Annotated in this window: 43 protein-coding genes (2 of these 43 running past the window's edge); 26 read left to right on the top strand and 17 right to left on the bottom strand. The window is 65.4% G+C overall.

The annotated features are described in order from the left end of the window. Positions 1-545: the start of a serine hydrolase domain-containing protein gene (locus BG83_RS0119615; protein ID WP_024978302.1), read on the bottom strand. Its footprint begins 598 nt before the window's first position; the window shows 545 of its 1,143 coding nt (coding positions 1-545); its start codon is at positions 543-545; the stop codon falls past the left edge of the window. Positions 546-740: 195 nt separating this feature from the next. Here BG83_RS0119615 and BG83_RS0119610 point away from each other — a divergent pair, with 195 nt between their 5' ends. Then, entirely contained in the window at positions 741-2,354 is a 1,614-nt protein-coding gene (locus tag BG83_RS0119610) for a glucan biosynthesis protein (protein WP_024978301.1), read from the top strand. 52 nt (positions 2,355-2,406) lie between these two features. Here BG83_RS0119610 and BG83_RS0119605 read toward each other — a convergent pair whose 3' ends face one another. Further along, the gene (locus BG83_RS0119605) at positions 2,407-2,850 is read right to left on the bottom strand and encodes a hypothetical protein (protein ID WP_024978300.1); all 444 of its coding nucleotides are present in this window, start codon (positions 2,848-2,850) and stop codon (positions 2,407-2,409) included. Between the two features lie 149 nt (positions 2,851-2,999). Beyond that, positions 3,000-3,815 (bottom strand): OXA-60 family carbapenem-hydrolyzing class D beta-lactamase, encoded by an 816-nt coding sequence (gene blaOXA / locus BG83_RS0119600; protein WP_024978299.1) that lies wholly within the window; start codon positions 3,813-3,815, stop codon positions 3,000-3,002. Positions 3,816-4,011: 196 nt separating this feature from the next. Between blaOXA and BG83_RS0119595 the strand changes: the two genes are divergently transcribed. Further along, a complete protein-coding gene (locus BG83_RS0119595; protein ID WP_024978298.1) occupies positions 4,012-5,610 on the top strand; it encodes a hypothetical protein in 1,599 nt (532 codons plus the stop codon). Between the two features lie 48 nt (positions 5,611-5,658). Here the strand turns inward: BG83_RS0119595 and BG83_RS0119590 are convergent, their stop codons facing one another. Genes BG83_RS0119590 through BG83_RS0119580 form a run of 3 tightly spaced genes read right to left on the bottom strand, consistent with a single transcriptional unit; the run spans position 5,659 to position 7,225 of the window. Beyond that, complete coding sequence (locus tag BG83_RS0119590) at positions 5,659-6,285, bottom strand: FMN-dependent NADH-azoreductase (RefSeq protein ID WP_024978297.1); 627 nt, start codon at positions 6,283-6,285, stop codon at positions 5,659-5,661. Then, on the bottom strand, positions 6,282-6,731 hold the full coding sequence (locus tag BG83_RS0119585; protein ID WP_024978296.1) for a GNAT family N-acetyltransferase: 450 nt from the start codon (positions 6,729-6,731) through the stop codon (positions 6,282-6,284). Before BG83_RS0119585 ends, BG83_RS0119590 begins: the two co-directional genes overlap by 4 nt. Continuing rightward, positions 6,728-7,225, bottom strand: coding sequence for a carboxymuconolactone decarboxylase family protein (locus tag BG83_RS0119580; protein WP_024978295.1), 498 nt, complete (start codon positions 7,223-7,225; stop codon positions 6,728-6,730). The genes BG83_RS0119585 and BG83_RS0119580 overlap by 4 nt, the downstream gene beginning before the upstream one ends. A 78-nt stretch (positions 7,226-7,303) precedes the next feature. Between BG83_RS0119580 and BG83_RS0119575 the strand changes: the two genes are divergently transcribed. The 3 genes from BG83_RS0119575 to BG83_RS0119565 all read left to right on the top strand — a co-directional run bounded on the left by BG83_RS0119575 (position 7,304) and on the right by BG83_RS0119565 (position 9,517). Beyond that, the gene (locus BG83_RS0119575; RefSeq protein ID WP_024978294.1) at positions 7,304-7,822 is read left to right on the top strand and encodes a MarR family winged helix-turn-helix transcriptional regulator; all 519 of its coding nucleotides are present in this window, start codon (positions 7,304-7,306) and stop codon (positions 7,820-7,822) included. A gap of 104 nt (positions 7,823-7,926) precedes the next feature. Then, positions 7,927-8,595, top strand: a complete 669-nt coding sequence (locus tag BG83_RS0119570) for a PadR family transcriptional regulator (RefSeq protein WP_024978293.1) — start codon at positions 7,927-7,929, stop codon at positions 8,593-8,595. Positions 8,596-8,695: 100 nt separating this feature from the next. Then, positions 8,696-9,517, top strand: a complete 822-nt coding sequence (locus tag BG83_RS0119565; protein WP_024978292.1) for a siderophore-interacting protein — start codon at positions 8,696-8,698, stop codon at positions 9,515-9,517. Positions 9,518-9,530: 13 nt separating this feature from the next. On the opposite strand, the gene BG83_RS0119560 is transcribed toward BG83_RS0119565, so the two are convergent. Then, on the bottom strand, positions 9,531-9,782 hold the full coding sequence (locus tag BG83_RS0119560) for a hypothetical protein (RefSeq protein WP_024978291.1): 252 nt from the start codon (positions 9,780-9,782) through the stop codon (positions 9,531-9,533). Between the two features lie 213 nt (positions 9,783-9,995). Between BG83_RS0119560 and BG83_RS0119555 the strand changes: the two genes are divergently transcribed. Next, positions 9,996-11,585, top strand: coding sequence for a PAS domain-containing methyl-accepting chemotaxis protein (locus tag BG83_RS0119555; protein ID WP_024978290.1), 1,590 nt, complete (start codon positions 9,996-9,998; stop codon positions 11,583-11,585). Positions 11,586-11,606: 21 nt separating this feature from the next. Here the strand turns inward: BG83_RS0119555 and BG83_RS0119550 are convergent, their stop codons facing one another. Further along, positions 11,607-15,158: an EAL domain-containing protein gene (locus BG83_RS0119550; RefSeq protein ID WP_024978289.1), complete on the bottom strand. Its 3,552-nt coding sequence runs from the start codon at positions 15,156-15,158 to the stop codon at positions 11,607-11,609. Positions 15,159-15,846: 688 nt separating this feature from the next. On the opposite strand from BG83_RS0119550, the gene BG83_RS0119545 reads away from it, so the two are divergent. The 4 genes from BG83_RS0119545 (at position 15,847) to BG83_RS0119530 (ending at position 18,796) form a co-directional block, all read left to right on the top strand. Continuing rightward, positions 15,847-16,155: a FeoA family protein gene (locus tag BG83_RS0119545; protein ID WP_024978288.1), complete on the top strand. Its 309-nt coding sequence runs from the start codon at positions 15,847-15,849 to the stop codon at positions 16,153-16,155. Positions 16,156-16,201: 46 nt separating this feature from the next. Continuing rightward, on the top strand, positions 16,202-18,067 hold the full coding sequence (gene feoB / locus BG83_RS0119540) for a ferrous iron transport protein B (RefSeq protein ID WP_024978287.1): 1,866 nt from the start codon (positions 16,202-16,204) through the stop codon (positions 18,065-18,067). Then, positions 18,064-18,384 (top strand): DUF6587 family protein, encoded by a 321-nt coding sequence (locus BG83_RS28910; protein ID WP_024978286.1) that lies wholly within the window; start codon positions 18,064-18,066, stop codon positions 18,382-18,384. The genes feoB and BG83_RS28910 overlap by 4 nt, the downstream gene beginning before the upstream one ends. 106 nt (positions 18,385-18,490) lie before the next feature. After that, positions 18,491-18,796: a hypothetical protein gene (locus BG83_RS0119530; RefSeq protein ID WP_024978285.1), complete on the top strand. Its 306-nt coding sequence runs from the start codon at positions 18,491-18,493 to the stop codon at positions 18,794-18,796. Between the two features lie 10 nt (positions 18,797-18,806). Here the strand turns inward: BG83_RS0119530 and BG83_RS0119525 are convergent, their stop codons facing one another. The 3 genes from BG83_RS0119525 to BG83_RS0119515 all read right to left on the bottom strand — a co-directional run bounded on the left by BG83_RS0119525 (position 18,807) and on the right by BG83_RS0119515 (position 21,225). Next, positions 18,807-19,058: a hypothetical protein gene (locus BG83_RS0119525; protein WP_024978284.1), complete on the bottom strand. Its 252-nt coding sequence runs from the start codon at positions 19,056-19,058 to the stop codon at positions 18,807-18,809. A 96-nt stretch (positions 19,059-19,154) separates the two neighbouring features. Next, a complete protein-coding gene (fur, locus tag BG83_RS0119520) occupies positions 19,155-19,610 on the bottom strand; it encodes a ferric iron uptake transcriptional regulator (RefSeq protein WP_024978283.1) in 456 nt (151 codons plus the stop codon). A 751-nt stretch (positions 19,611-20,361) separates the two neighbouring features. Beyond that, positions 20,362-21,225: an alpha/beta fold hydrolase gene (locus BG83_RS0119515; RefSeq protein WP_024978282.1), complete on the bottom strand. Its 864-nt coding sequence runs from the start codon at positions 21,223-21,225 to the stop codon at positions 20,362-20,364. Between the two features lie 123 nt (positions 21,226-21,348). Between BG83_RS0119515 and BG83_RS0119510 the strand changes: the two genes are divergently transcribed. Then, positions 21,349-22,200 (top strand): LysR substrate-binding domain-containing protein, encoded by an 852-nt coding sequence (locus tag BG83_RS0119510; protein ID WP_024978281.1) that lies wholly within the window; start codon positions 21,349-21,351, stop codon positions 22,198-22,200. 77 nt (positions 22,201-22,277) lie between these two features. Here BG83_RS0119510 and BG83_RS0119505 read toward each other — a convergent pair whose 3' ends face one another. Next, complete coding sequence (locus tag BG83_RS0119505) at positions 22,278-22,751, bottom strand: nucleoside deaminase (RefSeq protein WP_024978280.1); 474 nt, start codon at positions 22,749-22,751, stop codon at positions 22,278-22,280. 94 nt (positions 22,752-22,845) lie between these two features. Here BG83_RS0119505 and BG83_RS0119500 point away from each other — a divergent pair, with 94 nt between their 5' ends. Further along, entirely contained in the window at positions 22,846-23,733 is an 888-nt protein-coding gene (locus BG83_RS0119500) for a LysR family transcriptional regulator (RefSeq protein WP_024978279.1), read from the top strand. 83 nt (positions 23,734-23,816) lie between these two features. Here BG83_RS0119500 and ahpF read toward each other — a convergent pair whose 3' ends face one another. Together ahpF and ahpC are read right to left on the bottom strand one after the other, a co-directional pair. Continuing rightward, on the bottom strand, positions 23,817-25,391 hold the full coding sequence (gene ahpF / locus BG83_RS0119495) for an alkyl hydroperoxide reductase subunit F (protein WP_024978278.1): 1,575 nt from the start codon (positions 25,389-25,391) through the stop codon (positions 23,817-23,819). Positions 25,392-25,527: 136 nt separating this feature from the next. Continuing rightward, positions 25,528-26,091 (bottom strand): alkyl hydroperoxide reductase subunit C, encoded by a 564-nt coding sequence (ahpC, locus tag BG83_RS0119490; protein ID WP_024978277.1) that lies wholly within the window; start codon positions 26,089-26,091, stop codon positions 25,528-25,530. A gap of 402 nt (positions 26,092-26,493) precedes the next feature. Between ahpC and glgA the strand changes: the two genes are divergently transcribed. The 12 genes from glgA to BG83_RS0119430 all read left to right on the top strand — a co-directional run bounded on the left by glgA (position 26,494) and on the right by BG83_RS0119430 (position 52,214). Next, positions 26,494-28,125 (top strand): glycogen synthase GlgA, encoded by a 1,632-nt coding sequence (gene glgA / locus BG83_RS0119485; protein WP_024978276.1) that lies wholly within the window; start codon positions 26,494-26,496, stop codon positions 28,123-28,125. A gap of 31 nt (positions 28,126-28,156) precedes the next feature. Next, on the top strand, positions 28,157-31,756 hold the full coding sequence (locus tag BG83_RS0119480; RefSeq protein ID WP_051541523.1) for a maltotransferase domain-containing protein: 3,600 nt from the start codon (positions 28,157-28,159) through the stop codon (positions 31,754-31,756). After that, positions 31,753-35,247, top strand: a complete 3,495-nt coding sequence (treS, locus tag BG83_RS0119475; protein WP_024978274.1) for a maltose alpha-D-glucosyltransferase — start codon at positions 31,753-31,755, stop codon at positions 35,245-35,247. The genes BG83_RS0119480 and treS overlap by 4 nt, the downstream gene beginning before the upstream one ends. Then, positions 35,244-37,550: a 1,4-alpha-glucan branching protein GlgB gene (gene glgB, locus BG83_RS0119470; protein ID WP_024978273.1), complete on the top strand. Its 2,307-nt coding sequence runs from the start codon at positions 35,244-35,246 to the stop codon at positions 37,548-37,550. Before treS ends, glgB begins: the two co-directional genes overlap by 4 nt. A 576-nt stretch (positions 37,551-38,126) precedes the next feature. Further along, a complete protein-coding gene (gene glgX, locus BG83_RS0119465) occupies positions 38,127-40,415 on the top strand; it encodes a glycogen debranching protein GlgX (RefSeq protein WP_024978272.1) in 2,289 nt (762 codons plus the stop codon). Further along, positions 40,412-42,253: a malto-oligosyltrehalose trehalohydrolase gene (gene treZ / locus BG83_RS0119460; protein ID WP_024978271.1), complete on the top strand. Its 1,842-nt coding sequence runs from the start codon at positions 40,412-40,414 to the stop codon at positions 42,251-42,253. Before glgX ends, treZ begins: the two co-directional genes overlap by 4 nt. Positions 42,254-42,275: 22 nt before the next feature. After that, a complete protein-coding gene (gene malQ, locus BG83_RS0119455; RefSeq protein ID WP_024978270.1) occupies positions 42,276-44,558 on the top strand; it encodes a 4-alpha-glucanotransferase in 2,283 nt (760 codons plus the stop codon). Next, a complete protein-coding gene (treY, locus tag BG83_RS0119450) occupies positions 44,555-47,374 on the top strand; it encodes a malto-oligosyltrehalose synthase (protein ID WP_024978269.1) in 2,820 nt (939 codons plus the stop codon). Before malQ ends, treY begins: the two co-directional genes overlap by 4 nt. Positions 47,375-47,508: 134 nt before the next feature. Then, entirely contained in the window at positions 47,509-48,756 is a 1,248-nt protein-coding gene (locus BG83_RS27915; protein ID WP_037032110.1) for an MFS transporter, read from the top strand. Positions 48,757-48,811: 55 nt separating this feature from the next. Then, positions 48,812-49,732, top strand: coding sequence for an amidohydrolase family protein (locus tag BG83_RS0119440; protein ID WP_024978268.1), 921 nt, complete (start codon positions 48,812-48,814; stop codon positions 49,730-49,732). A gap of 119 nt (positions 49,733-49,851) precedes the next feature. After that, entirely contained in the window at positions 49,852-50,604 is a 753-nt protein-coding gene (locus BG83_RS0119435; RefSeq protein WP_024978267.1) for a class I SAM-dependent methyltransferase, read from the top strand. Between the two features lie 224 nt (positions 50,605-50,828). Further along, complete coding sequence (locus BG83_RS0119430) at positions 50,829-52,214, top strand: sensor histidine kinase (protein WP_024978266.1); 1,386 nt, start codon at positions 50,829-50,831, stop codon at positions 52,212-52,214. A gap of 19 nt (positions 52,215-52,233) precedes the next feature. Here the strand turns inward: BG83_RS0119430 and BG83_RS0119425 are convergent, their stop codons facing one another. Both BG83_RS0119425 and BG83_RS0119420 read right to left on the bottom strand, forming a co-directional pair. After that, positions 52,234-52,740, bottom strand: a complete 507-nt coding sequence (locus BG83_RS0119425; RefSeq protein WP_024978265.1) for an acyl-CoA thioesterase — start codon at positions 52,738-52,740, stop codon at positions 52,234-52,236. Between the two features lie 132 nt (positions 52,741-52,872). After that, positions 52,873-54,522, bottom strand: coding sequence for a diguanylate cyclase domain-containing protein (locus tag BG83_RS0119420; RefSeq protein WP_024978264.1), 1,650 nt, complete (start codon positions 54,520-54,522; stop codon positions 52,873-52,875). Between the two features lie 543 nt (positions 54,523-55,065). Between BG83_RS0119420 and BG83_RS0119415 the strand changes: the two genes are divergently transcribed. After that, positions 55,066-56,547: an AMP nucleosidase gene (locus tag BG83_RS0119415; protein WP_024978263.1), complete on the top strand. Its 1,482-nt coding sequence runs from the start codon at positions 55,066-55,068 to the stop codon at positions 56,545-56,547. A 26-nt stretch (positions 56,548-56,573) separates the two neighbouring features. Here the strand turns inward: BG83_RS0119415 and BG83_RS0119410 are convergent, their stop codons facing one another. After that, positions 56,574-57,491 carry a LysR family transcriptional regulator gene (locus BG83_RS0119410; RefSeq protein ID WP_024978262.1) on the bottom strand — a complete coding sequence of 306 codons (918 nt, stop codon included), beginning with the start codon at positions 57,489-57,491 and terminating at the stop codon, positions 56,574-56,576. A gap of 65 nt (positions 57,492-57,556) precedes the next feature. Between BG83_RS0119410 and BG83_RS0119405 the strand changes: the two genes are divergently transcribed. Then, positions 57,557-57,671 carry the beginning of a M20/M25/M40 family metallo-hydrolase gene (locus BG83_RS0119405; protein ID WP_024978261.1) on the top strand. The gene runs 1,520 nt beyond the window's last position, so only the first 115 of its 1,635 coding nucleotides appear in the window; it begins with the start codon at positions 57,557-57,559; its stop codon lies off the right edge, out of view.

Genomic DNA, 57,671 nt, shown 5'->3' with positions numbered 1-57,671 from the left:
AACTCGTCGTTGTTGAACAGGCTCGTCGCACGCCATTCGTTCCAGGCAAGGCCGCTGGACATCGACAGCATCTGCGAGAGCGTAATCGCCTCACGGCCGTCGCGATTCAGGTCGGCCAGCCCCGGAAACAGCGACAACGCCGGTGTTTCGAGCGGCGGCATCTTCCCCTGCCCTTGCGCAATGCCCCACAGCAGGCTTGTCACCGATTTGCTGACCGAGCGGATGTCGTGAAGTGTGCTGGCGTCGAACGTGCGCGTGGTGCGGAACAGATCCTTCACACGCTCATCCTTGCCGGCGTGATAGACCTCCGCCACCAGATGGCCATGACGCACCACGAGCAGGCTGTGGAAGTTGATATCGGCTTCGGCAAAATTGCGCAGGACGGCGCAAAGGCGGCCGGCTTCGAAACCGGCTGCGGCAGGGTCGGCTTCGGTCTGCCAGCCATCATTCAACTGGGCGGGCGACTCGCAGGGTGCCGCCCGGGCGCCGCATGCCGCGCAAACCAATGCCAAAGCGATGCCGATGCTGCGCAGTCGTAGCGTCATCCCAGCCCCCGTTGATGTGTCACCAAGTATCGTAACCGGCACTTGCAGGTGCAAACCCGCTGCGATGAACTGTCGATTTGGGCGTCCGAACGGCAGCGGATCGGCCATCCGGGGGAGCTTCCAGCCCGCGCCGGAACCTGGGCCCGCGTTACCATGTCGGACCCTTCTTATTCATCAGTCACATCACAGGCACCTATGGTCACACGTCGAACCCTTCTTGCCTCCGCATCCGTTACCGCCACGCTGGCGGCACTCGGCATCACGCCCGAGGCGCTGGCCGCAAATCGCGTCAAGCTGGGCGATGCCGCGCCGTTTTCTTTCGATGCGCTGATCGAACGCGCCCGCACAATGGCCGCCAAGCCGTACACGCCGCCCGCCACGGCGCCGGCCGACATCCTGGCCAAGATCGACTACGAAGCGCACGGCAAGATCAAGTTCGACACCGCCCACGCGCTCTTTGCTGACGGTCCGGGCCAATTTCCGGTGACGTTCTTCCACCTGGGCACGTTCTTCCGCGCGCCGGTACGCATGCATGTGGTGGAAAAAGCCGCCGCACGCGAGATCGTCTACGACGAGTCGTACTTCGACATGCCCGCCGACAGCCCGGCGCGCAAGCTGCCGCGCGGCAGCGGCTTTTCCGGCTTCCGCTTTCAGGAAAGCCGTCTGGGCGATCAGAAAAAACTCGACTGGAAAAAGAACGATTGGGTTGCCTTCCTGGGCGCATCGTACTTCCGCGCCATCGGTGAGCTGTATCAGTACGGGCTCTCCGCACGCGGGATCGCGCTCGACGTTGCGCAGGCCGGCAAGCCGGAAGAATTCCCCAATTTCACGCACGTGTGGTTCGACACGCCGGCAGACAACCGCGCAGATTCCGTGACGATCTACACGCTGCTCGACGGGCCGAGCATCACGGGTGCATACCGCTTCGTCATGCACCGCACGAAGGGCGTAGTGATGGACATCGATACGGCCATCTTCCTGCGCAAGGACGTGGACCGTTTCGGCATCGCGCCTGCCACGTCGATGTACTGGTTCTCGGAAACCGCCAAGGGCACCGCCACCGACTGGCGCCCCGAAGTGCACGACTCCGACGGCCTGGCGCTCTGGACCGGCACAGGCGAGCGTATCTGGCGCCCGCTGAACGATCCGCCGCGCACGATGGCGTCTGCCTTTGGCGACAACAACCCGCGCGGCTTCGGCCTGCTGCAGCGCGATCGCGATTTCAACAACTACCAGGACGGCGTGCACTACGAGCGTCGCCCGAGTTTGTGGGTCGAGCCGCTGGAGGGCTGGGGCGAAGGCGCCGTGCAGCTCATCGAGATCCCGACCGACGACGAGATCCACGACAACATCGTCGCCATGTGGGTGCCGAAGGCACCGGCACGCGCGGGCAGCCAGTATCGGCTGCGCTATCGCCTGCACTGGCTGGCCGATGAGCCGTATCCGACGCAACTGGCGCGCTGCGTGGCCACGCGCATGGGCAACGGCGGCCAGCCGGGCCAGCCGCGCCCGCACGGCGTGCGCAAGTTCATGGTCGAGTTCAAGGGCGGCCCGCTGGAGAAGCTGCCCTTCGGCACCAAGCCGGAGGCTGTGCTCAGCACCTCACGCGGCACGTTCTCGTACGTGTTTACCGAAGCCGTGCCGAACGGCGTGCCGGGCCACTGGCGTGCGCAATTCGATCTGACGGTCGATGGGAAGGAACCGGTGGACATGCGATTGTTTTTGCGTGTGGATGGCAAGCCGCTGTCTGAGACTTGGCTTTACCAATACCACCCGTTCCAATCGCCGGTGGGGCCGGTGGCGTCGTAAACGCCATCGCGGCGGCCAGCAAACAAAGGCGGGAGATTCCCGCCTTTTTTCATTACTGGTAGGCGAGTGTCACCACCGCAAGCGCTGATTCCACTCCCGGCGCGCGCGACAAGGTCAGCGTGCCGTTGTTTGCGGTCAGCAAGTTGGCCTTGAAGCCTGCGTACTTGAGCAGAACCTCGGCGTTGCTGCGCACATCACCCACCCGCAGAGGCCGGAGCGATGACGCCGCGCGTGCCTCCACCGACACATCAAGCGGCACCACGCGCACCGCAGACGAGCGAAAGTCCAACACCACCTGGTCGCCGGACGACGACGGGCTCGCCTTCAAGAGGTTCTCCGCACCGGTGCGCTGGGGCGCAGCCTGCACGTGGAACCCAGCCTCGACGATGGTGCCGCTGAAATGGATCACGCCGCTCTGGCTGCCGCCCGCCAGCGCACCACCTGCTCCGACGGCCGCTGCCACGGCGACGGCCATTGCCTTGTAGACCTTGAACATGAGGGCCCCCGATGTGTTGCATCCGTCCGTTTCCGTACGGGCCGGCGCAATAGTTTTTAACGATTTGCATCGTCCTCGGGATCGATCTCATTGTGGATTGCTGGCATCCCTGATTGCGAATCAGACGGCGGAGCCTGCAGACGCAACTCTTACGGCGCCGGCCACACCTCCAGCGCCTGCATCAACTGCTTGCCCAACGGAATACGCTTGGCCATGTCGCCCTCACGCGGCATGTCGATGTTCAGTGCGAAGGCATAGACGCGCCCGGCACGTTCCACCCAGCCGACCCACCAGCCGATCTCCGGCTGATACTCCGTCGCAACGCCCGTCTTGGCATACAGCGCGGCGTCGCCCTGCTGCTCGATCAACAGCATGCGGTGGACCAAGTCCCAGGTGCGCGGCTTCACCGGCAACTGCTTGAGCGCCATGCGGCTGGTGAAGCGCGCTTCTTCGAATGCGGAAATCTCCAGCGGGCCGCGTAGCCAGAATTGATCGATCACACTGCCGAGTTGCCGGTTGCCGTAGTCGAACGCATCGACGTAGGCTTGCATGCGTTCAAAGCCCACGCGGCGCGCCACCTCCTGGTAGATCGGCACGGCCGACAGGCGGATCGCCTCGGGCAACGCCATGTCGTGCTCCCACTGCTTGTAAGGCTGCGGCTTGCCGCCGTAAGGCAGCACCTCTTGATCGTCGCGCACGGCTCCGGTGTCGAAGGCGATCAGGCTGTTCGGAATCTTGAACGTGGATGCCGGGTGGATGCGCCGCGCGGCCCGCGCCGGGTCAACGACGTACGTGCGATCAGCGCTGATGTCCATCAGCACAAAGGTGCCGGAGACGCCGGCGGCGTCGAACACGCGCTTGAGGTCATTGCGCACGACCAGCTCGGCATGGGCAGTGGCGGTGCTCATGGCAACGGTGCAGGCCGTGAGGGCAAGCGCGAAGATCTTCGACCAGCGAGAGAACATGGAAAGCTCCTTGAATTGAGTGGATTGCTGCCGGCAACCATCAACGCGCAGATGAGCCGGCGCTGCGCATCGTAGGGAGCGCGCCGTGCCGCCGCCAGCGTGCAGGACACGCCGCACGTCACGCGCGTAACGCCTGTAACAAGGGGCTTGGCGCACAATGGCGCCACGTTTCGTTTCGCCTCGCCTGATTGCCTGCATGACGCCGCCTGCCCTGCCCGCCCTCCATGTCGAGCTGACCACCCCGCAAACCGTGGATGGCCGGCGCGCGCCGTTCCAGAGCCTGTGGTTGCTGGTGCGGCTGGCATACGCGCATCGTCTGTCGCCGGAGCAACCGCTGGTGCGCCTGGCCGACCTGCGCGGCGCCGTGTCGGACGCCAGCACGCAGCGCATGATGATCAGCCGCGCGTTTCGCGACTGGCAGAACTGGGGCGTGCAAGCTGGCTGGGGTGAACAGCGCGACCGCGAGCCGCGCTTCCTCAACGCAGATAAGCGCAGCCAAGGGCCCTTCTGGCTCACACCCGAAGACGCGGCACGCGTGGTCTGCGTGGTTGAAGGACGGATTGCCGATGACGCCGATGTGCGCGCCTTCCTCGGGATTGCCGCCCCAGATGGCAGCACGGACAACAGCACCGATACCAACGCCAGCGCGCTGTCCGGCCCGGCGCCTGGCACGCCCAACCCCGCGTTCTGGCACGCCTTTCTGACCGCGCGCCACGCCATGCGCGAAGGCCGCCTGTTGCATGCACTGGGCGCCAGCACAAGCGCGTCCGATACCGAGCGCGGCGGTGCCCTGCTCGCGCTGCGCCACGCCAGTGACGCCGCCGACAACGACTTCCAGCGCGCCCTCGTCACTCTGGGCGAGGCGATGGCCGCTCGCCGCCTGGGCGATTCCACACGCGCCAGCGCCCTGCTCTCGCAACTGCGCGCGCACCGCCGGCAACGCCACGTGCTCGGCAACGATTACCTCGCCGCCATGGAGCGCATCGTCACCGCATGGTGTGCGTATGACCGCCGCGACCTCGACCTCGCCGCCGGCCTGCTTGCACGCCTGGCCGATGCCGAGTCCGGCCGCAGCCTGCTGCGCTACCACCCGCAGATCCGCTTCGAGTGGAACAACCTCAACGCCCTCATCGAGCGTGCCCGCCTGCTCTATGCCGACTCAGACGGCACTGCTTTGGACGTACGCGCCCAGGCCGCACAGCGCATCGTCGCGCAATTCGAAACCGCGCTGGCTGCCGCATTGGAGAGCCAGGCGTCGGACGCTGTGCAGCAGGTTGCCGCCAATCTCGGCATGACTTGCTGGCTGCTGCGCGATGTGCTCGGCGACTCAACGCATGCCGACGGCACGGTCGACGCCGTCCGTTGGCTGGCCATGAGCGAATGGCAGGCGCTGCGTAACGGTGGGCCGCTGCAATCGGCGTGGAACGCCATCGCGCTGATGCGGATAGCACGCGCCGACACGCGCCGCGCGGCGCTCACGTTGACCGACATCCGCACGCAGGCCGGCCCATTTGCCGAAGCCTTTGACGCGCGCTACTGGCCGCAGCGTTGGACCGACGTGGCCGCACTGCGCCTGCGCGAACACGACAGCGGCCGGCATCGCTACGGCCACGTGCAAGTGAGCGGGTTACTGCTGGAGCTGGCATGGTTTGCCCACGCCGACGGCGATCACATCACCGCTCGCACGACGATGGACCGCCTCTCGCAAACCATGCAGGACCTGGCGCCGCACGATCGCGCGTACTTCGTCCAGGCGCTGAAGCAGCTTACGCACACGGCAGAAGCGGCGCCTTAGCGCCAGACTTTAAGCAGCACTGACACTGCTTCTTTCGCGCGACAACCCTCAAGCCACCAGCGGCATGAGCAACATCCGCGCAGCCAGTTCCTGTCGGAAGCCTTCCAACGCCCGCACGGCGGAATCGGCACCGCGCGCAGTGTTCTGCAAGCGGATGCCTTCCACCTGATGGATGCCCACCGTGGCAAACACATAACGCAGATACGGCATCAGAAAATCGGTCTGCGCGTGGGCGCCATCAAAGTTGCCGCCGGAGGCAGACACCACCAGCACCGAACGATCGGTCAGCATGCCCACTTTGCCCGTCGGCGTGCGCCGGAACGTGCGTTCGGGCCGCACCACCAAGTCGATCCACGCCTTCAACGCCGAAGGCACTGTGTAGTTGTGCACCGGCGTGGAGATCAGCACGGCATCCGCCGCTTCCAGTTCGCCGATCAGCGTTTCCGACAACGCAAGCGCTGCGCGGTGCGCTGCAGTGCGGTCGGCATCGGGCATGAGGCTGGCCTCGACAAAGCCGGCGTCGGGATGCGGCAGCGGTGTCGCCGCCAGGTCGCGCTCGATGATGCGCAGGCCACCGACGGCTTCGGCCAATTGTGCAATCACCAATTTCGCGCCACGCCGGCTGTGCGAGCGATCGTCGCGCGGGCTCACGGTCACGTGCAGCAGTGTCGTCATCGGGACGCTCCACGTTGCGTGTTCATGCCAAAGCGCAAGGCACCTGCGAGCAGCCCGTTGCGATAGTAGAAGCGATGGCCGAGCACGTTGGACAGCGGCGTGTCGAGCACGAGCCGTGCACAGCCCAGGCGCTCGGCTTCAACCTTGAGGTGGTCCATCAGCACGTTGCCGAGGCCGCTGCTGCGCAGGTTGGTATCGGTCACCAGATCGTCGACATACAGGAACGAACCGTAGACGAGATTCTCCTGCTGCCGATAACCTGCCAGCGCAACTGGCACGCCATCGCGCCAGACGGCGATGAGGCGATAGCCGTCTTCCACCTGCCGGCGCCAGCGCGCGGCCAGCTCGTCGGCGTCGGCAAGATGCGGCCGCAGTTGGTGCATGACGGGAAAGCACGCACGCAACGCGGCTTCGTCTTCGATGGGGCGGATCGTGTCCATGGTCATGCTTCCTCTGCGGCCACGGCGGCGGGCACCTGCGGCGCAAAGCGCATCGCAACGGCAATACGGTTCCACGCCTGGATGTTAGCGACGGCGGCCGTGAGGAACGCGACTTCCGTCCTGGAGAAATGCTCAAGCACGGCGTCGTATTCGCCATCTTCCACGCCGTGGTCGGAGGCGCGGGCCAGCGTGGTCAGCGCTTCCGTCCACGCCAGCGCGGCACGCTCGCGCGGCGTAAACACCGCCGGCGTGTCGCGCCAGACCGCCACCAGATCGAGCTTGGCCGGCACCACGCGCAGCTTGCGCGCCAGGTTCAGATGGAATTGCACACAGAACGCGCAGCCGTTGATTTGCGAAGCGCGCAGCTTGACGAGTTCGGTCAGCGGCTTTTCCAGCCCTGAGGCATCGACTGCCTTGCCGAGCGCCTGCAACGCCGGCGCCACACCGACGACGGTATCGACAAATTCCGAGTAATCCATGCGAGGGGAGAGATCTTCCATGTCTGGCTCCTGTTGAGGGGTCCGGGTGGGAGGAGTGGTAATATCAGTGCTCGAACATCATATTCGAACTCTGACATCATGAGCAAGCGCACCCCTGCCGCCGGCAAGGAAAACGACACGCCACGCAACTCGCCCGCCATCCCCGAGCCCGGACAGGGCAAGCGCGGTGAAGAAGGCTATCTCGGCTACCTGTTGCGCCAGGCCAGCGCCGCCCACCGGCTACGCATGGAGCGCGCCATGGCCGATGTAGGCGTCACCCTCCCGCAATTCCTAGTGCTCACGATGCTCCGCGCCTACCCCGGCATCTCGAACGCCGACCTCGCCCGGCTGACCATGCTGACGCCCCAGACGGTGAGCGTGATCGTTACCAACCTGGAGCGCAGCGGCGCTATCACGCGCCGGCCCCACGCCGTGCACGGCCGTATCCAGCACATCGACGTCACACCGGAAGGATCGGCCCTGCTTGCCGCGTGCCGAGAACGCTCGGGCGGCATCGAGCAGGACTTGCTGGAAGGGTTCTCGCCCAAGGAAGAAGAGGTCGTGCGGCGTTGGCTTGTACACGTCGCCAAACTCAGTAGCGACAAACCAGCTCCGTAATCCTCACGTCGTTTTTTCTCGACTGTCCTTGACTTCTGGATCGCCGCCACTATCATGCGATGTATCTTAAGATATATCTGATGATGCTCTTCAGGAGAATGGCAATGCGCGGATGGTTTGGACATCACCACAAAATGTGGATTCAAAAACACTTCATGATGGGTCGCCATGGCCATGGCGGACACGGTTTCGGGCGAGGCATGGGCGGCTTTGGCGGCCCCGGGGGCTACGGCGAAGGCGATGACGAAGGCGGCAGCCCGTGGCGCGGCCGCCGGCTCAGCTCGGCCGACCTGCAGCTCGTGCTGCTGGCGATGCTCAAGGGCACGCCCCGCCACGGCTATGAATTGATCAAGGCAGTGGAAGAGCATTCGCTCGGCTTCTACACGCCAAGCCCGGGCATGGTGTACCCGGCGCTGTCGTATCTGGAAGACCACGGTTTTGCTTCCGTCACGGTCGAAGGCAACAAGAAGCGCTACGGCATCACGCCCGACGGCGAAACATGGCTGGCCGAACGCCAGCACAGCGCCGATGCCATCCTCGCGCAACTGCGCGCCATGGGCGAGCGTATGAAGCGCATGAACGAAGCCATGGCGTTCGACCGCGAAACCGACAACGCCGCCGAATGGACGGACACAGGGCACGACCCGTTACGCACGGCGCGCTGGCGCCTGAAGTTCGCTCTCATGGAAAAACGCTTCGCCTCGCGCGAAGAACAGCAGCGCGTGGCAGACATCCTGCTACGCGCTTTGAAGGAAATTACCGGCGAGCGGTAAGCAGCAAGCAGCAGCCGTTCAGCCGCCCGGGGGACGTTTCGTCGTCCGGGCCACCGCCTCGGTCCCCGGGTCACAGCCTCGGGCCACTTCGCAGCCATCTATGTTTGCCTTCAATCGCACACAAGGTCTCATGTCGCAGCTGCTCAGTTCTGTCAAACCCGCCACACGCCGCATGCGTGTGCGCGCCATCCATACGCTGTCCCCGCGCATGCGCCGCGTCGTGTTTACCGGCGTAGCCGCTGCGGATCTCGCCGATCTGGCGGGTGCTGCACCGGGCGCAGCCATCAAGCTGATGTTTCCGCACGATGCCGCAGGCACCGGGCGCACGCTGGGGCGCGCTTACACCATCCGCCGCTATCACGCGGCGCGCGATGAACTCGAAATCGATTTTGTCGTGCACGACGAAACGCCCGCCGCGCAGCACGGCCCTGCCGCACGCTGGCTCGAACACGCCGCCCCCGGCGATGAAGTGGAATTTGCCGGCCCCAAGCGCGGCTTCCGTGCCGACCCTGCTGCACCGTGGACGCTGCTCATCGGCGATGAAACTGCGTTGCCCGCCATCTTCGCGATTCTGGAAACCTTACCCGCGCACGCGCAGGTGCTGACCTATATCGCCATTGGCGACGCCCGCGCCAGACTGCCCCTGGAAGGCGCCTTGGCCGGGCACCCGCGCAGCCGCAGCATCCATTGGGTGGAGAGCGATACGGCGCACGCCGGTGCCATGATGGTCGGCGCACTCAGTGCCCAATCCATGCCGACCGGCACGCCACAGGTGTTCCTGGCCGGCGAGGCGTCCTTGCTCAAGCAGGTCCGCACGCTGCTCGAAGGCGCCTGGGCGGTGCCCCGCGACGCCATCGACGCCAAGGGCTACTGGACGGCCGGGCTCTCGCGCGAAGAACGCAAGGCGGCCGAGGCGCGTTGATCTTCGCGTCGCCTCAGGTGGCAACTTCTGCACCGGGCGTGGCACCCCGCACCCAATCGCGCAGCAGGCGCTGCCCGTAAAGCAGCGCCGCGTCCATCGCTTCGCGCGGCGAGCCAAACGTGCATCCGGGCCGCACCGGTTGCGAGCCAGACAACGATTGCCCTTCCGCGCCGCGGAACACCACCTCGACACGCGCCTCCCAACCCCGCCCGCCGGCGGGAACCACACGCGGGACGATCTCGACGTCTCCACAGATCTTGTGCACCTCGTTCCTCCGTCTGCAGCGCCTGAACGGCGCATTGCCAGCGACGTAGCAACGGCCATGCCCATCTATGCAGGGCCTTGTGATTTGATCGAGATCAACTGCCGGCGCCCACATCACCTTTAGCCCGTCGCCGGTGTGCCGATGCAAAGGAGGACAGCGCGTCTCTCGCGCCCTTCCTTCCGTCCATCTGCGCCCACGAAGCGCGGCACAACCATGCGCAAGAATCTGCCGGTCACCCAAGCCGAAACCGCCCTCAACCCGACGGACTACCTCATCTCCCGCACCGATCTCAAAGGCCGCATCGTCTTCGCCAACCCGGCGTTCGTGCGCATCAGCGGCTATTTGCTGGAGGAGCTGGTGGGTGCGCCGCATAACCTCGTGCGCCACCCAGACATGCCCGAAGCCGCCTTCGCCGACCTGTGGGCCACGCTGCAAGCCGGCAAGCCGTGGCGCGGCTTCGTCAAGAACCGGCGCAAGGACGGCGGCTTCTACTGGGTGCTGGCCAACGTGACGCCGGTGTTTCAGAACAATGCGGTGGTCGGCTATACGTCCGTGCGTTCGATGGCCACGCCTGCGCAAATCGCGCGCGCGCAACGCGCCTATACCGCCATCAACGAAGGCGACACGTCGTACACCGTGCGCGCAGGCCGCATTCTGCGCACCGGCTGGCGGCGCGCAGTGAATCTGTTCCAGCGCGACAGCCTGCGCTTCAAGGTGATCGGCCTGCAAACGCTGATTGCGTCGGCCATCCTGATCGGTACGCTGTGGGCGCATATCGCGCTGGAAGCCGCCGATCTGCATGGCGCAGCGTGGCTCGTTTTCAGCCGCGACTGGCTATGGCTCACCGGCGTGGGTTGCGCCGGACTGGCGACGATGTCAGGTGTGTTGCTTGCGCGCACGCTCATCCGCCCGCTGGAAGAAGCCGCCATGCTGGCCACGCGCCTGGCAGCCGGCGATCTGACCACCGTGGTTGAAGCCCGCTCCAGCGACGAGTTGGGCGAAGTCATGCGCGCCATGGCCACCATGCGCGCGAGTCTGTCGTCCATCGTGCGCGACATCCAGGACGGTGCCGCCAGCGTCGCACACAGCACGCTGCAGATTTCGGCCGGCAACCATGACCTCTCTGCCCGCACCGAGCAGCAAGCCGCCGCGCTGGAAGAAACCGCATCGAGCATGGAAGAGCTGACGTCGATGGTCGCGCAGAATGCCGACCACGCCCGTGCGGCCAGCGCCCTTGCCGAGGAGGCCTCCACGATCGCGGCCGACGGCGGCCAGGTCGTGCAGCGCGTCGTACACACCATGGACGCCATCCGGGCCGACAGCCAGCGTGTAACCGAGATCATTGCCACCATCGAGAGCATCGCGTTCCAGACCAACATCCTTGCGCTCAACGCGGCGGTGGAAGCTGCCCGCGCGGGCGAAGAAGGCCGCGGCTTTGCGGTTGTGGCGGGCGAGGTGCGCAGCCTCGCGCAACGCAGCGCCCAGGCTGCAGCGCAGAGCAAGGAGATCATCCGCGCATCCGATCAATCCGTGCGCGACGGCGTGGATCTGGTTCACAAGGCCGGGGCGACCATGACGCAGATCGTGCAATCCGTGCAGACCGTCACGCAGCTCATGTCGGAAATCTCGGCCAGCTCGCGCGAGCAGAGTAGCGGCATTGCGCAGATCAACGCGTCGGTTTCGCAGCTCGATGGGGTGACGCAGCAGAACGCCACGCTGGTGGAAGAAGCTGCGGCGGCCACGTCGGTGCTGGCGCGCCAATCGGAAGATCTGAAGCACGCCATCGCGGTGTTCCGCGCGTAGCGCCGCCGCGGGTGCGGGGCCTTACAGCGTGAAGCGCGTGTCGCGTTCCAGGAGTGCCGTCACCGCCTCGGGCAACAGCGGCTCGCTGAAGTAATAACCCTGCAGCACGTCGCATTGGTGTGACGTCAGGAAGGCAGACTGCGCGGCATCTTCCACGCCTTCCGCGCACACCTTTACGCCCAGGTTGTGCGCGAGCACCACGACCGTCGTGCAGATGGCGGCATCGTTGGAATCGCGGTCGATGTCCTTGACGAACGCGCGGTCGATCTTGATGAGGTCGATCGGTAAGCGCTTCAAATAGGCCAAGCTCGAATAGCCCGTGCCGAAGTCGTCGATGGCAATGCGCACGCCAAGCTGGCGAATGGCCGTGAGGTCTTCGATGGTGCGCTCGGTGCCCTCCATCAGCATCGACTCCGTCACTTCCAGTTCAAGGAAGCCCGAGCCGAGGCCGTATTGGCGCTGGAGCTTGAGCAGTGTCGGCAGCACGGTGCCGCGCTTGAACTGCAACGGCGACACGTTCACTGCCAGCGTCAGGTCATCGGCCAGGCCGCGTTTGTGCCACTCGGCGCGCTGCTGCGCAGCCTCGGTCAAGACCCAGTTGCCGATCTCGACAATCAGCCCGCTCTCTTCGGCCACCGGAATGAACGCCGCCGGCGGCAGCAACCCCCGCGTCGGATGAATCCAGCGGATCAACGCTTCCAGCCCGCACACGCGGCCCGTCTTGGTGTCGATCTGCGGCTGATACAGCAAGCGGAACTGGCCCTGCTCGAGTGCCGCCCGAATCTGGTGTTCCAGGTTCAGCCGGTACGACACGCCGATATCCATCTCGGGCGCGAAGAACTCCAGGCGGTTACGGCCGTTCTGCTTGGCGTAATACATCGCCATCTCGGCATGGCGGATGAGGCTATCGGCGTCTGCGCCGTGCGCCGGGTATTCGGCCACGCCAATACTTGCGGTCACGAACACCTCGTGCCCTTCCACGCGCACCGGCTCGGCAAACAGGTCGAAGCCGAAATCGACACCGCGCGAACCCGCGTGCGAGATCACCAGTGCAAACACGTCGCCGCCAAAACGCGCCACGGTGTCTACCGTATCGGCGGCATCGCGCAGGCGCTCGGCCACACGGCGCAGCACCTCGTCGCCCAGCAGGTGGCCAAGGCTGTCGTTGACGACCTTGAAACGGTCAATGTTGACCAGCGCCACATAGAAGCGGCTTCGCTGGCGCGCGGCCATCTCCACCGACTGCTGCACGCGATCGGCCAGCAGCGTGCGGTTGGGCAGGCCCGTGAGCGAATCGATGGTGGCGTGCTGCGCCAGGCGCGTGCGCGTCATCTCTTGCTCCGTCACGTCGTCCTGAATGCCGACGTAATGCGTGACCGCACCTTTGGCATCGCGCACCGGCGAGAGCAGGAAGTTGTTCAGGAACGCGTGGCCGTCCTTGCGGAAATTACGCAGCAGCACGCGGATCTCGCTCTCGTCACGCAGGGCGGCACGCACTTCGTTGAGCGCAGGCTGCCCCGGCTCGGACGAGTGCAGGAAGCGTGCATTGCGGCCCAGCACTTCTTCTGCGCGATAGCCCGTCATGCGCTCGAAGCCCGGGTTCACGTACACGATCGGAAGGTCGGGCTGCTGCGCGTCGGCCACGGTAATGCCGGACGGCACCGATTCGACCACGCGGCGCAGCAGCCGCAGTTGCTCGTCGGAATCGCGCCGCTCGGTGATGTCCTGCATGGTGCCGAACAGGGCGACCACCTCATCGCGATCATTGCGCTCGATGTTGCCGCGCGAGAGCACCCAGCGGTGCTCGCCGTCGCGGCGGATCATCTCCAGGTCCAGCGAGTACGGTTCGCCTTCAGTCACGGCGCGGCTGGCGGCTTCACGCAGGCGGTTATAGCTGTCGGCGGTAAAGAACTGCGCCTGCTGCGCAAAGGCCGGGGGCATGCCCAGCGGCATGCCAGTCAACACATACATGCCCGACGACCACGTGGTCGAGTCGCGCAGCACGTCCCAGCGCCAACTGCCCAGAAGCGCAATCTGCTCCGCCACGCGCAGGTTCGCTTCGCTGCTGCGCAGTTCCTGCTCAATGGCCGAGCGCTGCGAGATGTCGGTCACCCCGCCGACCATGCGCACGGCGCGGCCAGCCTGGTCTCGATACAGGCTCGCACGAATTTCCACCGTGCGCGTGGCGCGGTTGGCATCGATCACGCGGCAGACGTGCTGCCAGCTGTCGCGGTCTGAATTCAGCACGGCGCGCAGCTCGTGACCGAAGGCATCGACGTCGTCCGGGTGTACGAACTGGTGGAAGGTCAGCGTGCGCGAGGTACCTCCACCTGTGCCGTCGTCGTCGCCCCGGCTCAGCAGCGCGTCGCTGCCAAGCAGCCGATGCAGGCTGGCGTTGGCCCAGGACTCGCCCGTGGCGATATCCCAGTCGAAGATCCAGTCATTGGTGGCACGCGCCACGCGCTGGAAGCGTTCGGTCAGGCGGTGGACGGTGGCGTCGTGGCGCTGGATGGAGGCACGCATTTCGTTGAAGGTGCGCTCAAGCAGCGAGAGTTCATCGCGCGAGGTGCCGTGCTCGGGCACGCGGGCAGAAAAATCACCCGTTGCGTAGTGGCGTGCCGCATCCACGAGCGCATCGATGCGTGGCATGACCATCCGCCGCAGCGCCATCTGGATCAGCGCCAGCAGCATCACGACCATCAGCAGGATGGCGCCGCCGCCGGCCAGTGTCACGTCGCGCTGCTGGCGAACGATGTCGGTTGCGTCCACGCCGCGCACGATGCGCAAATGCCCCCCGGCCGCATGCGGCACCACCATGGCGGCGTAGGCACGGCGCACGCCGTCGGTGTCGTCCACCAGCAGGGGTTCGCCCGGCTGTTGGGCCGCGGCAGCCACCAGCGGCCCGCGCATGATGGCCGGCACCTCGGCAGCCGCCAGGGCACCGTGGTTCGACAACACGTTGCCCTCGGCATCCACCAGATAGACGGGCGCTTCCGGCATGCCATCAACGGCCGCCGCAATCAGCGCACTCTGCCGCACCGCCGCGTACGCCACGCCGCGGATGGCGCCGTCGCTGCCTGCCATCGGCCGCGCCGAAATCAAGACGGCTTGGCTGGAGGCGCGTCCGGTCACGAACGTCGACAGAGACGGCCGGCCCGTCGCCATGATCTCGTTGATATACGGTCGGTCAGACAGATCGATGCCAAGCTTCGCCGTGTCGGGTGTGCATACCAGCTTGCGACGCGCATCGATGATGCCGAGGTTCGCGAGTTCGCTCTGGTTATGGAAGACGCGGTTGACGAAACTGCTGCACTCTTTCTGCTCCATGCGCAGCGCCGAATCGTCGGCCAGCAGCACCGACAGGAGCATGTTGGCGTTGGACAGCACCATGCCGACGCGCGCAGCGGCGGCCTCGGTTTCGTGGGTCAGGTGCTGTGCGAGGTGATCATTGAGCCGGTCACGGTAAAGCGCCACACCGGCAATCGCCACGACGATGGCCGGCAAGGCGGCCACCGCAGCCAGGGCAAGCAAGCGGCCGCGCAGCGTGGTGGGAAAGAAAGCGTGCTTCGGCACTTGAATGACCGGTAGAGCCTATATGGAGAGCGAATGCACTCTGCGGTTGCACGATGCGCGGCTCAAGGACCATCCCTCCGGCGCACGATGCAGTTGCGGCATCGTGCCGGCTGACGGCTGACGCAGTGCGCGAGCATTTTGCTTGCAATTCCTATCGCACGCAACTTGTGGATAGTCTGTAGGTGACCCGGCCGCAAATCGGCGTGGCAGGCGGCACGAAGCGTCATAACCGTGCGTGCGATGTGGCGCCCGGAGCACCGTTGCCGCTACCCTGGATCGGAGGCGTTGCGAGCCCGCTGTCATCGCGTCGGCAGTCTTTGGCGCAGATCGCCCAACTGGGCAGATGCCAATAGAAAAAGCCACCGGATAGCGGTATCCGGTGGCTTCAAGAATACGCTTTGAACGGGGAAGTTCAGCGCAGTTGAAGGATAGGCAATGGTCCCCGTTCAGGCCAATACCCAGGATAGGGTAATTTAGGAAAAACCCTGCATGGGCAGCGGTTTTGGCCAGCGCACCCGTTGCGCGTGTGCCTTCTGCGCAACGCCCGACTCCGTAACAACCCGTCCTCCGAAATATCCATCCTGGCGACCGGGTGCCGCAGCCCGTGACGCGGGTTGTTGCGTTATAATGAAAACGATTCGCATTTAGCCTCATTGCATTTACCACGTTACGTTAGCGATCACGCACGATGCGCCTTTCCGAGCTTTCCCGCCGGGCGACGGCGGTGGTGGATCACGTTGAAGACCGTGAATCCGCCGATCCCATCAGTCAACGCCTGCGCGAACTCGGGTTCGTGACGGGCGAAGAGGTCCGCGTGGTGGCCGTCGGCCCGTTCGGCGGCGATCCGCTCGTCGTGCAGGTCGGCTTTACCCGCTTTGCGCTACGTCGTCAGGAGGCCGCCCGCGTGCGTGTGCGCGCCGAATCCGCCACGCAGCCCGCCGCCGCCATTGCCGCCCCCGAAACCGCGCCACCCGCAAAGGTGCGCGAGGCGGCATAGCCCGCCTCCCATTGCTGCCGCTTTCCGGCTCCGCTTATCCGGCTCCATGCAGATGCACGCTTCTTCCTCCTCCGCTTCCACACCCGCATTGCGCGTCGCCCTGGTCGGCAACCCCAACTGCGGCAAAACGGCGCTATTCAACCTGCTGACGGGCAGCCGTCAGAAGGTCGCCAACTATGCGGGCGTGACGGTCGAGCGCAAGGAAGGCCGCTTTACCTCGCCGTCGGGCCGGTATGTGCAGATCCTCGATCTGCCCGGCGCCTACAGCCTGATCGCCACCAGCCCGGACGAAGCCATTACGCGCGATATCTGCCTCGGCACGTTCCGTGGTGAGTCCCGCCCCGACCTGCTGATCTGCGTGGTCGACGCCACCAACCTGCGGCTGCACCTGCGCTTCGTTCTGGAGCTGCAACGCCTGGGCTTGCCCATGGTGCTAGCCCTGAACATGGTGGATGCGGCCGAGCGGCGCGGCATCCGCATCGACCGTGCCAAGCTGGAAGCCGCCCTGGGCGTGCCGGTGGTGCAAACCGTGGCCATCAAACGCAACGGCGCAGCCGACCTCGTCGCGCATATCGATCACGAACAACTGCCGGCCGTGCCGGTTGGGCTGCCGGCCGACGCCGATCCGCACGTCGAAGTGAAGCGCCTGCTCGATACCGCCGTCACCATGCCGCGCAGCACGGCCGAGCTGGACGACCGGCTCGACCGCATCGTGCTGCACCCGGTACTGGGCCTGGTGCTGCTGGCGGTGCTGATGTTCCTGATGTTCCAGGCGGTGTTCTCGTGGGCGCAGCCGCTCATGGACGGCATCCAGGGCGCTGTGGAAGCCGTTGGCGTGTGGGTCGGCAACGTCATGCCCGACGGCATGCTCAAGAGCCTGCTGGTGAACGGCATCATCGCCGGCACGGGCAGCGTGCTGGTGTTCCTGCCGCAGATCCTGATCCTGTTCCTCTTCATCCTCTCGCTGGAGGAATCGGGCTATCTGCCACGCGCGGCCTTCCTGCTCGACAGGTTGATGGCGGGCGCGGGGCTGTCGGGCCGCTCGTTCATTCCGCTGCTGTCGAGCTTTGCGTGCGCAATCCCGGGCGTGATGGCCACGCGCACGATTCAGGACCCGCGCGACCGGCTGGTGACGATTCTCGTTGCGCCGCTGATGACGTGCTCGGCGCGGCTGCCGGTGTATGCGCTGCTGATCGGTGCGTTCATCCCGGTACGGCAGGTGTGGGGCCTGTTCAATTTGCAGGGGCTGGTGCTGTTCGGGCTGTATATGGCGGGCATCGTATCGGCACTGGTCGTGGCCTACGTGCTCAAGTATCTGAAACGCGATCGCAACGAGCACCCGCTCATTCTCGAACTGCCGTCGTACCGGCTGCCCAGCGCGCGCAACCTGATCGTCGGCCTGATCGAACGTGCACGCATTTTCTTGCGCCGCATCGGCACGGTCATCCTGAAGATGATGGTGGTGCTGTGGTTCCTCTCGACGTTCCCCTCGCCGCCGGCCAACGCCACGCTGCCAGCCATCGATTACAGCTTTGCGGGGATGATCGGCCGCGCGCTCGAAGTCGTGTTCGCGCCAATTGGCTTCACGTGGCAGATGTGTATTGCGCTGATTCCCGGCATGGCTGCACGTGAAGTGGCCGTGGGCGCGTTGGCGACGGTGTACTCGCTCTCGGCCACGCATGAAGATGCGGCTGCGCAACTGGCGCCGATCATCTCCCAGCAATGGTCGCTGGCCACGGCGCTAGCCTTCCTGGCGTGGTACGTCTACGCGCCCCAGTGCATCTCGACGCTGGCCACCATCCGCCGCGAGACCAACTCGTGGAAGGTCATGGCGGGCACCGCCGGTTACCTCTTCGCGCTGGCCTACCTGGCCGCGTTTGCCACCTACCAGATCGCACGGGTGCTGACATGAGCATGTACCACGTTGTCGAAACCGGTGTTGTCGCCACGGTCGTGGCGCTGAGCGCCTTGTCGCTGACCGGCCGCTATGCGCCGGCAATGCGTGCCCGCACGGCCGCACGCGTGGCGGGCTGGTGTGATCGACCGTCGCGGCCGGGCTGGATGCGCGCCTTCGGGCAGCGGTTGCTCACGCCGGGCGAGTCGCCTTCGTGCCACTCCGATCCGCTTTCAGGCAGCGCATGCGGCAGCGGTTGCAGCGGTTGCGCATCGGGTGAGTCGTCATCATCCGCGGCGGTTGAACAGCCGATCCACTTCGTGCGGCGCAAATAACGGCCGACGCAACGTCACAACACCGACGGGCTCGCATGACGCGGGCCCGTTTTGTTTTTGTCCAGCGCAGGCGTAGACTGGTCCAAACCTGAACGGGGGACGCGTCATGACCGAAGAGTTGCTGGTCCAGTTGATTGCGGAAGTCGAGAAGGAAGACCCAGTGGATTTCGCCAACCTGCCCTTTGACGAGCAGATGTTGCGCGACCTGGTCTGCAAGCTGGTGTCGCGCCAGCTGACGCAAATGGAAGATGCCCACTTCAGCCAGGACGAGGTGATCGTGTCGCTCACGGCGAGCATCGCCAAGCTGGTACTCGAAAATCTTGTGCTGAATGCGCGCCTGCTGGCACAGCAGGGGCACGGTGAAAGCGCACGCGCGCTGCTGGAGCGGATCTCTCGCCAGGCGAAGGGATAAGCGACGCAGGTTACTGGGCCGGCACCACGTTGTACTGCGTGCGGGCGCGCGTCAGTAGGCGCTTGGCGACGGACAGACCGCGAATGGCGGCGTCATCGTCGTCGACCGGAAAATCAAACTCGGCGCTCCAGTTGCAGCCGGTGTGATCTGGGCGGTGAATGCACATCGCCCGTAGTTGGCACTGCGCGCATTCCGGATGTTGCTGGACGCAGCGGGCCAGCAAGGTCTTGAGTTCATGTTCGGACTTCAGACGGCGTTGCATCGGCATCTCCTGAATAACAGGGAGTTGGAACACCGAGCGCGCAGTGAGTTTCGCCATGATTCCGCCGATACTGTTTCAGCAAGTTACCGGATCACATCACGCGTTCAACCCAATCGCGCCGGACACCCCCGCAACAGCCTGACACGCGGGGCATACGCCGTAGAGCGCCAGCGCGTGATCGCGCAGCACAAAGCCGCGCTCGTTGGCCACACGCTCCTGCCGCGACTCAATGGCGTCGTCGTGAAACTCCTCCACGCGGCCGCACGACAGGCAAATCAGGTGATCGTGATGCGCGCCCTCGTTCAGCTCATACACCGCATGGCCGGCCTCGAACGTATGGCGCAACAGCACGCCGGCGTCCACCAACTGATTGAGCACGCGATAGACCGTGGAGATGCCGACGTCGAGTTCCGACGTGAGCAACTGACGGTACACATCTTCTGCGCTCAGGTGGCGGCCGTGTTCCGTACCGGCGGTGAGGATTTCCAGAATCTTGACGCGCGGCGACGTGGCTTTGAGCCCCGCCCTGTGCAGGTCGGTCGAGTTTGGCATGGCGTTCGTTGGGGCGAGATTTGGGTACAGCAGGCGGGGCACTACAGCGGGCGAGAACCAGAAACGACCGGGCACCAAGCATGCAGGCCGGGTCGATGCGTTCCGAAAAAAAACGGCATGGCTGGCAGCCCGGAAAAGTCGCAGTCGGGAAAGCGGGGTCTGAGTGCTTTCCCGACTGTCGGGCGGCTTGCTACTGCCAAACGCTCTGTGTGTCAGAGCGGTCCCCACAAAAGATCGGTTGCCGGGCGCCGGCCCATGAAGCAGCGAGCACACGCAGCGAAATTCAGTTCGATGTGCTGTGCCTTGGGGGATGTGCCCTGGGGGCAGATCCATCGGCTGCAGCGCCGTCGATGGACACACTATAAATGCGAATGATTCGCATTACAAGGGTTTTCTTTGCGAACTGTTGAAGACCCCGATCCGAGTGCGGCTACCCGGCAGCACAAGTGGCATCACAGGGGCCCGATAGCGCGGGCGTAGCCGCCTACTCTCTCAATGCTGACGGTCTGGTGTATCAGGCGTTTGCTGACTGCAGGCGTACGGCATCGACCTGACTGCCATTCAGCAGATGGGCGTGCTGCTGGTCATGTTGGTTGCAAGCAAAGGGCTGCGTGGACGTTGAGAGATGCCCTCCCCGGCAACAATTCACCTGCGCCTCCGCAAGTCAGCGCGCGGCCTCCAAGAAGAACAATGAGACCAGATTGATTGTCGGTTTGTCCTTCGAACTGCAGATGGCTAACGTACGGGACGACTAGGCGGCCAATTGACTAAGCGCCCGGTTGAACGCGCCCGGGTTGGCGATGTTCATGCCATGCGACGCCCCGGCGATGGTTTGACGCTCAGCCTGTGGAATCCACGCATGGAGTTTGTCGACGGTGTTCCGGAACATGCGCGGGCTCTTTTGCCCGTCGATCAGCAACGTACGGCACTGGATTTCGCTGGCCGCCTCAGGCGTATAGGCGGGTAGTGGATCACGCAGCTGCTTGGGCAGCGTGAGCGCATTGTCCAGCGCCATCCTGCGGAAGCTCTGCGTGCTCTTGCTCCAGAAGCCGGGCATGGTGACCGAGTCCACAAACAGGTTCAGGCCTGCGTCAAATTCACCCTGTTCGATCAGGTCGGCAGCTTGCGCTCTCAATGCCTGGACCGCGGGCGGCAAGGCGCCAGTGGCTGCTTGCGGCGCTGCCTGCAACGGGCCGCCCGGATCGGCCAGCGTGAGCGTCTTCACCAGGTGCGGGTACTGCCGCGCCAGATGGAACGCAACGCAACCGCCGCGCGAATGGCCAACCAGGTGCACCGGGCCCAGCCCGAGCGCTTCGATGAACTCTGCCATCTCAACAACGTGCGCTTCCCAGCTGAAATCGCCGTGACCGAATGCGTGGGTTTCCGGCCAATAGTGGCCCAGGCTGGGCGCGAAGCAACGGAACTGCTTCGACAGCGCGGCGAGCTGCGGATCCCAATAGCGGTAATCGCACAACGACCCGTGAACAAAGACCATCGGCTCGCCGCTTCCGGCTTCCACGTAGGGCACTGAGGTGCCCGAGGCGGTGGCAGCAAAAGCGGGTTGTGGCCAGACACCGGCAAGAGCCAGCGTCGTCAGGGGCGTTCGCGCATTCATTGTTGAAACTCCGTTTTCCCGAGACTTTGCTGCACCGCAATTGAAAAGAAAATCGCATAATATTGATGGAATCTTTCAGTTTTTCTGATACATCCTCGCAAGCGAGCGCGCATGAGTACCGAGATGAAAGCCCTGGACGTCGACGTTCTCACCATGATCGTCGCCGTTGCCGACACAGGCACGATCAGCCGGGCGGCAGATCTCGTGCACCGCTCGCAATCAGCCGTAAGCATGCAGATCAAGACGCTGGAATCGGCGCTCGGAAAGGCGCTGTTCGTGCGCAAGCCGCGTAGCGTGATACCAACACAAGACGGCGAGGTGCTGCTGGCGTATGCGCGCCGGATCATTGCGCTGCGTGATGAAGCCTGGGCAGCGGTCGTGCGGCCGGACGTGACGGGCCGGGTGGTGATCGGTGTGCCGGACGACTACGCGTCGTCGCTGTTCCCGCCGATTCTCAAGAAATTCTCGGCCAGCTATCCGAAGGTCGAGATCCAGGTGATCGGCTTGCCCAGCGTGGCGTTGGCGCCGATGTTGCGTGATGGCACGGTGGACCTCGTCTGCGCCACACGCGTCAAAGGGCTGACCGGCGAATTTTTGCGGCACGAGCCGATGGTGTGGGCAGCGGGCCCGGGGGCGACGGAAATCTGGCGTGAGCGGCCATTGCCCATTGCGGTGTTTCTGCCGGGCAGCGTCGCGCGGGAAAAAGCGATTCGCAGTCTCGAGCGCGCAAAGATCGCCTACCGGACTTCGTACGAAAGCCCGAGCCTGCTGGGCTTGCTGACGATGGCCCGCGCGGGCCTTGCCATCACCCCATTGGCGCGATGTGCCGTGCCCTCCGACTTTACGTTGCTCGGATCCACGCACGGCCTGCCTGAGATCGGTACGTTGGAGATCGTCTTGGCGCGTAGCGTCACTTCCAACCGTCAACCCTGCGATTTCCTGGCCGAGCGGATTGTGGCTGAGCTAACTGCGTGAGCCGGCTTCGATAACCTTCGCGTGACTGACCGGGAAATCGCTCGCTTTTGAAGCAACGGCGGCTAGTTCGGTGAATCTCAGGGCGCAAGTTCAGCCCGAGCGCGACGGGCCTGCCAAGCTTCGTAAAGGCCATGCTCGCCCGTTGGCCTGGACGGATGCAGTTGCAGTTCACCGTCCGCCGGCGCGCGACGCATTTCGGCATACAAGGCGGCGGTCGACATACCGAAAGGCTCGCCGTCTTCGTTGGAATACGCAAAGTACGCCGTGCGAATGCCGCAGCGGCGCATGGCCGCAAAACACATCGGGCACGGATGGCCGCTGGCGTACATCACCGCACCGCGCAAGTCGGGCGTGGCCAGCGCCTGGCTTGCCTGGCGGATGGCCTGCATTTCGGCATGCGCTGTGGGGTCATTGGTGGCGAGCACCTCGTTCACGGCACGGGCCACGATCTTGCCGTCGCGCACCAACACAGCCCCAAACGGCAGCCCGCCGGCGCTGACGTTATCGCGCGCAAGCTCCACTGCCTCACGCATGTATGGCTCATCGGACATCGGGTTCTCCGCAGACGAAATTGCGGGTCGATTATGGTTGCGCCCCTAAACATGTTGAAATTAAATAATGGAATGAGATTCAGTGGGTTTTCAAATGATTGATCTTGTGTTGCTGCGCAGCTTTGTCACGGTGGTCGATACAGGCAACTTCACGCGTGCGGCCGAGCATTTGCACTTGACGCAATCGACTGTCAGCCAGCAGATCCTGCGGCTCGAGCAGCAGTTGGACTGCCGCCTGCTTGACCGCAGCCAACGCCAGGTGTTGCCGACGGAAGAAGGCGACCGCCTGCTTGGCTACGCACGCCGTCTGCTGCGCCTGGCCAACGAAGCGAGCGAGGCGCTCAGCCCCGAACACACCGGCGGCGTGCTGCGCCTGGGCGTGCCGGAAGACCTCGGCAGCGGCGCGCTGATGCCGCTCATTGCCAGCTTTGCGCGCGAGCGCCCGCGCCTGCGTCTGGAAGTAGAAAGCGGCCTCTCCCACCACCTGCTGCGCCTGTACCGCAATGGCGATCTCGACATGCTGCTCGTCAAGCAATGGGGCACCGATAGCGATTGCCATGCGCGCTGGGCTGAACCAGTTTGCTGGATCGACAGCGCCGAGCGGCCGCACACGCTGCCGCTCGGGCCGTCGCAACCTGCGTTGCCGCTGGTGGTGTTTCCGGTGGGCGCGCTGTATCGGCAGGAGATGCTGCACGCGCTGGAATCGATCGGCCAGCCGTGGCGTATCACGTATTCAAGCCCGAGCCTGGCGAGCCTGTGTGCGGCTGTCAGCGCGGGGTTGGGCGTGAGCCTGCTGCCGGCCAGCACCGTGCAGGCCGGACATCGCGTGCTCGGCGCTGCCGATGGTTTTCCGGAGATCGGCGGGCTGGAGCTGGCGCTTTTTGCGCGACCCGACCTCGACAGCGCGGGGCGCGCGTTGCGCGATCGCCTTGTCGACATGTGCTCCGCGCGCGCGCAGGTGCTGCAGTCCGCGGCCGACTGAGCGCCAAAGCGCCCAAGAAAAAAGCCGGGCCCGCTGATCGCGAAGTCCGGCTTTGTACAGCGTGGTTCAGCCTGGATCAGGCCTCAAGCAGCTTCGGCCAGCGGCACGCGGATCAGATGATCGAACGCCGACAGTGCGGCCTTCGCGCCATCGCCGGTGGCGATGATGATCTGCTTGTACGGCGTCGTGGTCGCATCGCCTGCGGCAAACACACCTTCCGCACTGGTCTGGCCACGCGCATCGACGACGATCTCGCCAAAGCGGTTGCGCTCAAGCGCCCCATCCAGCCACTCGGTGTTGGGCACCAGGCCGATCTGCACGAACACGCCTTCGAGCGCGACCGTGTGCTCGACGCCATCCACGCGGCTTTTGTAGCGCAGGCCGTTGACCTTCTGGCCGTCACCGGTGATCTCGGTGGTCTGCGCATTGGTCACGATGGTCGCGTTCGGCAGGCTTTGCAGCTTGCGCACCAGCACGGCATCGGCCTTCAGCTCGCTGGCGAATTCCAGCAGCGTGACGTGGCTCACGAGGCCGGCCAGGTCGATGGCCGCTTCCACACCCGAGTTGCCACCGCCGATCACGGCCACGCGCTTGCCCTTGAACAGCGGGCCATCGCAGTGCGGGCAATAGGCCACGCCCTTGTTCTTGTATTCCTGCTCGCCCGGCACGTTCACGTTGCGCCAGCGGGCGCCGGTCGACAGGATGACCGAGCGGCCCTTGAGCACCGCGCCGTTGGCCAGCGTCACCTCGGCAAAGCCGCCCGGCTTGTCCGCCGGCGTGAGCTTGACCGCGCGCTGCGTGTTCATGATGTCGACCTCGTACTGGCGCACGTGCTGCTCCAGCGCGGCGGCAAACTTCGGCCCTTCGGTCTCCTGCACGGAGATGAAGTTTTCAATGCCCAGCGTGTCGAGCACCTGACCGCCAAAACGCTCAGCCACCACGCCGGTGCGAACGCCCTTGCGCGCCGCGTACACGGCAGCCGCCGCACCTGCCGGGCCACCGCCGACGATCAGCACGTCAAACGCTTCCTTGGCGGCAAGCTTTTCAGCGTCCCGTGCGGCAGCGCCGGTGTCGATCTTGGCGAGGATTTCTTCCACGCCCATGCGGCCCGTGCCGAAGGTCTCGCCGTTCAGGAACACGGTCGGCACGGCCATGATCTGGCGCGCCTCGATTTCGCCCTGATACAGCGCGCCGTCAATGGCGACGTGCTGGATGCGCGGGTTGATCACGGACATCACGTTCAACGCCTGGACCACATCCGGGCAGTTCTGGCACGTGAGCGACATGTAGGTCTCGAAGCGGAAATCCCCTTCGATATTGCGAATCTGTTCGATGACGTCGGCTTCGAGCTTGGGCGCATAGCCGCCCACTTGCAGCAGCGCCAGCACGAGAGAGGTGAACTCGTGACCGGTCGGGATGGCGGCAAAACGCACGCTCACATCGGCGCCGGTGCGACGGATCAGGAACGACGGCGCACGCTCGGCGGCGTCACGTTGTTCGGTCAGCACGATCATGCTGGACTGCTCGGCCACGTCGCGCAGCAGGTCGATCATGTCGCGGGAGCCCTCGCTGTCATCGACGTTGGCGATCAGCTCAATGGGCTGCGCGAGGCGTTCGAGGTAGGCCTTCAGTTGGGCCTTGACATCAGCATCCAGCATGACGACTTCCTTTGTATTCGTTGAATCCGTGTCCGGACAAATCAGTGGGCGCGGCACATGCCTGCGCCCTTAAGCAAACGGCCGGCAGAGCCGGCCGTTTTTTCCGCTGCATTTCTGCAGCAACAGCCTTTACAACTTAGATCTTGCCGACCAGGTCGAGCGACGGCTTGATCGTCTTGGCGCCTTCGTTCCACTTGGCCGGGCACACGTTGCCCGGGTTGTTGGCGACGAACTGGGCAGCCTTGAGCTTGCGCAGGGTTTCCTTCACGTCACGGGCGATGGCGTTGTCGTGCACTTCCATCGTCTTGATCACGCCTTGCGGATCGATCACGAACGTGCCGCGCAGTGCCAGGCCTTCTTCCGGAATGTGCACGCCGAAGGCGTTGGTCAGTTGGTGCGTCGGGTCACCCACCAGCGGGAACTGGGCCTTGCCCACGGCCGGCGACGTTTCGTGCCACACCTTGTGCGAGAAGTGCGTGTCGGTCGTGACGATGTAGACCTCGGCGCCAGCCTTCTGGAATTCTGCGTAGTTGTCCGCAGCGTCTTCCACTTCGGTCGGGCAGTTGAAGGTGAATGCGGCCGGCATGAAGATCAGCACGGACCACTTGCCCTTGAGCGACTCATCCGTGACTTCGATGAACTTGCCGTTGTGGAACGCTTGGGCCTTGAACGGTTGGACTTGAGTATTGATCAGCGACATAGTGGTTTTCGGTTGGGTTGCTTGGTTGACAACGGAGTGGATCGTATCGTCGATCGATGCATTGCACAAGTTGATTGATATGATTTTATCGATTGTTTTTTTCTATCACATGGGCAGCCGAGCGCCTACGGCCTGAGGCGCCATCCGTCCTAAGCGGGCACCTGCGTGCATAGACGAAATTACATAGCGCACCCGCAGGTTGCACACCCCGCACGTGCTCTCGCAACGCGCACATCACGTACAGCCAAGGCGGGGCGGGCCAAGACTACAGCCTTGTCAGCGTCTGTCTGACTGGCATAGGTCTTGCGCGAAGAGGTCGATCGAAAACCTCCGCCGCGCATCGGCGCCGTCCACTGCTCATGCAGCTGGCCCACGGCCCGGCAGGCAAATTCCTCCGGGAGCATGACCTTGTCGCTGAACGTTCTCTTTGTCGCTTCTGAAGCTGTGCCGCTGGCCAAGACCGGCGGGCTTGGAGATATGGTCGGGGCCTGCGCAAACGCATTGCGGCGCGCCGGCATGAAAGTGACGGTGATGCTGCCGGGCTATCCCGACGCCATCACGCAGTTGCAGCACACGCGCACCGTGTGCGAATGGACCGACCTTCCGGGCGGCCGCGCCCGCCTGCTGAGTGGCCGCATGGGCGTCCAGGGCATCCCGGTGCTCCTGTTCGACGCGCCGGCGCTGTTCGCACGGCCCGGCAACCCTTACCTCGATGACCACGGCGAGCCCTACGAAGACAACGCGCTGCGCTTTGCGGCGTTCAGCCAGGCCGCAGCACGCGTTTCCGGCGGTGTGCCCGGGGTGCATCGCTTTGACATCGTGCAGGCGCATGACTGGCATGCGGGGCTGGTGCCGCTGTTCGTCAAGCGTGCGCAAGTGCCGGTGAAGACCGTCTTCACGATCCATAACCTCGCGTTCCAGGGCAATTTCCCGATGCACGTGGTGCCGGACATTGGCGTGCCGCCCGATGCGGCGCACGAAGCCGAATTCTGGGGCCAGTTCAGCTTCCTGAAGGCCGGCCTGCTGTGGGCCGATCGCATCACCACGGTGAGCCACGCGTATGCGCGCGAAATCCTGACCGACACCGCGGGTTGCGGCATGCAGGACCTGCTGCGCGCACGTCAGCAAGACCTCGTCGCCATCCTCAACGGCATCGACAACGACGTGTGGAACCCGTCGAAAGACCCGCTGCTTCCGCAGCCGTTTGTTGCCGCCAACCTGAGCGGCAAGCACACCGCCAAGCGCGTACTGCAGCAGCGCTTCGGGCTGCCGGAAGACGCCAAGGCGCCACTGCTGGCCGTGGGCAGCCGCCTGACGCATCAGAAGATGGCCGACGTGACGTTGCAGGCGCTGCCCCAGTTGCTGGAATCCAACCCGCAATTGCAGGTGGCCGTGCTCGGCTGCGGTGAACACGCCTACGAGACCGGCATGGCCGAACTGGCAGCGCGCTATCCGCGCCAAGTGGCCACGAAGATCGGCTACACCGAGGCCTATGCCCACCTGCTGCACGCCGGCGCCGACATCCTGCTGCATGGCAGCCGCTTCGAGCCGTGCGGCCTGACGCCGCTCTATTCGATGCGTTACGGCACGGTGCCGGTCGCGTCGCGCGTGGGGGGGCTGATGGACACGATCACCGACCACGGTTCGCCCGAAGCTGCGTTGCACGGCGCGACGGGCTTCCTGTTCGACGGCGACACCGCCGACGCCATGGTGGCCGCGGTGGAGCGTGCGCTGCGCGTCTTCGCCCAGCCGCAGGCGTGGCGCATCCTGCAATACAACGGCATGACGACCGACTTCGGCTGGTCGCAGCCCGCACGCGAATACATCGCGCTGTACCGCAACCTCGTGCCGGCCGCCACGCCCATGCCTGCCGTGGCGCTTGCACAGACGCCCGTCGCACCCGACGCGCTGCATACGCCCCGACCCGACCAACCTGTGCGTACGCCGGCGCGGCGACGCTCGACGGCACTGTCCGACGAGATCCGAGCGCACGCGGTGGCGCGCGCCGCCAGTGCCGAGAAGATCCGTGCCTGACCGCGCCTGACGCCCTGCCCCGCTTTCACGCATGCCCGAGACCAAGTCGCCCAAGCCCGCCACTCCACGTAAAACCACGGCCGCACTCAACGCAGCCAAGCCACCCGGCAGCACAGCCAAATCGGTGACCAGGCCGGCAGAAATGCCGAGCGCGGCACCGCCCACCACGGCAGCGTCCCCATACGCCCCGGCCATCTGCTACGTGCATCCGCTGCAACTGGGCAGGCTCGACCGATGGGACGGCGTGCTCGATCGCATCGCCTCGTTGGGTTTCGATCATGTGTTGATGGCGCCGCCATTTGCGGTGGGTGCCGCCGGCAACGTCTTCGTCACCCGCGACCATGCGCAATTGCATACGGCGCTGGGCGGCGGGCAGGCTGACGCAGCCCTCGCCAGGCTTGCCGAAGGCTGCCGCTCGCGCGGGCTTACGTTGCTGCTCGATCTGGTGATCGACCGCGTGGCGGTGGATGCGCCCCTGCGCGCCGACCATCCCGACTGGTTCGCCAGCCACGCCGAAGACGGCGACGCGCTGGACCCACGCCTGCCGCCCTCGCACCTTGAAGTGGCGTCCTTCCGGCACGACGACCCGCGCAGCGCAGATGCCATCCTCACGTGGTGGGCTCAGCAACTGCGCGCCTGGGGCGCGTTGGGCATCGGCGGGTTCCGCTGTGAAGCGCCCGCCCGCCTTCCTGCAGACCGCTGGCGCGCGTTGATTGCCGACGTGCGCAAAGACGCCGGCGCCGTGCGATTCCTGGCGTGGACGCCCGGCATGGACGGCGCTGCGGTCGATGCGCTGGCAGGTGCCGGCTTTGACGCGACATTCTCATCGCTGCGCTGGTGGGATTTCCGCGCCGGCTGGATGGTGGAAGAGCACGCACGCCTGGCGGCTGTGGCCCCGCCCATCGCCACGGTGGAAGCGCCGTTCGGCACGCGCTACGGCCAGGCCTTTGGCGACGCGATGGTCCGTGAGCGCGCCTATCGCCGCCTCCTGCACGTGGCAGACACGCTCGATGCCGGCTGGCTGATGCCGCTGGGCTTCGAACGCGGCGCGCTGCTGCCGATGCTGGCTGAGCGCGGTGACCCATCCGACCAGCAATGGATCGATGCCCATGCCGCGTTTGACCTGAGCGACGCCGTGCGCGATGTGAACGCCACCATCCGCGCCGCGCGCGAGACGAACACCGTGGCGCCGCACGCCGAACTGCGCATGCTGACCGGCCCCGACGCTCCCGCCACCGCCCTGCTGCGCGCCGATGGCCCTGACCTGCGGGCCGGCGATGCCGCCACGCTGACCGTCATCAACCCCGATCTGCACATGGGCGTATCGGTGCATGCCGATCACTTCCTGCCCGGCGTGGCCGGCGGCTTTACGCGCGGTGTGGCGCTGGACCTGCTGACCGAACCCGTTGGCAGTTGCGACGACACGCTGCGCGCCAATGCACGGCCCTTGGCCGAGATCGACCTGCTGCCCGGCGACGTGCAGGTCTGGCGCGTGTTCCGCAATGCCCCGGTGCGCACTCCCGCAGCGGGCAAACCCGCCAAGAGCCAGCGCGCTAAGGCCGGCGAAGCGAAAGAACCAGTGAACGCTGCGATTGCGTCGCCGCGCATCGGCATCGAGCAGGTGCAGCCCTCCGTTGAAGACGGCCGCTTTGCCGTGAAGCGCCTGGTGGGCGACGACATCATCATCGAGGCCGATGTGCTGATGGACGGGCACGACAAGTTGGCCGTGCACCTGCTGTGGCGCGCGCAAGATGAAGACGCCTGGCAGCACGTACCGATGGTGCCCCTGGGCAACGACCGCTGGCGCGGTGCATTCCGGCCCGAACGGTTGGGGCGGCACGCCTATGCCGTGGCCGCGTGGCGCGATGCGTTCGGCACCTACCGGTCTGAACTGGAGAAGAAGCACACCGCCGGCGTGGACGTGACGCTGGAGCTGGAAGAAGGCGCGCGGCTCGTCGCACAGGCGGCCGAACATGCGCCCAAGGACGCACCGGTCGACGCGTTGCACAAGCTGGCCCACCTGTTGGCCGAGGCCGACCACGCGCACCGTCTCAAGCTGCTGCTGGACCCTGTAACCGCCCACGTGATGGCGCAGGCCTCGCACTACCGGCCGTTCTACGTGGAAAGCGTGGCGTATCCGCTGGACGTGGAACGCGGTGGCGCGGCGTTCGCGAGCTGGTACGAGCTGTTCCCCCGCTCGGCATCGGATGACGAACAGCGGCACGGCACCTTTGACGATGTGATCCGCCGCCTGAGCGCCATTCGCGGCATGGGCTTCGACGTGCTGTACTTCCCGCCCATCCACCCCATCGGGCGCACCAACCGCAAGGGCCGCAATAACAGCCTGCGCGCCGAGGCTGACGACCCAGGCAGCCCATACGCCATTGGCGCTGCCGAAGGCGGGCACGATGCTATCCACCCGCAGCTCGGCACACTCGAAGATTTCCGCCGACTGGTGCGCGCCGCGCGTGAGAAAGGCCTGGAACTGGCGCTCGACTTTGCCATTCAATGCTCGCCCGACCACCCCTGGCTGCGCGAGCACCCCGGCTGGTTTGCATGGCGCCCCGACGGCAGCATCAAATACGCCGAGAACCCGCCCAAGAAGTACGAAGACATCGTCAACGTCGACTTCTACGCCGACGACGCCAAACCCGGCCTGTGGACCGCACTGCGCGATGTGGTGATGTTCTGGGCCGACGAGGGTGTGCGCCTGTTCCGCGTCGACAATCCGCACACCAAGCCGCTGCCGTTCTGGGAATGGATGATCGGCGAGGTGCGTGCGCGCTATCCGGATACGGTGTTCCTGTCGGAAGCCTTCACGCGCCCCAAGGTGATGTACCGGCTGGCGAAGGTGGGGTTCTCGCAGTCGTACACATACTTCACGTGGCGGCATACCAAGCAGGAATTCATCGATTACCTGACCGAGCTGACGCGCACGCCGGTGCGCGAATATTTCCGCCCGCACTTCTTCGTCAACACGCCGGACATCAACCCGGTGTTCCTGCAGACCTCGGGCCGGCCGGGCTTTTTGATTCGTGCGGCGCTGGCGGCCACGCTGTCTGGCCTGTGGGGCGTCTATAACGGGTTCGAGCTGTGCGAAGGCGCGCCGGTGCCGGGCAAGGAGGAGTACCTCGACTCAGAGAAGTACCAACTGCGCGCGTGGGACCACAACCGCCCCGGCAACATTGTCAAAGAGATTGCGCTGCTCAACCGCATCCGCCGGGCCAATCCGGCGCTGCACTCGCACCTGGGCGTGACGTTCCAGCCGGCCTCGGGCGAGCACATCCTGTTCTTCAGCAAATCGACGCCGCCCGTGGTGCCGGCGCAGGTGGGAACCTCGCCGGCCGAATTGGCCAACGCCCTGCCGTCAGACCGCTTTGGCGACAACACGGTGTTCGTGGCCATCAACCTCGACCCGCACCACGCGCACGAATCCGATATCGAACTGCCATTGTGGCAATGGGGCCTGCCTGACCACGGCGCGCTGATGGCCGAGAACCTGACGAGTGATGGGGGGGCACAGCGCACCGTGTGGCGCGGCAAGTGGCAGCACATCCGTCTTGAACCCGAGCAGCCGTTTGCCATCTGGCGCGTGCGCCCGGCCCTGCCATCGGAGGAACAACCGTCATGACGCGCAATCCGACCGCGCTGCTGGTAGACGACGCGCTCTGGTACAAGGACGCCGTCATCTATCAGCTGCATGTCAAATCGTTCTGCGATTCCGACAACGACGGCGTCGGGGATTTCCCCGGGTTGATCTCCAAACTCGACTACATCGCCGAGCTTGGGGTGGACGTCATCTGGCTCCTGCCGTTCTATCCGTCGCCGCGCCGTGACGACGGCTACGATATCGCCGAATACCGCGGCGTGCACCCCGATTACGGCAGCATGGCCGACGCGCGCCGCTTCATTGCCGAAGCGCATGCGCGGGGCCTGCGGGTGATCACGGAACTCGTCATCAACCACACGTCGGATCAGCACCCGTGGTTCCAGCGTGCGCGCCGCGCCAAGCCGGGTTCTGCGCTGCGCGACTTCTATGTGTGGTCCGACAACGACAAGAAGTACGCCGGCACGCGCATCATCTTCATCGATACCGAGCCTTCCAACTGGACGTGGGACCCGGTGGCCAAGGCGTATTACTGGCACCGTTTCTACTCACACCAGCCCGATCTCAACTTCGACAACCCGCGCGTGCTCAAAGCCGTGATCGGCGTGATGAAGTTCTGGCTGAACCTGGGCGTGGACGGCCTGCGCCTTGACGCCGTGCCTTACCTCGTCGAGCGCGAAGGCACCTCGAACGAGAACCTGCCCGAGACACACGAAGTGCTGCGCAAGATTCGCGCGGCCATGGATGGGGAATTCAAGAACCGCCTGCTGCTGGCAGAAGCCAACCAGTGGCCCGAAGACACGCAGGAATATTTCGGCGCCGGCGACGAATGCCACATGGCGTTCCACTTCCCGCTGATGCCGCGCATGTACATGGCGATTGCGCGCGAAGACCGCTTCCCGATCACCGACATCATGCGTCAGACGCCGGAGGTGCCCAGCGGCTGCCAATGGGCCATCTTCCTGCGTAATCACGACGAACTGACGCTCGAAATGGTGACCGACGCCGAGCGCGATTACCTCTGGGAGGTCTACGCCAGTGACCGCCGCGCGCGCCTGAACCTCGGCATCCGCCGCCGCTTGGCACCGCTGCTGGAACGCGATCGCCGCCGTGTCGAGTTGATGAACAGCCTGCTGTTTTCGATGCCCGGCACGCCCGTCATGTATTACGGCGACGAAATCGGCATGGGCGACAACATCCACCTGGGCGACCGCGACGGCGTACGCACACCGATGCAGTGGTCACCCGACCGCAACGGCGGGTTCTCCCGTGCCGACCCTGAACAGCTCGTGCTGCCCGCCATCATGGGCTCGCTGTACGGCTATGAATCGGTGAACGTGGAAGCGCAGAGCCGCGACGCGCATTCGCTGCTGAACTGGACGCGCCGGCTGCTTGCCACACGCAAGCGGCATCGCGTGTTTGGGCGTGGTTCCATCCAGTTTCTGCAGCCGTCCAACCGCAAGGTGCTGGCGTATATCCGCGCGCTGGAAGGCGAAGCGCCCATCCTGTGCGTGGCCAATCTCTCCCGTGCCTCGCAGGCCGTGGAGCTGGACCTGTCCGCCTTTGCGCAGCGCGTGCCGGTGGAGCTGATTGGCGGGACGGCGTTTCCGCCGATCGGCCAGTTGTCGTATCTGCTCACGCTGCCGCCCTACGCGTTCTATTGGCTGGAGCTGCGCGAGAACGAGCCGGGCCCGAGCTGGTCGCAACCTGCCGCCGAGCAGTTGCCGGAGTTCACGACGCTGGTGCTGCGCGCGGGGCTGGATGCGCTGGCCGACACACGCCAGCGCGAGGCGCATCGCCAGTTGATCGAACGCGAAATCCTGCCGACCTATCTGCCCAAGCGCCGCTGGTTTGCCGCCAAGGACAGCGTGCTGCGTAGCGCGAAGTTTGCCTGGGGCGCGACCGTGCCGGTGGATGCCGCATCCACCAACCGCCCGCTGGCCGGGGCGACGCGGCCAGAGGTGTTCTTCAACGAAGTGGCCGTCACGCTGGGCAGCCCCGACGGCAGCGAGCGCGTCGAACGCTACCTGCTGCCGCTTTCCATCGCGTGGGAATCGGCCACGCTACCGGCACTGCCGATTCAGCTCGCCCTGGCGCGCGTGCGGCGCGGCCGCCATGTCGGCTACCTGACCGACGCCTTCACCACCGAGACCTTCGCCCGCGCGCTGCTCACCAACCTCGTGCGCGGCGCCACGCTGGAAGCCAATGACGGCACCGTGCGGTTCGAGCCCGAACCGAACATCGCGGATCTGGCGGAACCTGCCGTGCCGCCTGAAGCAGGCAGCACACGGCCTGCACCGCTACCGCTGGCGCCCGACACACCCGTCCAATGGCTGGCTGCCGAGCAGTCGAACAGCTCGCTGGTGATTGGCGAATCGGTCATCGTCAAACTGATCCGTCGTATCGCAGCGGGCATCCACCCCGAGGTGGAGATGACGCGCCACCTCACGCGCGTCGGCTATGCCAACACGGCGGCGCTGATTGGTGAGATCTCTCACCACGCTGCCGACGGCGAACGTGCCACGCTGGCCGTCATGCAGAGCTTCGTTCCCAACCAGGGCGATGCCTGGACATGGGCGCTGGACTACCTGCGACGCACCATCGACGAACTGGCTGTGCAGATGGAAGGCGTGACCTCGGGCGATGGTGAATCGTCCCCCGTGGCCGTCTCGGAAGCGCGCATGGATACCGACGAGGCATTGGCCGGCTACGTCAACTTTATCGGCGTGATTGGCACACGGCTGGGCGAACTGCATGCCGCGCTGGCCGCGCCCACCGAAGACCCGAACTTCGGCGTGCGCATTGCTGATACCGACGATGCCGCCTACTGGACCACCCGCGTGAGCGAACAGCTCAATCGGGCGCACGACAACCTGACGGCATGGCAACGGCAAAACCCCGACAGCCCACGGCAACCCGACGTGCAATGGCTGCTGTCGCAACACCAGGCGTTGCTCGACGCCGCGCGCATGCATGCCGAAGACGGCCTGGGCGCCACGCTCTCGCGCATCCATGGCGATTTCCACCTCGGCCAGGTGCTGGTGGCGCAGGGCGATGCCTACTTGATTGATTTTGAAGGCGAGCCCTCGCGCCCCGTGGAAGAGCGCCGACGCAAGACGAGCCCGCTGCGCGACGTGGCGGGGCTGATGCGCTCGCTCGACTACGTGGTGGGCGCCATGCGCCAAGGCCCCGAACACGTGGCCGGCCCCGCGCAGGAGCGCCGCAACGTCCTGCTGGAGCGGTTCCGCGCGGCGTCCACCGAACGCTTCCTGGAGGCGTATGCCGCTGCGATTCGCGGGCCCGATCTGAACGCGCTGGATCAGCCCGTGGTCGACTTTCACCTGCTCGATCTTTTCCTGCTGGAAAAGGCCGCGTACGAGGTCAACTACGAAGCGTCCAACCGCCCGACCTGGCTGCCGATTCCACTGGAAGGCTTCACGCGCGTGGCACGCCGCCTGCTGCAGGCAGAGCCACCACCACCTGCTGCAGAAGACTCGATGGGAGGCCCACCGTGACCGCACTCGACTTTGCCTCTCCAACCAAAACCACCGCCGCCCCCGAGGCGCCGATCGTGCTACCAGCCGGTGTGGACCAGATGCGCCTCGATGCGCTCACGCATGGCCGCCTGGGCGATCCGTTTGCCGTGCTGGGGCCGCATCGCGTGGACACTGACGACGGCGCACGCTGGGTGGTGCGCGCGTTCTATCCCGGTGCGCGCCGTGTGCAGGCCATCGATGCACGCGGCCAGATCATTGCCGAGATGACGCCGGTGGGCCGCACTGGACTGTTCCACGGCCCACTGCGCGCCGATGCGCAAGACGTGTACGGCCACCCGGACCTTTATCGCCTGCGCATCATCTGGCCCGCGGGCACCGGTCATGAAGCCGTGCAGGAAACCGAAGACCCGTACGCCTTCGGCCTGCTGTTGGGGGATCTGGACCTGCACCTGCTCAACGAAGGCACGCATTGGGCGCTGGCAAACTGCCTGGGCGCGCAGGCCATGCGCATCGACGGCATCAGCGGCGTGCGCTTTGCGGTGTGGGCACCGAATGCGCAGCGCGTGTCGGTTGTGGGCGACATCAACCAATGGGACGGCCGCCGACACCCCATGCGCCTGCGCCACCAGGCCGGTGTGTGGGAACTGTTCCTGCCCAGTGGCTTGGGCGTCGGCCCCGGCACGCGCTACAAGTTCGAGCTGATCGGCGCTGACGGACACCTGATGGTCAAGGCCGACCCCGCCGCCCGCCAGACTGAACCGCCGCCCGCCACCGCATCGGTGGTGGCCGACCCGGCGCCGCTGCGCTGGAGCGATGACGACTGGATGCAAACGCGCGCCGAACGCCAGAAGCCCGACGCGCCCATCAGCATCTATGAAGTGCATGCCGGCTCGTGGTTGCGCGATCTGGAAGACGGCGGCCGCAACCTGCATTGGGATGAGCTGGCTGACCGCTTGATTCCCTACGTTACGGCACTCGGCTTCACGCACATCGAACTGCTACCCGTAGCGGAACATCCGTTCGGCGGCAGTTGGGGATATCAACCACTCGGGCTGTTCGCGCCGTCCGCGCGCTTTGGCTCGCCCGAGGCGTTTGCGCGCTTTGTTGATCGCTGTCATCAGGCAGGCCTGGGCGTCATCGTCGACTGGGTGCCCGCGCACTTCCCAACCGACGCGCACGGGCTGGCGCAGTTTGACGGCACCGCGCTGTACGAACACCAGGACCCGCGCGAAGGCTTCCATCAGGACTGGAACACGCTCATCTACAACTTTGGCCGCAACGAAGTGCGCGGCTTCCTCATCGCCAGCGCGCTGGAATGGCTGGAGCGCTTTCACATCGACGGCCTGCGCGTGGATGCCGTGGCGTCGATGCTCTATCGCGACTACTCGCGCCGCGCCGGCGAATGGGTGCCCAACCACTATGGCGGCCGCGAAAACCTTGAAGCCGTGGCGTTCCTGCAGCAGATGAACACCGTGGTGCACGAGCGATGCCCCGGCGCCATCACCATCGCCGAAGAATCGACTGCGTGGCCCGGCGTGACCGCCCCCGTGGAATTCAACGGCCTGGGCTTCGACTACAAGTGGAACATGGGCTGGATGCACGACACGCTGCACTACATGCAGCGCGACCCGGTGTACCGGCAGCACCATCACGACGGCATGACGTTCGGGTTGGTGTACGCATTCTCCGAGCACTTCATCCTGCCGATCTCACACGACGAGGTCGTGCACGGCAAGGGCTCGCTGCTGGGCAAGATGCCCGGCGATGAATGGCAGCGGCTGGCGAACCTGCGCGCCTATCTGGCGTTCATGTGGACGCATCCGGGCAAGAAGCTGCTGTTCATGGGCTGCGAGTTTGGACAAGTAGGCGAATGGAACCACGATGCATCGCCCGAATGGCACCTGCTCGATGACCCGCGGCACCGTGGCGTGCAGCGGCTCGTGCATGACCTGAACGCGCTGTACCGGAATGAACCGTCATTGCATGCGCGCGACACCGCACCCGAGGGATTCAACTGGGTGATCGGCGACGACCGCACCAACAGCGTGTTTGCGTTCCTGCGGCTGGATGGCGACGGGCGGCCGATGCTGGTGGTGGCAAACATGACGCCGGTGCCGCGAGAGGGATATCGCATTGGTGTGCCGCCCGCCGATGGCGCCACGCATTGGCAAGAGGTGCTGAACACAGACGCCGCCGTGTATGGAGGCAGCGATCTCGGGAACGGTGGCGCGGTGGATGTGGACCACGTGGCTGCGCATGGGCAGCAGCAGTCGTTGGTGTTGAGGCTGCCGCCGTTGGGGGTTGTGGTTTTGAAGGTTTGAGTTTTTTGCTGGTGGTGCATCCCTTGTTTCATCCCCTGCCGGGGCTGACTCACTTTCTTTGTCTTGCCAAAGAAAAGTAAGCAAAGAAAGGCGCGCCCAAGATGGCGACCCATTCCTTGAATTTTCATAACCGGACGGAGACGGGGAAAACTCGCTTCGCTCAGACAGTTCCCCGTCTTTTTTCCGCCCGCTTACGAAAATTCAAGGCGCCATCTAGGGCAAAAACGGCCAACGCGGCGGAGCACTAAGGTAAGCGACAAAGCCGGGGCGCTGCTCGGCGAACTGATGGAGAGAGAACGTATTGCGCCTGCACTCGATGGTTTGCTTTTTCTGCCCTTGATGGCGCCTTGGATTTTTGTTGCGGGGAGGATCAAGAAGGGAGGCCTGTCTGAGCGCAGCGAGTTTGCCTCCCTTCCCTCCCCGCGACACAAATCCAAGGAGTCTTTCGCCATCTCGGGCGCGCCTTTCTTTTGCTTACTTTTCTTTGGCAAGACAAAGAAAAGTGAGTCGGCCCCGGCAGGGGGCGAAAGGGAGGCAAACCACCAACGCAAAGACAACTCTGAAACCAACGAACTGATGCTCCGCTTCCCCAAAACCCTTGCCCCCGGCAAACCCTTCCCCCTAGGCGCCCAATGGGACGGCCTGGGCATCAACTTCGCTGTCTTCTCCGCCAACGCCAGCAAGATCGAACTCTGCATCTTCGATCCGGCCGGCCGCAAGGAACTGACCCGCTTCGCACTGCCCGAATGCACCGATGAGGTCTGGCATGGCTACCTGCCCGGCGTGGAAGCCGGCCTCGTCTACGGCTACCGCGCCTACGGCCCGTGGGAGCCGCAGCATGGCCATCGCTTCAACCCCCACAAGCTGCTGCTCGACCCCTACGCCCGCCGGCTGGCAGGCGCGCTGCGCTGGTCCGATGCGCTGTTCGGCTATCGGCTGAACTCCAATCGTGGCGACCTCTCATTCGACCGCCGCGACAGCGCCCCCGCCATGCCCAAGGCCGTTGTCACCGACGAGTCGTTCAACTGGGGCAACGACATACGCCCCAACACGCCGTGGTCGCGCACGGTCATCTATGAAGGACATGTGCGTGGGATGTCGATGCTGCGCGAAGACTTGCTGCCGCCTGAGCGCGGCACCTTCAGCGCGCTGGGCGACAGCGTCTTCATCGAGCGCCTGCAGCGGCTGGGCATCACCGCCATCGAGCTGCTGCCCATTCACGCCTTCCTACAGGACCAGTTCCTGGTAGAGCGCGGCCTGCGCAACTACTGGGGCTACAACACACTGTGCTTCTTTGCGCCGGAGCCGTCGTACCTGTCGGCGCCATCGCTGCATGAGCTGAAGGTGGCGATCCGGCGGCTGCATGCGGCGGGCATCGAGGTGCTGCTCGATGTGGTCTACAACCACACGTGTGAAGGCAGCGAACTGGGGCCGACGCTATCGTTCCGCGGGCTGGACAACGCGAGCTACTACCGTCTCGTGCCGGGCCAGGAGCGCTACTACATCAACGACACTGGCTGCGGTAACACGCTCAACCTGTCGCACCCGCGCGTGCTGCAGATGGTGATGGATTCGCTGCGCTACTGGGTCAACGCCTTCCATGTGGATGGCTTCCGTTTTGACCTGGGCGTCACGCTCGGGCGCGAGGGCAACGGCTTCGATCCGGGCTCCGGCTTCTTCGATGCCATACGCCAGGACCCGGTGCTCTCCACCGTCAAGCTCATCGCAGAGCCCTGGGACGTGGGCCCCGATGGGTATCAGGTCGGCAACCATCCGCCCGGCTTTGCCGAATGGAACGACCGATTTCGCGATGGCATCCGCCGCTTCTGGCGTGGCGATTCCGGACAGCGCCCAGACCTTGCCGCGCGCCTGACCGGCAGTGGCGACCTCTTCGACCGCCGCCACCGCCGGCCCTGGGCGTCGGTCAACTACGTGGCCTCGCACGACGGCTTCACGCTGCACGACCTCGTGAGCTACGCCGACAAGCACAACGAGGCCAACGGCGAAGACAACCGCGACGGCCACAACGACAACTGCAGCGCCAACTGGGGCACGGAAGGCCCGACGGACGACACCGCCATCCAAGCCCTGCGTGAACGCGTGACACGCGCGCTGCTGGCCACGGTGTTCTTCTCCAACGGCACGCCGATGCTGCTGGCGGGCGACGAGTTCGGCCGCACGCAAGACGGCAACAACAATGCCTACTGCCAAGACAACGCGCTGTCCTGGCTCGATTGGTCGTTGCTGGAGAAAGACCCGGGGCAGGCGCTCGCGCGCTATACGGCACGGCTGATCGCGTTGCGCAAGGAAAGCCCCGCGCTGCGCTGGCCGCATTACGTGCACGGCAACACCGAGATCCTGCCCGGCGTACCGGACATCGCCTGGTTTGATGAGCGCGGTCAGGTGCTCTCGCCCGACGCGTGGAACGACAGCGAGGCACGTGCGTTGGCGCTGCGCCGCGCATGTGTCGAGACCATCGACGGCGAAGCGCGTCCGCATGTGGCACTGCTGCTCATCAACGGCGCCGCCACGGACCTGACCTTCACGCTGCCCGAGCCGGCCATGGATTGGCAAATCGCCATCGATAGCGCAGCACCAGAGCAGGACACCCGCCCCCACGGCAGCGGCACGCTGAAAGTGGCGGGGCGCAGCGTCGTGCTGTTGCTCGCCACGCAGCTCGCCACGATCACCCAAATTGCCGGGCAGCCCGATGCAGACGTCAGTGGCGAAACCCTCGGGCACGTTCCCGAAACGCACAACGCCCCGCCACACGAAACACCCGTACAGCCCATCCCCGACGAGGAGCGCACTGCCCAAACCGCCGGCCCCGCAGCCAACGACGACAATGGAGACGCCACGCGATGACCGCACCCGCCCCCCGGTTTGCGCACGACATGCCGTTTGGCGCCACCGTCCTGGCTGACGGCAACACCCGCTTCCGCCTGTGGGCACCTGACGCGACCGCCGCCTGGGTCGACCTAGACGAGGCGCGCGGCGACGAAGCCATCCGCATGGACGCCGAACCCGACGGTTGGTATGCAGCGGTGGCACCCGTGGGCGCCGGCACGTGCTATCGGTATCGCATCACCAATCGGGACGGCGTGACGCTGTCCGTACCCGACCCAGCCGCACGCGCACAGTGGCAGGACATCCCCGGCCCAAGCCTCGTCGTCGATCCGCAGCGCTACCGCTGGCAGCACGCCAACTGGCAGGGCCGGCCCTGGCACGAGACGGTGTTGTACGAACTGCACGTCGGCACGCTGGGCGGCTTCAAGGGTGTGCGCGGGCGGCTGCCCGAACTGGCACGGCTGGGCATCACGGCCGTCGAGTTGATGCCGGTGGCGGAATTTCCGGGCGCGCGCAACTGGGGCTACGACGGCGTATTGCCCTTCGCGCCCGACGCCAGCTATGGCACGCCGGACGATCTCAAGGCGTTGATCGACACTGCCCACGGGCTGGGCATGATGGTGTTTCTCGATGTCGTCTACAACCACTTCGGGCCCGACGGCAATTACCTGCACCACTACGCGCGCCGCTTCTTCCGCGACGATGTGCATACGCCCTGGGGCGCAGCGATCGATTTCCGCATGCCGCAGGTGCGCGAGTTCTTCATCCAGAACGCGTTGATGTGGCTGCTGGAATACCGCTTTGACGGCTTGCGACTCGACGCCGTGCATGCCATCACCGAGCGCGACTGGCTGGGCGAACTCGCCGCTCGCGTGCAGTTGTCGGTCGAACCCGGCAGGCATGTGCACCTCGTGCTGGAGAACGAGCACAACGCCGCATCGCTGCTGCGCGATGGCAACACCCATGGCGACTTCGAAGCGCAGTGGAACGACGACGGCCACAACGTGCTGCACGTGCTGCTGACCGGCGAGCGCGAAGCCTATTACGCGGCCTACGCCGATGCGCCAGCAGAGCGCCTCGCGCGCGTACTGCAGGACGGTTTCTGCTACCAGGGCGAGCCGTCACCCATCCACGAAAACGCACCGCGCGGTGAGCCCAGCGCGCACCTGCCGCCCAGCGCGTTCGTGCTGTTCCTGCAGAACCACGATCAGATCGGCAACCGCGCTTTTGGCGAACGGCTGACGCAGCTTGCGCACCCCGATGCGTTGCACGCCGCGCAAGTGCTGTTGCTGCTGAGCCCGCAGATTCCGATGCTCTTCATGGGTGAAGAATGGGGCAGCACGTGCCCGTTCCAGTACTTCACCAGCCACCACGGCATGCTGGCCGAAGCCGTGCGGGAAGGCCGGCGTCGGGAGTTTGCGAAGTTCGAGGCGTTTGCCGATCCGCACCAGCGCGAGCGCATCCCCGACCCGAACGACGAGCGCACCTACCTCGCCTCCTGTCCCGGCGAGGCGAACCTGACCCAACCCGGGCCACTCAACACGCTGAACCGCATGCACCGCCTGCTGGCGCTGCGTCACGCGCAAATCATCCCGCGGCTGCCCAATGCGCGCGCACTCGACGCGGTGGCGCTGGGCCACGCCGGCGCCATTGCCCGCTGGCGCATGGGCGATGGCAGCGTCCTTACGCTGATGCTCAATCTGGCCGATCAACCCGTGGCGGTGCCCACGGTCCTGGCAGGCAGCCCTGCCGATCTGCTGCACGAATCGCGTGAAGGTGCGGCCGCAGCGCTCATCGCGCACCGCCTGCCGGAGCGCGCGTGCGTGGCATTGCTGCACACGCCGTCGCCTACCTGACGGCTGACAACCACAACGCACCATGGACCGCACGAACCACTCCTCAGGCACGCAGCGCACGCCGCTCCAGCAACTGGCCACCGATGCCGGTCTACTGGTCGACTGGGAAGACGCCGCCAGCCGCCCCATGCGCGTGGCCGACGAAGTGCTGCGCGCCGTGCTCTTCACACTGAGCCTGCCGGCCGGCTCGCCCGCCCAGGTGTCGGAAAGCCAGGCGCGCCTGCGCGCAGAAGCCGAAGCGGTCGCCATACCGCCGCTTGTGACCGGCGTGGTCGGGCAGCCGATCGTGCTGCAGACCTCGGCGCCCCAAGCTGCGTTGCTGGGCGGACAAACCTATCGCGTCGACTTTGAGTCCGACGGCAGCACCGAGGGCAAGATCAGCGTCAGCGCAAGCGAGCACCACGCAACGCTGCGCCTGGCGCCGGTGCAGGCCGTGGGCTACCACCGCCTGACCATCGACGCCGGGCCTGGCACCGTGATCGAAGCCACGCTCGCCATTGCCCCAGCGCGTTGCTATGGCGTGGCCGATGCCCTGCGACAGCACGATCGTCCCACCGACACCCGCCTGTGGGGAGCATCCGCGCAGCTCTACGGCTTGCGATGCGATGCCGAACGCGCCGCCAGCAGCGCCGGCCTGGGCGACTACACCGCTGCGGGCACGCTGGCGCGGCACCTTGCGCAGCGCGGTGCGGATGCATTGGCGCTGAGCCCCGTGCATGCCATGTTCACGGCCGACGCGCGCCGCTATTCGCCGTACTCGCCATCGAGCCGCCTGTTCCTGAACGCGTGGATGATCGACCCCGCCGCGCTCTTTGGGGACGAAGCCGTGCGGCAAGCCGTGGTCGACTGCAACCTCGTGGCTGACTATGCCCGCCTGGAAGCCGCGCAACTCATCGACTGGCCCGCCAGCGGCAACGCCCGCATGACGGTACTGCGCGCGCTGCATCGCCGCTTACTGCAGGCGCCGCTTGGGGACACTGTCGCCCAGATGCTGCTGGATGATTTTCGCGCGTACTGTATTGATGGCGGCACGAGCCTGCGCGATCACGCGCACTTTGAGGCACTGAATGCGCACCTTGGACCCGCGCATTGGAAGCAGTGGCCCGAGCAGTATCAACATCCGAGCTATCTGGGCGTGCAGGCCTTCGCACGCGAGCATGAAGATGCGGTGAATTTCCACCTCTTCCTGCAATGGGCTGCGACACGCCAGTGGGCCCTCGCGCAGCGCACTGCGGAAAACGCCGGCATGGCCATCGGCCTCATCGCCGATCTGGCTGTGGGCACCGACAGCGCGGGCAGCCACGCGTGGGCGCGGCAGCGCGACTTGCTGATCGGCGTGACGGTGGGGGCGCCGCCCGACGTGTTCAACGCGCAGGGCCAAGGCTGGGGCCTGACCACCTTCAGCCCGCGCGCCATGCGCACGCAGGGCTTTTCGGCCTTTATCGAGATGCTGCGCGCGGTGATGGCCGTGCCCGGCGGCGTGCGCATCGACCACGTGCTCGGGCTGATGCGGCTGTGGGTGATTCCCGATGGCGCCCCGCCGCTCGACGGCGTGTACCTGCGCTACCCGATGCAGGATCTGCTGCGGCTGGTGGCGCTGGAATCGTGGCGCAACCGCTGCATCGTCATTGGCGAAGACCTTGGCACCGTGCCACCGGGCCTGCGCGACAGGCTTGCCGACGAGGGCCTGCTCGGCATGCGCATCCTCTGGTTCGAGCGCGAGTACACGCGCGACGAAGCCCCCTTCAAGGCGCCGCGCACATGGGCGCCGGCGTCGGTGGCGATGACGAGCACGCACGATCTGCCCACGCTCGTCGGCTGGTGGATCGGCAACGATCTGCGCTGGCAAGCCCAGCTCGGCCTGCTGCCCGCCGGCATGACCGAGGGCGAAGCGCACGCACGCCGCATGGACGATCGCGCCGCGCTGGTGGCGGCCTTTGCAGAACATAACCGCCTGGTGCTGGCCGATGGCGGTGTGCCGATGATCGGCGTAGCGCCCCTGCTGGCTGCGGTGGAACAGGCGCGCGTGGCCACCGCGGCGCAAGCCGAAGTCATCCTGCAAGCCAGCGCGCAGGACTTTGCCACGGCGGCCACCGCGTTCACCGGCGCTGCCAATACGCCGCTTGCACTGGTGCCGCTGGAAGACCTGCTGGGCCTTGTCGAGCAGCCGAACCTGCCAAGCACGATCGACACCCACCCGAACTGGCGGCGTCGCCTGCCCGGGCCGTCCGACACGCTGCTCGACGCGCCCACGGTGCAGGCGCGCCTGTCCGCGCTGGCCAACGCGCGCATCAACACGCCATGAGCGAACCGACCACACACCTCCCGCCTGTCGCCCTCCAGCGTGTGCCGCGCGCTACGGTGCGGCTGCAATTGCACCGCGACTTTACGTTCGACCATGCGCGCGCGTTGGTGGATGACTTTGCCGCGCTCGGCATCTCGCATCTGTACACATCGCCCATCACCACGGCGCAACCGGGCTCGACGCATGGCTATGACGTGGTCGACCCCACACACGTGAACCCCGAGCTGGGCGGCGAACGCGCGCTCGAACAGTTGGTGGATGCGCTGCATGCGCGCGGCATGGGGCTCATCGTCGATATCGTGCCGAACCACATGGGCGTGGGCGGCGCACACAACGGGTGGTGGCTGGATGTGCTCGAATCCGGTCCAGACAGCGCCTACGCCAACTTTTTCGATATCGACTGGCAGCCGCCCAACCCGGCGCTGCGCAACAAGGTGCTCGCGCCCTTCCTGGGCGAAAACTACGCTGACGCACTCGCCGACAGCCGACTGCAGCTGACCTACGACGACACGGCCGCGCGGCTGGCGATCGCGTATTACGACCACCGTTTCCCGATCGCGCTGGCCGACTATGCCGCGCTGCTCCGCACGGGCAACACAGACACCGCCATCCACGCGGTGGCCGACCGTTTTGTCGCGCTCGGCACGATCCGCTCGCTGCGCACGCGCCGCGAACGCACCGACGAAGCACGCGACGCGCTGCGCAACCTCGCCACCACGGAAGCCGGTGCCGCACACATCGCCGAGGCTGTGCGCTTGCTCAACGCGCAACCCGATCAGCTTGACGCGTTGATGGCACGGCAGCATTGGCGCCTTGCCCACTGGCGCACCGCCAACGATGAGATCAACTGGCGCCGCTTCTTCGATATCGGCTCGCTGGCTGGCCTGCGCATGGAGCGTGCCGAGGTGTTTGAAGCCACGCATGCGCTGCTGTTCCGGCTCTATCGCCTGGGTTGGATTGACGGTGTGCGCATCGACCACGTTGATGGCCTGGCCGACCCGGCCGCCTACTGCCGCCAGCTACGCCGCCGCCTGCAAGCCGAACACGCCGCACGCCCCGCCGACAGGCTCACGAGTCGCCCCTGGATCGTCGTCGAAAAGATCCTCGCCAGCGATGAACCCATGCGCACCGACTGGGGCGTCGACGGCACCAGCGGCTACGATTTCATGAACCAGGTAGGCGCGCTGTTGCACGATGCGCACGGCGAGACCGCGCTCACCCAGGGCTGGCTTGAGTGGATTGGTGCACCGGCGGCTGAAGCGCCGTTCTCAGCCACGGCTGTACCCGCACGTCGTCAGGTCCTGCATGCGCACTTTTCTGCAGAACTCGATGCAGCCACGTCGGCGCTGCACGCGGTGGCACAGCAGAACCGCAACAGCCACGACGTGACGTGGCACGCCATCCGCCGCGCGCTGGCCGAGGTGATCGTCCACTTCCCGGTGTATCGAACCTATGCGAATGCGCAACAACGCGATGCGCAGGATTCGGCGATCTTGCAAACCGCCATGTCCGGCGCGGCGACCTGCCTGCGGCGCGTCGACCAGCCTGTGCTCGGCTGGCTTGATGCATGGCTGGGCGGGCAACCGGCAGGGCAAGACAAGCTGGGCCAACTGGCGTTGCGCCGGTGCCAACAATTGTCATCGCCAGTGGCGGCCAAGGCGGTGGAAGACACCGCGTGTTATCGCTACGGCCGGCTGCTGTCGCGCAACGAGGTCGGCGCGGATCCGGGTGCGTTTTCCATGAGCGCCAACGCGTTCCATCACGCCATGCAAGCGCGCGCCCACACCTGGCCGCACGCGATGCTCACCACCGCCACGCACGATCACAAGCGCGGCGAAGACGTGCGTGCGCGGTTGGCCGTGCTGTCGGAGCGGCCCACGCAATGGTTGGCCGCCGCACACCAATGGCGCACAGAACACGCTGCTTGGGTGCGCCCACTGCCTACAGGGCCTGCCCCTTCGCCCGCTGCGCAGTGGATGCTGTATCAAACGCTGGTGGGCATCTGGCCGGCGGATCTGGACTGGCATGACGCCGATGCCGTGCGCGAGCTGGCCGAGCGCGTCGCGCAGTGGCAGGAAAAAGCGCAGCGCGAAGCCAAGCTGCGCACTGACTGGTTCGCACCCGATGCGGACTACGAAGCGGCCAGCCGCGATTTCGTCTTTACGCTACTGACGGGCGAGGCGGCCTCGACCTTCCTGCCCTCGCTCTCCGCCTTCGTGCAAAGCGTGGCGCCGGCCGCCGCCATCAACGGCCTCGCCCAGACCTTGCTGCGCACCACGCTGCCCGGCGTGCCCGACCTCTACCAGGGCGCCGACTTCTGGGACACCAGCCTCGTTGATCCCGACAACCGCCGGCCCGTCGACTATGCCGCGCGGCATCGCGCATTGCGGGCATTGCACATGCATGCTGGGCACAGCCTCGCGTCGCTGCTCGCGCATTGGACCGACGGGCGCATCAAGCAAGCCGTACTGGCGCGTGCACTGGCCCTGCGTGCCGCGCTGCCAGCCGTGTTTGAATCCGGTGACTACCAACCGCTGGCCGTGACCGGTAGCGGCGCACAGCACGTGCTAGCGTTTGCGCGTGTGCATGGCGCCCAGGCGGTCGTCACGATCGTGCCGCTGCATGCCTCGGCCCTGCTCCATGCCGCCACACCAACGTTTGCGGAGGGTGCATGGCGGGACACCACGGTCTGTCTGCCGTCCGCGCTGTCGCACGCTCCGCTGCAGAGCGCTTTTGACGGCCAGACGCTGCACAGCCCCCGCCTGGCGTTGGGCCAAGTGCTGGCGCATCTGCCAGTCGCCCTGCTGCACACCTGATCACCCCGTCACGCATTCGCACGGGTTAACACCGACTGCGCCACTCCCTTGCTCGCCCTAGAATTCCTCTATTCATATAGATGACTAGAGCAATCGTGATGAACACGTCGCTCACGTCACCCGGAGGAGACCGCATGTTCGGCTGGTTCAAAGAGATTTCGAAAGGGGAAAAGCGCACGTTCTGGGCCTGCTTTGGCGGCTGGGCACTCGACGCGCTGGACGTGCAGATGTTCAGCCTCGTCATCCCGACCATCATCGCGGCCTGGCACATCGGCAAAACCGAGGCCGGGCTTGTGTCGGGCGTCACGCTGGTGGCGTCGGCCCTGGGCGGCTGGATTGCCGGCGCGCTGACCGACCGCTTCGGCCGTGTGCGCACCCTGCAGTTCACGGTGCTGTGGTTTTCGCTGGCCACGTTCGCCTCGGCCTTCGCGCAGAACTTCGAGCAGTTCCTGGTGCTCAAGGCCATTCAAGGCTTCGGCTTTGGCGGTGAATGGGCGGCGGGCGCCGTGCTGATGGCCGAGAGCATCCGCGCCAGCCACCGCGGCAAGGCCATGGGCACCGTGCAAAGCGCCTGGGCGGTGGGCTGGGGCGCGGCGGTGTTGCTGTATGCGCTCACGTATTCCTTTATCGAGCCGGACCTCGCCTGGCGCGTGATGTTTGCTGCGGGGTTGCTGCCGGCGCTCCTGATCATCTACATCCGCCGTGGCGTGCAGGAACCCGTACCGGCCGCCAAGCCGGATGCGAACGCCAATGCGATGCCGATCTCGCGCTTCCCCCTGCTCGATATCTTCCGCCCGCAGGTGCTGCGCATGACGCTGATCGGCGGGCTGCTGGGGGTGGGCGCGCACGGCGGCTACTACGCGCTGATGACGTGGCTGCCGACGTATCTCAAGACGGAGCGCCACCTGTCGGTGCTCGGCACAGGCGGCTACCTGGCGGTGATCATCTTCGCCTTCTGGTGCGGCTGCGTGGCCAGCGCGTGGCTGTTGGACGTGCTTGGCCGTCGCGGAAACATTCTGCTGTTCTCGTGCTGCTGCGTGGTGACGGTGCTGGTGTATCTGCTGGTGCCGCTGTCGGATGGCGCGATGCTGGTGCTGGGCTTTCCGCTGGGCTTCTTTGCGGCGGGCATTCCGGCCAGCATGGGCGCGCTGTTCAACGAGCTGTATCCACAGGGCGTGCGCGGCACGGGCGTGGGCTTTTGCTACAACTTCGGCCGCGTGGTGTCTGCCGCCTTCCCGGTGCTGGTGGGCAAGATGAGCGCGTCGATGTCGCTGGGCACAGCCATCGGCATTGACGCAGCCATCGCGTATTCGATCGTCGCGGTGGCGGTGCTGATGCTGCCCGAGACGAAGGGCCGCGACCTCGCTGCCGTCACTGTCTGAACCCCCAACACAACACCATGACGACGCACTTGATCCGTCGCCGCCAGGAGACCCCATGCCCACCCGCCGCGCCTTCAACACAGGGTTGCTTGCCATGCTAGGTTCCACCGCCCTTGCCGGCTGCGCCGCCACCGGTAGCAGCGACGTCTCGCGCGGGGGCCCCGCGCGCATCACCGCCATCGACACGCATGCGCATGTGTTCGAACGCGGCCTGCCGCTGGCCAATGCCCGCCGCTATGCGCCCACGTATGACGCACCGCTGTCGGCCTACCTTGCGCAGCTCGACGCGCATGGCGTGTCGCACGGGGTGCTGATCCAGCCGAGCTTCCTCGGGGTCGACAACAGCTACCTGCTGGCCGCGCTCAAGCAAGCGCCCCAGCGCCTGCGCGGTGTGGCCGTGATCGACCCGGCTGCGCCCGAGACCTTGCTCACGCAGATGAACGCCGAGGGCATCGTCGGCATCCGTCTGAACCTGATCGGTGCGGCAGACCCGCAATTGAAATCGCCCGTGTGGCAAGCCGCACTGGCGCGCCTGCATGCGCTCGGCTGGCATGTGGAATTGCATGTCGAGGCACGCCGCCTTCCCACGCTGCTGCAGCCGCTGCTGGAAGCGCAGGTGAACGTGGTGGTCGACCATTTCGGCCGCCCCGATCCTGCACTCGGCGTGGACGACCCGGGCTTTGCCGCATTGCTCGCCGCCGGCCGCTCGCGTCGCGTGTGGGTAAAGATTTCCGGCGCATACCGGAACGGCGCGAACGGACGCGGCGAAGCCATCGCACAGGCCGCCATGCCGCGCCTGAAAGATGCCCTCGGCCTGGACCGCCTCGTCTGGGGCAGCGACTGGCCGCACACGCAGTTCGAATCGCAAATCAACTACGACAAGATGTGGGCCTTCGCCGGCGTGCTGCTGCCCAACGCAGCGGATCGCAAGCAGGTGCTGGTCGACACGCCCGCGCAGTTGTTCCGCTTCGTCTGAACGCACAACTGCTGCAGCGCCCCCGCGCGATACCCCATTTCGCGAATCACGAATTTCGCCGCGCGGGCCGCGCTCCTACACTGGCCGCTCCTCATCCCCACACGCCGTAAGGAGCAGCCATGCAGCAGCATCGACTCGTCGACCAGCAATTCGGCCAGGTCGCCCAGGCCTACCTGACCAGTGCAGTGCACGCGCAGGGCGCCGATCTGGATGCGCTGGCCACGCTGGCGCAATCGGTGCCGCACGCCAAGGTGCTTGATCTCGGCTGCGGCGGCGGGCATGTGAGCTTTGCCATGGCGCCGCACGTGGCCGCCATGGTGGCGTACGACCTGTCGGAAGACATGCTGAGCGTGGTGGCCGCCGAAGCCGCGCGCCGTGGGCTTGCGCAATTGCACACGCAAGCCGGCCGCGCGGAGAGCCTGCCCTTTGACGACGCCGCGTTCGACATCGTTGCCACGCGATTTTCTGCCCACCACTGGTACGACGTGCGCAAGGGCTTGGCTGAAGCGCGCCGTGTGCTCAAACCCGGTGGCAAGCTCGTCATCGTGGATATCTTCGCGCCGGAAGCACCGCTGCTCGACACGCTGCTGCAAACCGCCGAGGTGCTGCGCGACGCGTCGCACGTGCGTGACTACCGCGTGTCCGAATGGCAAGCCATGCTGGCCGAGGCCGGTTTCCAGCCCGGCACCCCTCTCACGTGGAAGCTGACGATGGCCTTCGACAGCTGGATCGCCCGCATCCGCACCCCGCAGGTGCGCGCAGATGCCATCCGCGACCTGTTCGACCGCGCGGCCGATGAAGCGCGCACGTACTTTGCCGTGGCGCCCGACCATTCATTTGCCATCGACGCGATGCTGATCGAGGCCACCTGAGCCATGTGAGCGGCTTGGGCGCCTTCATCCCTCTCATCCTTTTTGTCACACCCGTTGGAGGGGTGGCGTGATGCGGCGCCATTTTCGCGGTTTCGCTTAATCCAGAATAAAAAAAATGTGATATCGGAACACGTGTACGAACGCGGCGTTGCCGGTAGCCTTCCGGGTTACCGCCGACTCCGGTCGGCCTTGGCGCGCGGCCACTGCGCCGACTTCCGATTTCCATGTACGCCCTGTTCCCCGCCTTCGTCTCGTCGCTCTTCCTGTTCTACGGCGTCTACGTCGTGACCACGCGCGGCCGCACGCGCGCGAGCCTGGCGTTTCTCGGCATGACAACGCTCACGTGCCTATGGCAAGGCATCTGGGCGTTTCTGTTCCAGACCCAAGACGTTGGCACCGCCCAGGTGCTCGCCAAACTCGGTTGGCTCGCCATCCTCATCATGCCGACCATGCTCTACCACTTTGCCGTGGAGGTGGCCGAGGCTCCGGGTGAGCGGCGCTGGCTCATGGCTGCCTATACGTTGGACGCCGTGCTGATTGCATTGCTGCTGACCACCAATCTCGTCATCGACGGCGTGTATCAGTTCCACTTCGGGTTCTATCCGAAGGCGGGCATGCTGGAAGCCGTGCATATCGCCCAGACTGCCGCGCTGGTCACGCGAGGCATGTGGGTGCTCTACCGCGAGCAGCGGCATGCCACGGCAGAGAAGCGAAAACGGTTGCTGACCTGCCTGTTCGGCGTGGGGCTGATTTCGTTGGCGGCGGCTGACTACGCCGTCAACTACGGCATGGCGTTCTACCCGCCTGGCGTGCTGCCCCTGGCCATTGCGCTTGGCATCATCGCCGTGGGCGTGGTCAAGTTTGACTTGATGCGCCCCTACGCACTGGCAGCCACCGTTGCACACGAAGTGCGCACGCCGCTGACCACCATCCGCTTGCAGGCAGCCGAAATCGCCCGCGCCTGGCCAGACGTCTATCGAGGCTATCAGCTCGCCATCGACAACGGCCTGTGCCAACCGCCGCAGCATCCGGCCATGCTGGATCGCCTGTCCAAACTGGCGGGAGCCATCACGTCGGAAGTCGCGTCCGCACACAGCGTGATCGAGATGGCCTTGGCCTCCGTCACGCTGGAGCGCCTGGACAGACGCACCTTCGCAGCCCATTCACTGCACGAATGCGTAGAGACGGCCGTGGCGCAGTATCCGTTCCAGGCCGGTGAGCGCGAACGCGTGCACGTGCAGCCGTTCAACGCCGACTGGCGCTTCGTGGGCTCCGATACGCTGCTCGTCTACGTGTTGTTCAATCTGCTGAAGAATGCGCTGCACGCCATCCAGATCGCGCGCAAGGGGCACATCGAAATCTCCGCCCGCCAGGATGGAGACAGCTATGTGCTCGTGGTGCGCGACAGCGCCACCGGCATTCCGCCCAGCGTGCAGCGCCGGATGTTCGACCCGTTTTTCTCCACCAAGCATGTCGGCAAGGGCTCGGGCGTGGGGCTGACGTTCTGCCGCCGCGTCATGCAGGCATTTGGCGGGCGCATCCAGTGCGAATCCGTAGTTGGGGAATACACGCTGTTCTCCATGCGGTTTCCCCAACCTCCTTCTATCTGACGTTCACGTCTTCAAAACGTCAGGACACGTGCGCCAACTCCGGCAGCGTGTCCAGCTCGTACGCCTTCACACGCAGGCGCACGTGTTCCGGCAGACGCTGAATCACGCGCTCGGCGTTGGCGCACACCACCTGCTGATACCCCAGCGACACCAGCCGCCCGCCCGAAACAAACCGGAACACCATGTAGAACGAGCATGGCTGTACCCGGAATGTATTCAGGTGGCATTCCACGCGCTGAAACGGGAATGTCTCTTCAACGAATTCCTGATGCGCCAGCTTGGTCACGAAGATCACGCGACCGCTCATGAGCAGGTCTGCGTCGATGCATTCGTGAAACCACCGCTCGCGCACCACGCCCTGCCACTCGAAATACCGGGCGAAATACGTGTTGGCGTAGGCGTTGGAATCCTTCAGATAGACATCGAAGGCGTGCTGGAACGTCTGCTGCGCGGAAATGGCTTCGGGCAGCTCGGCATTGCGCAGATAGTGGTTGACGACTGTGGCAATGGATTGGCCTGTCGGCATCGCATACTCCAAGAATGGAATTGGCTGCTGGCGGCAGCCGCGCATGCGCGGTGGTCCCGCGCATGTGTCCATTCTTCCGATGCACTTGCCGTTGCGTAACAAGGCAATAGCGTAGCCCTACGAACGGGCGGCCTACTCCCCGCCTGCAACACTCCGCAGCCCCGGCGGGCTCTGATGAAAGCGGAACGTATTGCGCCCGCTGCGCTTGGCATCGTAGAGCGCCGCATCGGCCCATTCCAACAGTACGTCCAGGGGTTCGTCGGCGGGCGTGAGGGTGACGGCGCCCGCTGACAGCGTGACGTACGGCACGGCAACGGACGCCGCGTGCGGTTCGGCCCGTTCGGCCACCATGGCCACGGCACGCGCCACGGCCAGCCGGGCCTCATCGCGATCCAGGTCAAACAGCATGGCGACGAATTCTTCGCCGCCCACGCGCGCAATGAAGTCATCGGGGTGGCGGCACGCCGTGCCCAGCGTGTCGGCCACCATGCGCAGGCAATCGTCGCCGCGCAGGTGGCCGTAGGTGTCGTTGTATTGCTTGAAGCAATCGATGTCGAACAGCGCCAGCGTGACTGGACGATTGTCGCGGCGGGCGTGGTCGAACAATCGCGGGGCCTGCGTTTCAAAAAAGCGGCGATTGAACAGCTGCGTGAGTGCGTCGCGGTTGACGTCGTTCTCCAGCACGCTGAGCAAGGCCCGCGTTCGCTGCAGCTCGCCGCGCAGCGCATCCTGGGCGCTGGCCATGCCGGCACGCTGCAACTGCTCGACCGTCACGTCGCGCAGCAGCAGGAAAACGCCGGCATGCCGGCCGCGCGCGTCGCTCAAGCCTTCGAGGGTGACTTCCAGCGTGCGGCCCGTGTCGGGCAGCCAGACCTGATGGCGGTTGGGCAGGCGCGTACGCTCAAACTCGCGCAGGATGCCGGCCACGTTCAGCACGGCGGGCGGCATTGCATGCACCTTGGCAGTCGGCAACAGGTGGCGCGCGGCGGCGTTGATGCTGGCGATGGAGCCATCGCGGGCGAGCACGATGCAACCATCACGCATGGATTCGATGATCTTGCCGCGAGCATAAGCGGCCGTATCGCGCAAGCGCGGCCGCAAGACGATCCAGCCGAGCAATGCTGTGCTGACGGCAAACGTGGCGGGTGTGAGATCGCCGCCGAGCGCCGTCGTCCAATGCTGCAGATAGGCAAGATGCGTCACCAGCGGCAGCAGTTGCCCGATGACAAGCGCCAGCCGTACCTGCGTGCGCGACGACACATAGAGCCCGGAGGTGACTTCGTCGATGGGCAACACCAACAGCACAAGGCTGATGGCCAGCAGCACGTAGTTGTAGGCGGTGGCCACCCAGAACATGCGCCCGTGCTCGAACACTGCGCCCCGTATGCCGTCGATGACGACGAAACGTGCATCGAGCCATACCAGATGGTGCAACTCATTGGTGGCGACCAGCCCGATGAAGCCAGCGGCCACCAGCAGCGCCAGCACCCAGCCAACGCGCACCATCAGCAATGCATTGAGTTCTGGCCGTATGAGGCCCACGACCATGCGCAGCCATGCGGCCGGCACCATCATGATCCCGAGATAGGCGACCTTGGCCCAGCCCACGCGCACGGGCATGTCGAAGCTGACGACTTCCATGAGGCGCGCGCCGCTCCAGAGCGCGGTACCGAGCGCCAACAGCATGAAGGCGGAGACCTCCGTGTCATCGCGGCGGGGCCATGAGAGGCCAATCAGCGCGATCGAAACGAGTGCAGCGCAAGCCAGTGCAGCGATCAGCATGATCGGCACGTCCAGCGCGCATGGCGATGCCGGCGAATGACGACGCCAGCCTGTTGGTCCACGTGTATTCCCCGTTCGTCCGTTGTTCTTGCAGTGTATCGGCCACTGTTGCCGTGTGATTGACTGCGTGGTGCGCACCCGATCACCTTCCCCTCCCATCGGCAGGAAATGTAAAAACTGAAGGCCCGTGCGGCTTTGCGGCGCATGGCGCGGCCTGTGCGTGCTGAGAGGTGCATATCGAGCTGCCGAGGAATTCGTTTGCGCGGCGTAGAAATCACCTTCGCGCTGACTGCCGAAAAGCTCGGAGGTGTCATGCGCACCGTGTTTTTTGGGTATTGGGCGCGGAGGCCGTGCTGCGCTTTCCCGCGATGCAGAGGGGGATTGGAGCGTCGCAAAAATGGGGGCCGTCAAGCCCTCCGGACGCCCCCTGCCACAGGCCGGCCGGGCAACGTTTTTGCCCTGGCGCGAACGTCCCGTTTCAGATGCCGTGACTTGAGCGACACCGCTATCTTGGCTTCACAAAACGTCGGTATCATCGAACACATGACCGATACCCGCGCCACAGCCCATCTCTATCCTGCGCACGACCTGGCGATCTGCACCGACGCCAACACCGCCGTCGAGCGCATCACCGCCATCTACGAGCGCTCCGCGCAAGCGATCCGCGATCGTTTCCACGCCTTTGCGCGTGGCGAGGATTGCAGCGAAGACCTCTCCGCCTGCTACCCCTACCTCGGCATCACCGTCGACCCGAAAACGCTGGTGAGCGACGCGCGGCCGGCGTGGGGCACGGTGGCATATCCGGGCGTGTACGGTACGACGCTCACGCGGCCCGACCTCTTCCGCGATTACTACCGCGTGCAGATCGAACGGCTGCTGCACTATCACAACAGCCCCGTCGTGGTGGGCGTGAGCAACCGGCCGATTCCGCTGCCCTTCGTGGTGGAAGCGTCCACCGTGGATATCACGCCCGAACAGGCGCGCGCGCTGGGCGGTGCGTTTACGCTGCCCGACCTCGCGCAGATCGACGACTCCATTGCCAACGGCACGTACCGCCCCATCGGCGACGAACCGCAGCCGCTGTCGATGTTCACCGGCGAGCGGGTCGACCTGGCTCTGCAGCGCCTGTACCACTACACCGCCACGCACCCGAAACACTTCCAGCGCTTCGTGTTGTTCACCAACTACCAGCGCTACGTCGATGAGTTTGCCGCCCTCGGCCGCAAGCTGATGGAAGACGGCAACGACGAGGGCTACATCCGCTTTGTCGAGCCCGGCGACACCGAACACGAACTCGGCACGCCCGCGCCGGACGACTCGCACCGCATCAAGGGCCTGCCGCAAATGCCCGCCTACCACCTGGTGCGCGAAGACCGCCTGGGCGTGACACTGGTGAACATCGGCGTGGGCCCGTCCAACGCGAAGACCATCACCGACCATCTGGCCGTGCTGCGTCCGCACTGCTGGATGATGATCGGCCACTGCGGCGGCTTGCGCCGTTCGCAGCAGCTGGGCGATTACGTGCTCGCGCACGCCTATGTGCGCGACGACCACGTGCTCGACCAGGACCTGCCGCCGTGGGTGCCCGTGCCGCCCATCGCCGAGATTCAGGTGGCGTTGCAGGAGGCTGTGGCGCGCATCACGGGGCTGTCTGGCGCCGATATGAAATCGCGCATGCGCACCGGCACGGTGGTCTCTACCGACGACCGCAACTGGGAGCTGAAGTACCAGGCGCTGTACAGCCGCTTCAACCAGTCGCGCGCCATTGCCATCGACATGGAAAGCGCGACCATTGCCGCCAACGGCTTCCGCCTGCGCGTGCCCTACGGCACCCTGCTGTGCGTGTCGGATAAGCCGCTGCACGGCGAGCTGAAGCTGCGCGGCATGGCCAATCTGTTCTATCGCCAGCGTGTGAGCCAGCACTTGGACATCGGCATGGAGGCCGTGCGCCTGTTGCGCGAAAACGGCGTTGAAGCGCTGCACTCGCGCAAGCTGCGCAGCTTTGACGAGCCTGCGTTCCGATAGCGCGGGTTGGTGCGGGTTGGTGCGGGTTAGTGCGGGCGCTGCTCCGGCAGCGCTTCGCGCAGGAAGTCCAGAAAAACGCGCACCACCTCGGGCAACGTTCGGCCCGCCAGGGTCTGCAGCTCCACTGTTCGCCCACGCATGCCGCGCTCGCGAATCTCCGCGGCATGCAGCTCACCGCGCTGTACGCGCTCGCGCACCGTGATTTCCCCCGCGATGCCCAAGCCGCCGCCGTGCAGCACGAAACTCAACAGCCCATCGAAGCGATTGCTGACGAGCACCGGCTCGAACACGAGCCCGCGATGGCTGCAGCCCATGTCGAACAGTTGGCGCACCGTGTTGTCGGGCCCCGAGAGCGCAATCGGAAACGGGTGCATCTGCGCAAGCGTCACGCTGTTGAACTTCGCCAGCGGGTGATCGGGCCGCATGATGGCAAACACCGAGCCGCGCTGTTGATATGCCACGCAAATGCCCTGCACGGCGGCACGGCTGTACGTCAAGCCAATGTCAACGTCGCCACGCAGGACCGCTTCGGTCACGCGCATGGGCTCGTCCGCGCGCAGGTCGAACTGAATGCCAGGATGCCGCTCGCGAAACGCCACGATGGCGCGTGGAACAAACTCAATCGCAAACCCATCGGAGCACGCAATGCGCACGCGCCCGCGCTGCAGCCCTTGCAGGCCCTGAATATCAGAGACCACGCGCTCTGCCTCCAACGCCCCGCGCAGCGCATGCGCGGCAAGCAGCTCGCCTGCTGCACTGGGCGTCATGCCACGCGGTTGCCGCTCGAACAGCGGCACGCCCAGCAGCTCTTCAAGCATCGCCACTTGCCGGCTGATGGCGGATGCGCTGACGTGCAAGCGCGCGGCCGCCTCCGTCAATGAGCCGCTGCGCACAACCTCCAGAAAATAGCGGAGGGACGTCTCCTGCAGGCGATGAGATGGCATAGGCGACGTGGGCGCGAGGCCCTTTTGCTTTGCAGAAAACGCAAAGATATCCCAAGAAAATTCTAATGGTCAAAAAGGTAGGGCGTGCCCAGACTCATGCGAAACCGTTCGATCAGCGGAGTGTCCAGATGCACCTTCAGCTCGCAGCCCGTCAACCTGCCACGTCCCGCGCATCCCATC

It is taken from the genome of Ralstonia pickettii, from assembly GCF_000607165.1.
Taxonomy (GTDB): domain Bacteria; phylum Pseudomonadota; class Gammaproteobacteria; order Burkholderiales; family Burkholderiaceae; genus Ralstonia; species Ralstonia holmesii.
Note: the sequence above shows the minus strand (reverse complement) of the source record. Positions and strands in the feature narration are given on the sequence as shown.

Coding starts and splice junctions, on each gene's coding strand:
- BG83_RS0119565 (WP_024978292.1), top strand. CDS start 8,696: ATGTTTGCCTTCAATCGCACACAAGGTCTCATGTCGCAGCTGCTCAGT.
- ahpF (WP_024978278.1), bottom strand. CDS start 25,391: ATGCTGGATGCTGATGTCAAGGCCCAACTGAAGGCCTACCTCGAACGC.
- glgA (WP_024978276.1), top strand. CDS start 26,494: ATGACCTTGTCGCTGAACGTTCTCTTTGTCGCTTCTGAAGCTGTGCCG.
- BG83_RS0119525 (WP_024978284.1), bottom strand. CDS start 19,058: ATGCAACGCCGTCTGAAGTCCGAACATGAACTCAAGACCTTGCTGGCC.
- BG83_RS0119530 (WP_024978285.1), top strand. CDS start 18,491: ATGACCGAAGAGTTGCTGGTCCAGTTGATTGCGGAAGTCGAGAAGGAA.
- treZ (WP_024978271.1), top strand. CDS start 40,412: ATGACCGCACCCGCCCCCCGGTTTGCGCACGACATGCCGTTTGGCGCC.
- BG83_RS0119555 (WP_024978290.1), top strand. CDS start 9,996: ATGCGCAAGAATCTGCCGGTCACCCAAGCCGAAACCGCCCTCAACCCG.
- BG83_RS0119430 (WP_024978266.1), top strand. CDS start 50,829: ATGTACGCCCTGTTCCCCGCCTTCGTCTCGTCGCTCTTCCTGTTCTAC.
- BG83_RS0119610 (WP_024978301.1), top strand. CDS start 741: ATGGTCACACGTCGAACCCTTCTTGCCTCCGCATCCGTTACCGCCACG.
- BG83_RS0119415 (WP_024978263.1), top strand. CDS start 55,066: ATGACCGATACCCGCGCCACAGCCCATCTCTATCCTGCGCACGACCTG.
- BG83_RS0119500 (WP_024978279.1), top strand. CDS start 22,846: ATGATTGATCTTGTGTTGCTGCGCAGCTTTGTCACGGTGGTCGATACA.
- BG83_RS0119605 (WP_024978300.1), bottom strand. CDS start 2,850: ATGTTCAAGGTCTACAAGGCAATGGCCGTCGCCGTGGCAGCGGCCGTC.
- BG83_RS0119505 (WP_024978280.1), bottom strand. CDS start 22,751: ATGTCCGATGAGCCATACATGCGTGAGGCAGTGGAGCTTGCGCGCGAT.
- BG83_RS0119595 (WP_024978298.1), top strand. CDS start 4,012: ATGACGCCGCCTGCCCTGCCCGCCCTCCATGTCGAGCTGACCACCCCG.
- fur (WP_024978283.1), bottom strand. CDS start 19,610: ATGCCAAACTCGACCGACCTGCACAGGGCGGGGCTCAAAGCCACGTCG.
- malQ (WP_024978270.1), top strand. CDS start 42,276: ATGGACCGCACGAACCACTCCTCAGGCACGCAGCGCACGCCGCTCCAG.
- BG83_RS0119515 (WP_024978282.1), bottom strand. CDS start 21,225: ATGAATGCGCGAACGCCCCTGACGACGCTGGCTCTTGCCGGTGTCTGG.
- BG83_RS0119480 (WP_051541523.1), top strand. CDS start 28,157: ATGCCCGAGACCAAGTCGCCCAAGCCCGCCACTCCACGTAAAACCACG.
- BG83_RS0119580 (WP_024978295.1), bottom strand. CDS start 7,225: ATGGAAGATCTCTCCCCTCGCATGGATTACTCGGAATTTGTCGATACC.
- BG83_RS0119435 (WP_024978267.1), top strand. CDS start 49,852: ATGCAGCAGCATCGACTCGTCGACCAGCAATTCGGCCAGGTCGCCCAG.
- BG83_RS0119590 (WP_024978297.1), bottom strand. CDS start 6,285: ATGACGACACTGCTGCACGTGACCGTGAGCCCGCGCGACGATCGCTCG.
- BG83_RS27915 (WP_037032110.1), top strand. CDS start 47,509: ATGTTCGGCTGGTTCAAAGAGATTTCGAAAGGGGAAAAGCGCACGTTC.
- treS (WP_024978274.1), top strand. CDS start 31,753: ATGACGCGCAATCCGACCGCGCTGCTGGTAGACGACGCGCTCTGGTAC.
- BG83_RS0119425 (WP_024978265.1), bottom strand. CDS start 52,740: ATGCCGACAGGCCAATCCATTGCCACAGTCGTCAACCACTATCTGCGC.
- blaOXA (WP_024978299.1), bottom strand. CDS start 3,815: ATGTTCTCTCGCTGGTCGAAGATCTTCGCGCTTGCCCTCACGGCCTGC.
- BG83_RS0119585 (WP_024978296.1), bottom strand. CDS start 6,731: ATGACCATGGACACGATCCGCCCCATCGAAGACGAAGCCGCGTTGCGT.
- BG83_RS0119575 (WP_024978294.1), top strand. CDS start 7,304: ATGAGCAAGCGCACCCCTGCCGCCGGCAAGGAAAACGACACGCCACGC.
- glgX (WP_024978272.1), top strand. CDS start 38,127: ATGCTCCGCTTCCCCAAAACCCTTGCCCCCGGCAAACCCTTCCCCCTA.
- treY (WP_024978269.1), top strand. CDS start 44,555: ATGAGCGAACCGACCACACACCTCCCGCCTGTCGCCCTCCAGCGTGTG.
- BG83_RS0119570 (WP_024978293.1), top strand. CDS start 7,927: ATGCGCGGATGGTTTGGACATCACCACAAAATGTGGATTCAAAAACAC.
- BG83_RS0119545 (WP_024978288.1), top strand. CDS start 15,847: ATGCGCCTTTCCGAGCTTTCCCGCCGGGCGACGGCGGTGGTGGATCAC.
- BG83_RS0119420 (WP_024978264.1), bottom strand. CDS start 54,522: ATGCTGATCGCTGCACTGGCTTGCGCTGCACTCGTTTCGATCGCGCTG.
- BG83_RS0119440 (WP_024978268.1), top strand. CDS start 48,812: ATGCCCACCCGCCGCGCCTTCAACACAGGGTTGCTTGCCATGCTAGGT.
- BG83_RS28910 (WP_024978286.1), top strand. CDS start 18,064: ATGAGCATGTACCACGTTGTCGAAACCGGTGTTGTCGCCACGGTCGTG.
- BG83_RS0119510 (WP_024978281.1), top strand. CDS start 21,349: ATGAAAGCCCTGGACGTCGACGTTCTCACCATGATCGTCGCCGTTGCC.
- feoB (WP_024978287.1), top strand. CDS start 16,202: ATGCAGATGCACGCTTCTTCCTCCTCCGCTTCCACACCCGCATTGCGC.
- BG83_RS0119410 (WP_024978262.1), bottom strand. CDS start 57,491: ATGCCATCTCATCGCCTGCAGGAGACGTCCCTCCGCTATTTTCTGGAG.
- ahpC (WP_024978277.1), bottom strand. CDS start 26,091: ATGTCGCTGATCAATACTCAAGTCCAACCGTTCAAGGCCCAAGCGTTC.